Here is a 57,671-nt window from a genome sequence, read left to right on the forward strand (position 1 = left end):
AGTTTCCATTTATAAAAGACCGATAACATTCTCAGAACCACGATTAGCACAAATAGGACAGCTAAATGCCAAGCGCCTTGCGTCCATCCAAGTCCGACCAACGCGCCTGCCAGCATGCCCCAAACGGCATAAATTTCATCCTTGAGCACGAGCGGCTTGCGTCCTGCTAATACATCCCGAACCATCCCTCCGCCAATTCCTGTCAGAACTGCGGCAACAATAATGGCACTAAGCGGATGTCCCATATTCGTTGCATACAGCGCACCCTGGATGGAAAAAGCAGCCAAACCAATCGCATCAAAGAAAGCTTCCCAAGTTTTCCATAATCGGATATATCGAACTGGCATAAAAAACACAAGTGTCATTGCAAACAAAGCAATTTGAAAATATAGACCTTGCTCCCATAACAGGACGATCGGTTTACCGATCAGTAAGTTTCGTATGACTCCGCCGCCGAAAGCCGTAACAAGTCCGAGTACATAGACGCCTAATATATCATATTCTTCTTCCATCGCAACTATGGCACCACTCACCGCGAATGCTATCGTTCCAATGATACTAAATAACTCCCAATTCACTTCCTGCAGCCCCTGTCTACTCGATGTCCCAGTCCAATTTCACTTCATTACCCGTTTGCGACGAACGGTAGATCGCATCCAAGATCAAGTTATTCGTATACCCCGTCATGACGGATGTTAACGGCTGTAAGCCGCTCTCGATACACGACAAGAAATGTCTCGCCATACGGACACGAGGTCCTTCATCAAATTCAGGCACCGTAAGGTCAATATCAGCTTCGCGGTCGAACATTTCTGCGAACAGCTTCCCTTTCGTCCCACGAATCGAGGCCCCGCCTTCGCTTCCAAGCAGCTGAACATAAGGTTGGTTATCTGTTTCAATGAGAGCTGCCCAACTTACATCCAGAGATAAGGTAGCGCCATTGTCAAATTTAATCAGAGCCGTTGCCAAATCCTCCACATCATATTGACCATCCCAGTTGGGTGCCCCCCATGATCCAATCCCTTTTTTACGCGGACCGAATTCAGCATAGGTCGCTCCATAGACCGAGACAGGTTTCGGATTCCCCATCAAATATAAAGATAAATCCAACATATGCACACCAAGATCAATTAGTGGTCCTCCACCGGATTTCCCCATTTGTGTAAACCAAGTTCCCCAGCCTGGAATCCCTTTGCGTCTTAACCAGCCTGCTTTTGCATGATAAATGTGGCCAAGCGCACCTTTCTCGACCTGCTGTTTCACAGCTAGTGATAAGGCATCCCAACGTAGTTGGTGCGGAATCATCAGAACTTTACCCGCTTTGCGCTCCGCTTCAACAATTTGTTTTGCCGAAGCAAGATTTAATGCCATGGGTTTCTCGAGCATGACGTGCTTACCGGCCTCTAGCGCTTGTATCGCGATAGGCGCATGCCATTCATTAGACACAGCGATGATTACCGCATCTATAGATGGGTCCGAGAGCAGCTTGTCCGTACTTTCATAAACACGTTCAATGTTATGTTCTTTTGCTCTAGCTTCAGCAAGTGGCAAATATACATCTGTAACGGCGGTGATTTCGGCCTCCGGTACTTTTTTCAGCACTTCCATATGTACATTTCCGATATTTCCGGAACCTATTATACCTATACGAATTGGCTTTCCAGCTGTCATTTCTATATCCTCCAGAACGTGTTTAGATTTCAATCTTTCTTATTATAAATGTGGTTATCCTTCGCCGCAACAGCCAATCTCTTGTGCTCAAATTAATCTTTGAGGAACTGGCCCTCTAGAGCTATTCTTTACATATAATAAATTGCTAAAACTTTTTTAATAGTTTGACCCTAACATATCTAACATTTGAAATGTATCCTTAATGTGTAGACCAGATGTAATGAAAGCGTATGAAGTTAGTTTTCCCAAAGGAAGACTCGAAGGAGGGCTTAACATGCAAGCATTAACCATTAGATTCAAAAACAAATCCATCCCCGTGCTTAATTTCACACATAAACGATCACATATGGAACTGTTGTCCAGTAAACTTAAGGAACTTGAGCTGAATTTTGAATTTCGCAAAAAATTAAAAATGATCTCGATGATCGAGATCATTGGTGATGTCGCCATTTTCAAATATAACGACGGCACGAAATTGTATCTAGAAGTTTCTTAATCTTTCGTTGGAAAATATTCTTTCTGTAACTGATCAAGCTCCTGCAGAGAGCGCCCAGCCCACGCTTCCATGTCCGACAGCTTACTGATTTGCGTGAGTAGCGCTCTCTTCAGAGAATCTTGGTAATCCGGAATCTGACCTGCATAAGGACGTATGGTGGAAATAGGAATTAAGGCAATTTCTTGATAAGACAACGCTCGTCGTTGATGAAAAAAAGCTACACTTGGATCCATCGGGTTATGTAAATCCCCCTGTGTTGGGTGCTCTTTTACAGCCAGAATGCGGACTGCCGCTTTCATCGAACTGCTTACCTCTACAACCTCACCAAAATAAGCTCCTGTTTTATACTCAGCGGTTACGCGATCTCCTATTTGAAAATTACTCATTCGTCAACAACTCCATTCTTCTCAAATTCACATGCGGTTAAGTGGCAGCAGTTTAAGATACAGCTCATCCACCGATTGCATGCGGTATATAAATTCTTTCTCTTTTCCCTGTTCTATGATGACTATACATGGTACACTGCTAATTTGCCATTCGCGAGTAATTTGCGGAAGAAAGTTAATATTGCACTTTACAAGTGGTAAAGCAGGCATCATTGTCATAATGATGTCTAACATCCGCTCCGTCACTTTGCATGTACCGCAAAAAGGTGTATACAAAAAAACAGCGAACGAACCTTCCTGCGAACTGCTTATTCGCTCTAACAGTTCCTGCTCAGTTAATTCCTGCATACTAGCTCCCTCTTTCATCCAACCAAGCTAAACTATCTACAGCATACGCGATGAGATGAGGGAAATCATCAATCTGACTTTCATCTACTTTGCGTCCGAAGGATAATGTGATTTGATTATGATAAGAAATTGGATGTAGGCCATATTCATAGGAAAGTAGCTGAATGACTTGGGGACGCTGCTCCCAAATGGCACCTAATTGCTCTTCGATATAAGGGCACTCGATATCTGGGTCCTTAACTTTGGTGAATAGCTTAATGGTCAACGTACAGCCTGGCTTGGCTGTTGGATTTTCTAAAATTTCAGCTGCTAAATCACTCAAATGAACATGCAGATTAATTTCGGCTTTGCTTGGTTTATCGATCTTTCGGGCAAATTCAATCGCATAAGTGCGTGACATCGAGGATAGATCAACTTGATCCTGCCGCCGTGTGATGATTATTTTACCGTCCAAATCCAAGTCATAGACAGCTCCCTCAAGCACAACTTTAATATTGTCATAAATCGTTGGATCAAACATCCCCTACACCTTCTTTCATCTTTTCTTAGATTCGATTATACTAAAAGCATACCACGTAAAGAAGGTGTTCCTATGTCAGACAAGCCTGAAGATCAACTGGGCGAAGAACAAGGCCCAAAAAAAGTTAGTTTAGCTGACGCCATTAAGCAGAAACTAGCCCAGAAGAAAGCGGATCAAGCCGCTGCACGCGCAAACCCGAAACAAGCTGGAAACAATAATCAAAGCGGTAAAAGTCAAATGACTAAAAAAGTAAACAATCAACGCCGTCGTACTGGCGGCAGCTAAACGTCGCTTTGCGTAGGCAAAAGCGCCCTGAGAGTAATACGTCAGGGCGCTTTTCATTTATAATTACGCGTATTGCGCTTCGCGTTGTTTTTGAACATCTTCGCTTTCTAGGTATTCATCATAGGTGAACATTTTATCGATGAGTCCTTTAGGCGTGATTTCCATAATGCGTGTAGCAATCGTTTGGATGAACTGATGGTCATGGGAGACGAATAGAATCGTTCCGTCGAAGTCAACTAGACCATTGTTAAGTGCTGTAATGGACTCCAAATCCAAATGGTTCGTAGGCTCATCAAGAATGAGGACATTGGATCCGCTTAGCATCATTTTGGAGAACATGCAGCGTACTTTCTCTCCACCCGATAGCACGTTTGCTTTCTTCAGCGCTTCTTCGCCTGAGAATAGCATACGGCCTAGGAAGCCGCGCAAGAAGGATTCATCTTGGTCTTTGGAGTATTGACGAAGCCAGTCCACCAAAGTTAAATCAGAATTGAAATAGTCTTGGCTGTCTTTAGGGAAGTAAGCTTGGGAAGTTGTAATCCCCCATGTGTACGTACCCTCATCAGCTTCCATTTCACCCATTAAGATTTTGAATAGCGTCGTTTTGGCGATGCCATCCGGACCAACAAAGGCAACTTTATCCCCTTTATTGATAGTAAACGATATGTTGTCTAACACTTTAACACCATCAATCGTTTTGGACAATTTCTCAACAGCCAGCAGCTGCTTACCAGCTTCACGCTCACCTTTGAAGTGAATGAACGGATATTTACGGCTGGATGGTCTAATATCTTCAAGAGTAAGCTTCTCGAGTTGTTTTTTACGGGATGTAGCTTGTTTCGATTTGGAGGCATTCGCGCTAAAGCGTGCGATAAAGGCTTCCAACTCTTTACGTTTTTCTTCCGTTTTCTTGTTCGCGTCTCTCGTCAAACGAAGTGCCAGTTGGCTGGACTCATACCACCAGTCGTAGTTACCGACATACATTTGAATTTTACCAAAATCAATATCCGCAATATGCGTACATACTTGGTTCAGGAAGTGACGATCATGGGATACAACGATAACAGTGCCTTCAAAGCGGGAAAGGAAGTTCTCCAGCCAACGAATGGACTCTAAGTTCAAATGGTTGGTAGGCTCATCCAGTAGCAAAATATTCGGATTACCGAACAAGGCTTGCGCTAAGAGGACACGTACTTTTTCATTACCATCAAGGTCTTTCATTTTCGTGTCATGAATAGAAGTCGGGATACCGAGACCGATGAGAAGCTCAGCTGCATCCGATTCTGCCTGCCAGCCATCTAGATCCTGGAATTCACCTTCGAGTTCAGCTGCCTTCATGCCATCTTCTTCTGTAAAATCAGCTTTGGCATACAAAGCATCTTTCTCTTCCATAATTTTAAACAAGCGAGCATGACCCATCATGACGGTTTTCAACACTTCGATTTCGTCAAACTCGTAATGATTTTGTTTCAAAACAGCCATTCTTTCACCAGGTGTAATGCTGACTTCGCCTGTGTTAGGCTCAATCTCACCGGAAAGAATTTTCAGAAAAGTTGATTTACCGGCACCATTTGCTCCGATAAGTCCGTAGCAGTTACCCGGCGTAAATTTGATATTGGCGTCCTCGAATAGGGCTCTCTTGCCGTAACGAAGCGTCACGTTATTAACATTAATCATGTTTATTACATACCTGCCTTTATAGTAGTTTGTTCTATCATATCATATATAGGGATCTTTAATCGAAGATTAAAGTCTCTCCTTTTTGGGATCCCTAATCGAAGAGCGAAGTCTCTCCTACTTGTTTCGTTCTATTTCCTCTAGCAACTCGGATAAATAAGTCCATCTTTCCATCGCCGCTTCCAGATCCAAAGCTGTTTGCTGCTCTTGCTCATATAGATCGCGAACACGGTCAAAGTCGCTGCCAGCCTCTTCGATTTGCTTTTTCAAGCTTGCCGCTTTGTCTTCCAGAGAAGCTATAGTACCCTCAATTTCGTCCCATTCCTTCTGTTCTTTGAACGTTAGCTTCTTAGGACGGTTCGCATTCGATGTGCCTCCTGCTGCTGCAGGACTACTAATAACGGCTGCTGTAGTTGTGTTGGAACCACCATTAGACTTGGCAGAGCTTGCATTGCGTATCAACTCTTTCCGAGTCTGATCAGCCTCTGCCTGCTCCTGCTTCTCTTCCAAGTAATCGGAGTAGTTACCAATGTAAGGCTCGATCTGGCCTTTGCCATCAAAAGCAAATAGATGCGAAACCGTACGATCCAAAAAGTATCGATCATGGGAAACCGTTATAACGGCACCAGGAAATTGATCCAGATAATCTTCCAGTATGGTCAAAGTTTGGATATCCAAGTCGTTGGTCGGCTCATCCAGAAGCAGTACGTTGGGTTCTCCCATAAGTGTGCGGAGCAAATAAAGTCTGCGCCGTTCACCGCCGGAGAGCTTTCCGATTGGCGACCACTGAAGTGTTGGCGAGAAGAGGAAGCGTTCGAGCATTTGCGACGCCGAAATGGTCTCACCATCAGCTGTGCGGATCTGCTCCGCAGCCTCTTTGATGTACTCGATGACGCGCATCTTCTCATCCATCTCGACGTTCTCTTGCGTGTAGTAGGCAAGCTTCACGGTCGTGCCGGTCTCGATCGTCCCACTGTCGGGCTGAATACGCCCGGCGAGCATGTTCAGCAGCGTCGATTTGCCGCTGCCGTTCGGACCGATAATGCCGAGGCGATCCCTCGGCATCACGATATAGCTGAAGCCGCTCAGCAGCGGCTTCCCGCTCTCGAAAGCCTTGGTGACGTCTTCCAGCTCCATCACCTTCTTGCCAAGACGGCTGCCAGCCAGCGCCATGTCAAGCTTCTCCCCGGGACCATCCACCTTGCGGTCCCGCAGTTCCTCGGCGCGCCCAATACGCGCCTTCTGTTTGGTCGTGCGCGCCTTCGCGCCGCGACGAAGCCAAGCCAGCTCGCGGCGCAAAAGATTCTGCCGCTTATCTTCGCTGGATGCTTCAGACTCCATCCGCTCCGACTTCTTCTCGAGGAACCACTCGTAGTTCCCCTCGTAGCTGTAGATCTTCCCCCGGTCCAGCTCCAGAATGCGGGTGGTTACCCGCTCTAGGAAGTACCGGTCATGGGTAACGAGCAGCAAGGCTCCGCGCCATTTGCTGAGGAACTCCTCGAGCCATATGGCCGTCTCGTTATCAATATGGTTCGTCGGCTCATCGAGGATGAGCAGGTCGGCGGGCTGAATGAGAACGCGCGCCATGGCAACGCGTTTGCGCTGACCGCCGGACAGCTGGCCGACGGGCTTGTCGAACTCGCTGATGCCTAGCTTCATCAGCACGGTTTTGGCCAAGGTGCTGGCTTCCCAGGCACCTTGCTCATCCATGCGCGACTGGGCGCTGAACAGTCGCGTTTGTTTTTTCTCGTTGGAGGCGTCCAGCTCCAACTCAGCAAGTGCTAGCTCATAGTCGCGAAGCGTCTTCATGAGCGGCGTATCGCCGTGGAATACTTGCTCTAGAACCGTAGAGTTCGGATCGAACTCCGGGTTCTGCGGTAAGTATTCCACACGGAAATGGTTCGCGTGCACGAGCTTGCCGCGATCCGCTGTTTCCAGCCCCGCTAGCAGCTTCAGCAGCGTGGATTTGCCTGTTCCGTTCACGCCAATGAGACCGATGCGCTGCTTCTCGTTCACCGTGAACGAAATATCATCGAACAACACCTTGTCGCCAAATGTTTTGGTTATATTGACTGCACTAAGTATATTCATGCGTGGGCTGGCTCCATGATATAGGCCGCAAGAAGAGCTGCTGTATTCACTACAGCATCCATATGCGTTCTTTCCATGCTATGTGACGCATGAACACCTGGTCCCACCAATGCAGCACGAATATCGCGTCCACCTCTAAGTGCGGCAGATGCATCTGAACCGTAGCGTGGATAAATATCAACGGCATAGCCGATTTCCAGCTTCTCGGCCAGTTCAATCATTTTCGAAGTCATTTGATAATCATAAGGACCTGAGGAATCCTTCGCGCAAATCGATACATCACGCTCGCTTCCGCTCAAGTCATCACCAAGGGCACCCATATCTACAGCAATAAAATCTGTAATATCGTCAGGGATGAAGGAAGAACCATGACCAACCTCTTCATAATTGGAGAAGAACAGCTTGATCGTAAATTCAGGCTTCAAGCCCTCATCTTTGATCAGCTTTAAGAGCCCAAATAAGGAAGCAACACTCGCCTTATCATCCAAATGACGTGATTTCACGAAGCCATTTTCCTTCACTTGTACGCGCGGATCGAACGAAATATAATCTCCCACCCGAATGCCAAGATCTTGTACCTCTTTCTTGGACTTTACAAGCTCATCAATACGCACTTCCATGTTGGCTTCATCCCGTTTATACTCTCTGGCGTCTTCATACACATGCACTGATGGCCTCGAAGTTAGGATAGTTCCATCATAAACACGTTCATCGCGCGTATGAATTTGAACATATTCATTTTCAATAGCGCCCATCATAAAGCCGCCCAATGAAGTGATTTTCAAAGTGCCATTATCTTTGATCGAACGCACCATAGCGCCGAGTGTATCCACGTGCGCAGAAATGCCAATGACACGATTTTGGCTGGTACCTGGTATCGTCACAATACCGCAGCCCTTATTCGTATATGTAAGCTCGAATCCGAGCTTATTCACTTCTTGTTCAACTTTTTGCATAATGTGGTGCGTGTAACCTGTTGGGCTAGGAGTCCGCAGCAGGAGCTCTAAAATTTCTGTCATATAAGCTTTATTTAAGTTCGTTTTCACTCGGGATTCCTCCCTTTTCTATTTATTAGATTTCCTCTAAAGACATGAGAAAACCTCTACCCTCGGCCATTCAAAGATGAGCGACCGCGTTTAGAGGTAGGTTTTATCGCCAATAAGAAAGCGGTTTTCGTGATCCGAAAACTTATACTTTCTTATGTGGTAAAAAACAGTGCAGCCTAGAATTCATAAGCAAGCCCATGACATAAGTCACAAACAAGTCTCCTCTAGTGATACTACACTGTTCCCCTATGTTTTTCAAACTAGATTAGCTTACAAAATCAACACAAATGGACGTTCCATCAAGAACTGTCTTCATATGGGCCTTCACTTCTTCATGAATGGGATGCGTGTCATATACCTTGAGATCCTCTAAGGAATCGAATTTGGTAATCAAAGCAATATCATACGAACGTTCTAGATGCAAAATATCGGTTCCAACTTCGATATGCCGCAGGACCGGGATTTTACCTTCCATGTTCGTAAGTACAGCCTTGGTTACTTCAACCGCTTCCGGACTGCGATCTTTGAGCTTAAAAAACACAACGTGAGTTAACATGAATGAAATCCCCCTAATTGGTTACTTTTGCAGACCATTCTTCAACATCCCACACTCTTGTTACCCAACCTTCATAAAATTCAGGTTCGTGACAAACGAGCAGAACGGTACCTTTATATTCTTTCAAAGCCCTTTGAAGCTCTTCTTTGGCAACAACGTCCAAATGGTTCGTAGGCTCATCGAATAACAACCAGTTACTTTCTCTCATCAGCAGTTTACAAAGCCTAACTTTCGCTTGTTCACCACCGCTAAGCTTACCCATAGCACGTGTGATGTGCTCATTTTTGAGCCCGACTCGGGCAAGTGCTCCTCTGACTTCATTCTGAGTCATCGAAGAGAACTCGTTCCATACGTCGTCGATCGGTGTCATGCTCGGTGCTTTTACCTCTTGTTCAAAATAGGCAGGACTCAAGTAGTCCCCGCGGTATGTTTTGCCGTTGAAAGGCTCAAGCTTACCCAGAATCGTTTTGAGAAGTGTAGATTTCCCTACACCATTGCATCCGACAATAGCAATTTTCTCGCCGCGCTCAATCGTTACATTCATCTTCGGTAAAAGAGGGCGATCATAACCGATTTCCAAGTTTTCCGCCTCAAAAACAACTCTGCTGCTTGAACGTGATTCCTTGAACACAAAAGTCGGCTTCATAGCCGTCTCCGGACGTTCAATTCGATCAATCTTATCAAGTTGTTTTTCCCGGCTCTTGGCACGGGTTGAAGTTGACGCCCGCGCTTTATTTCGCGCGATGAAATCTTCTTGTTTTTTAATGTACTCCTGCTGCTTTTCATAAGCATCAATATGCTGAGTTTTGTTCATTTCAGCCATATCCAGGAATTTCTCATAATTTGCCGTATAACGTGTCAGCTTCGTGAATTCCAAGTGGTATACCACATTAACGACTTCATTCATAAATTCAGTGTCATGTGAAATCAACATAAAGGCAAACGGATAATCTTTAAGGTACATTTTCAACCATTCAATATGCTCAACATCCAAATAGTTGGTGGGCTCATCTAAGAGAAGAACAGTCGGTTTCTCCAAAAGCAGTTTAGCCAAAAGAACCTTGGTCCGTTGTCCACCGCTTAGGGAAGTAACATCACGGTCTAAACCAATGGCATTAAGTCCAAGACCGTTACCCATTTCTTCGATTTTCACATCCAGCATATAGAAACCGCCGATATCCAAACGCTCTTGAATTTCGCCCATTTGCTCCAGAAGAACCTCAAGCTCTTCCGGTGTGGCATCACCCATTTTCTCGGTAATCACCATCATCTCCTTCTCCGCTTCAAAGAGAGGAAGAAAAGCATCGCGCAGAATATCGCGAATGGTTTTGCCTGGTTCTAACACGGAATGCTGGTCCAAATATCCATAATGAACACGCGGCGTCCATTCAACCTTACCTGTATCTTTAAGAACTTTTCCGGTTAATATATTCATTAACGTGGATTTACCCACGCCATTTGCTCCAACAATACCGACACGCTCGCCAGCGAGCAGACGGAAGGATACATTTTTAAATAACGTACGATCTCCAAAGCTATGGCTTAAATCTTCAATTGTCAAAAGACTCATCTCGTAATTCCAAACTCCTGTCTATTTCGAAGATAATCGCACATACTCGCGACTTCTTATTATAACACTGCTTATGCAAGACAGGAATAGGTAAATTCATCTGGGAAGCGTATTCATTGGCTTTTATACAAAACTATGCAGAAAAACGTCCCCCTTGGGACGTCGCAGTTAATGCCAAATGATCGTGATATTGTTTTAATCTCACAATCGAAATTTAATCTCCTGCCGCACAATTCGTATCTCGTCTCCATCCTTCAACAGGTAGGACTGATAAGCAACTAATGGTTCGCCATTTAAATATGTCCCATTCGTTGATCCTGTATCTTTAATCACATAACCCTCTTCATTCTTAATTATTTCAGCATGTACTCTGGAAGCTCCCGCTTCTTCCAAAACATAATCGACCTTCAAACTAGCATCGCCTCTACCCATAGTAAAATGATCGTTATTGAGAGAAACGGATTTAGTAATGCCTTCAATTTGCCATTCTATCCTGGCTCCTAACGGTTGATTCATTAGCCGGCCAAGGAAAACCGTAGCGTTTGGCTTTTTGTGAGTGAGCAAGGTTGTATGCATATGTAAATTTTGATAATAATTTTGGATATTGGTCGATTCAGGTAATGGTGCTTCTAGCTTTAGATCCTGCTGCTTTTCTACAACCGGGAAGATGGGCAGGTTAACACCATTGCTTCCTTTTGTGTATCGTAGAAAGCGCGGTAATCCTAAAAATCGAATAACAAACCAAACAGTCATGAGTAGAATCGAGATTCCTGAGGTTATTTGCAAAGTATCTGTAGATGGGTATGTTAAATAATTCTGCCAAAGAAACGCGGTTAGTAGAATAACAACTGCAAGGACTATCGTTCGTGACCGACCCGATAAAGTGATAAAGGAAACCGGGCTTCCCAGTCCTTCATTCATTTTCGGAACACTATTGGGCTGCAGCAGCTCTTCAATTGATGTGTCTATCCGAACTTGCTGCTGTTCTTCATCCCTCTTCCAAAGTGGCTTAGGCAACCCATTTTCTTTTACAGGAGACATTTGCGTACTAGGACGAATTTCTGGAACTTGCTCGTTATCATGATTAGATGTCAGATCAGTTTCTAATACAAGTGGTTGTTCATCCATTAGAGCAAGCAGTTTCTCCTTGTACCCTTGTAGGCTATGTACCTGCGAGAATGACTCCATCCATGAAACTACCACGCTCCTCTCATTATCGTTCATTTTCTGTGAGAGTTGTTTCATCAGGTACTCAAGCGAATTGAAGACAGATTCTTCATCATTAATAGATTCAAGCGGCACATAAGTTAGATACACATCCGACCAATCACTGCCAATGAAGATGAAATTATCTTTCAAAACGTATCCTGATTCAAAAAGCATGTAATTTTTACTTTCTCCTAGTGCACAAACAATTGCATACATGAGCTTTGCAAAATGCTGTTTAGACAACCCCTCCACCTTTAAAACATGGGCCAGCATTCGTTTAGCCGACAAGTTATACAGTAAACTGATGCGGAAATCCACCTCTTGTATTTCTAGCGGTAGAAGGTTCGGTACATCGTTGGCTTCAAGCATCCTGACCTGCAAAGTCGAGAGATTCTTTGAATCCATTCCATCTTCCTTATACAACACCATGTAATGACCATGTCGATATACAAATTCATAACGAAGTCCAAATACTTCTTGCGTCATGGATTCACCTCTCTCATAAAAACGAATAATACCAAGTCAATGCAACGCCAGGTACAACTGCATACATAAACGGAAATTTCATGTTTTTTTGATGTTTCATACCTAACAGACTGTCCATATCTTGACATACAACAATTGAAACTATCCATGTGGCAAGTTTATGACCTGTTTTTATCATCTGTTTACGGATAAGAAGCAAAATAAGTCCGATTACACCTGCACATAAAATCGCGTAAAGCATCGATTGAAGGACGAATGTAAATCCCATCATTGCCCCAATTGCAGCAAAAAGCTTTACATCACCTGCTCCTAGAGCACCAAAAAAATAAAGCAAAAGCAGAGCCGTAAAACCAGTTATTGCACCAATCACAGCAAAAAACACACCACTCCAACCCTCCGTGCATGCGTGAAATATGAAGCCAATCATTGTTCCACAGAAAGTAACCTTGTTTGGGATCAGTGATTTACGTGCATCTATCACAAATGCAATGACTATAAGAATAAATAAGATCAAATGAATCAAAGGAAAAAGGTCCCTCCTAAAGTTTTCTTAACGTTATTAGGCGCCTACCCATGCCCGCTCAAAAGCCTTTTTCTTCAATATTATCGTGTGACTTATAAACGGCAGCGGAAGCTTGTAAGTCATTTGAGCTTCTATACCAAAAAAAGCATTGCCACCGCTTTCCATACTCGGGAGGGTCACAGAAATGACCTTAAATTTCTCTTTCTTCATGATTGATTGATTACAAAATGCATAAACAATCGGTGTGAAAGCAGCATGAATGCGCGGTTTAACTTGACTTTCGTAAAGCTCGTCCAGCTCTTCTTGAGCCTTCCCCTCTCCTAATTCACGCTTTTCTTTTTCCCATTTAACAAGTTCCAGGAGTGAATTCGGAATGAAAGCGGCATATTCATCGGCCAGATTCTCAGTGTTCTTCACTTGATCTCGAGCCGTTTGTACGCGATCTACAACTGAATTCATCATTTCAGCTGCTTGGCTTTGATCGAATTTCGATTTTGCTTCTTGGACTAGAAGCCTTACAGGGTATAATTGACCGGCAACCGACTTTGTTGCCTCCGTTACCCCTGCTTGCAGCTCCATTTCTAATACGGCAATCTGAATACATATGATCAGACCAATCACAAAAGCTAAAAAGAAAGGGAGCACCAAAGAAGCCTCAAGCACCATGCCGCCTTTTTGCTCTTGGTGAAACTTTCGAAGCATAAACAGTCCCCTTTTCGTCAATAAGCTACGGCTGAAGTACTGCTGAATCGGCATCGATTCCCTTGCACTTTACAACCTAGTAACCCAGTTCCATCTAGCAGCTTCATGATTTGAGGTATAAACCACAACCTCACTTCGCTTGATCCATTCCCCTGAATATACGTCGTTTCTTGAACCAAATCCTTACCTGTTTCCAGTTCGATAAGTGCCTGCATTCTAGCCATAAGTTTCGTATTATTACTGTGTAAAAGCAGAAAAATGCGTAAATAGTCTTTGTACGTCAAACTCAAAGCTGATGTAGTGATTTTCGCAGATAACTCAACAGCTTCACCTTTTGTTAGTTTATTCATGTCTTGAAAAGCTTCCAACGCGCCTTCCGCGGCAGCAGCCAAGAGCACAAGTAAGGGGGAGCCTATACCGAGCAGCTCTTTTTTCGGATCCAGGAGTGCCTCGACTGTGCGGATCGCCATCCGGAATGCAAACATTTCCGCATAGGCGGACGAAATATTAGCAACGCAGGAAGAAAATCCATATAACAGATACTCCACCTCTTGATTTGCCAACTTATGCTTTCCTGGATCCACCAGCTCATTGGATAATTTGGGCTGACCCGCAGGGTCTTTTTCCAATCCATATGTTCGGTAATTAAATTTCGTAAGGGCAAATTCATTCACATAAAGCTCATTTCTCATTGATTCCGCCGCGTTATTAAACGCCTCAAGCATCCCCATCGCTTTTAAGCTAACAGGTTCTGGTTTCTCTAAATCATAAGCAACCTCGTTTCCGATCATTGTATCTTGAACATTAGCTTCTCGATACTTTTGGTACAATCCTCTCTCACCCGCTGTCTGTCCGGCATCACCCTGAAGGCGGTTGTATAGATCAGTCTCTGTACTCTGAGTATTCGGCAAGCTGCAAGAACCGATTGATTGTTTCGCTTGATCCAAGATGGCTTGAATCTTGTTTTTTTGCTGACGCTTATTCGTTGCCGTTGCCTCATTTTTGTCCATTCTTGTTTTTTCCAAAACACTTTGCAGTTTATTGAATTCACTAGATTCAGAAAAATAAGCATTATTCGCTAGGTTTGCTCTGCTTGTATTATCAGATGTGTATAAATATACGGAATCAATAACTTCTTGGAACGAAGTAAATAACGCAGTTATGCTGGCTATGGCTGTCTGATATCTGTAGAAATAATCATCACCCATAACAGGAACATTTTGAAACACTTCATAGGCACCAGCGTTTCCACCTTGAGATCCACTTCCCGAACTTTGATTTATCCCATTTAATTTCGTACGTATCTCGTCATTTCGCTGCTTTGCTAATCGTAGAGCTGGTTCAATTGTTTGCTGTAATAGCTGGATTTCTCTCCCGTTAGCCGGAACTTCCAGCTTTGTAGCAGCTAGGAGAGCTGCGTACTTAATGATCAGTTGCAACAACGCTTCTAGCTCATTTAACTTCTGGGCGAAGACCTGTGCCTGAGACCCTAATACTTGTTTAGAAGCTGCGAGGGATTGTATGCTCGCCACTGCGCCAGGTCCAGCTTGGCTTAGCGCTGCTATTGACATATCCAGATCCCGTATGGAATCTTGAATGGATCTCAACTGATTTTTCACATCTACGATTTCGCTTCTCACTTCTTCTGCTGTATGAATTCCGATTTGGGCAGCTAATTCGTCTAATTCGGTGATGCGTTTTTGATAATAAGCATGATACTTCGCTATTTTTTCTATCAGCTCTTCGCTGCTCTGCCAAGCTTCATCAAGCGCGCTTTCTCTTTGATCAATGAGTTTTTCAAGCTCTGCCGCTTCATTCGAAAACTGAGACCCAAGGTGAAAAGGGGCTTTTGTCCCGCTTTTCCGAAACTTATCGGTAATTTCAAGTGTATACTCGATGGGAGCCTTGATCTTCATATCCTCCAGTACCTGCCGCTCAAAAATCGCATGACTGGCCAATGTGTACACTGGGGTAACACGCATGCCATTCTCTACGGGTCTTGTATCCACATAATGAAATGCTCCTGGAGACACTTCACCTGACAAATTGCTTGCAAATACCTTCCGGAATAACGCCTCCGTTTCTTCCTGCGAAATGCCAAGACCATAGAGTCCCATCGCTTGCAGATCTGTATCATAAGCTGACATAACCGATCGCGCCGCTGCTTTGACCGCTGATTCCGTTTCTTTTTCAGCTAGCTTAATTCTTGCGAAATCAATGAGTACAGCTTGAAATAAGAAAATGGGCACAATGATGAGAATCAGATAGACAGACACTGCGCCTCTCTCTGAACGAACGAATTTCCTCAAAAACTCCCCCCTTTCTAATTATGGATGACAACTACAATGCCTTTGCGCTCCAGCTCCTTGCGAAATGAATTAGATGGCATTCCTTTGCCGCTGGCATCTTTTTTGAAAAAGTGCCACACGATGCCCTTCACTTGTGTTCTTTGATCAAGGAGCTCTATATCCTTAGGCATTTGCTCAGTGCGAAGCTGAAATTCCGTCATATTGTAAAAAGCCTGATGACCAATACCTCGAGCATCCAGCGCATCTACCGTTCTGCTTTTTCCTGATGTTGTCGTCAAAATGACCTCTGTACCCCCAACCAGTGATTTCAAATATGCCGCGGCTTGACGCTCTGATTTGATCGACACACTAGGGCCAGACAAGTTATCCTGAATAGGTTCTACGAGTGCCTCTCTCGCCTTTTGAGGGGAAATTCGGCCTTTGATCGCTTTGAAATAAGTACGTGTAATATCCGTTAATCGGATAAGTTCAACAGACTCTACAACATGTGAAACGGCCCTGCCAGTTGTTTGCTCAGAATCCAACCATCTCTTTAGCTGCTTCGGCATAAGAAACGACTTTGTCAATTTCACCTCAACCTGATGGTCAAAAAGATAGTTAGCGTATTTTGCAGTTCCCGTCACTCCCTGAGGTAGTAATGCTGAGGATTTGGCAAGTTTGTTCTCCACGTGACCACTAGCACTGCCCGAGGGAATAATGACTTCTGTTGTGCCACTACCACTCAGCATTCCGAATAAATCTGTCACACTATCATGTGTAAGTCGCCAATATAGGCCATCTGTTTCACTGGGGTTATAGTTTCCAGTTACCAAATCTTTGTGGCTGTTATTCCAACTAAAGGCAAGACGCTCTGCCGCAGTCCTCGCAAGCTGCTGAACAAATACGTTCTGATACGCATACATACCCACAAAAAGAAGCGTAACCGTACAAAGTAGAATCAGCGGAAATACAAGAGAAGCTTCTAAAGTAAAGCTTCCTTCCTCATTAACTCGGAGACTCTGTAAACGCCTATGGCGCACAGCTAGTTGTTGGACTAGGCGCACAAGGAACAACCGCGCTGTTGTCTTTCAAATCAGAGTTGGCATCCCCAATTAACTTCTGAAACCACGAGACAATCCACTTTCTGAAAATGATAGCAATAGCTACAAGCACAGCAACGATCAATAAAATCTCCAAAGTACCTAATCCTTCTTCATCTTCCCAAAACTGTTTCAGCCAATCTAACGCTGTTTTCATCTCGACATACCTCCATTATTGTTTCATCATAAGTAAAGCTGGGGCCGCAACAATGACCATCACGACAACGAAAATGAGCACCATGGGAAATACAAGCTTAGATGATGCTTCTTCACCTAATGTTCGTGACACCGACTTCCTTCTTTGCCAAAGATCCAACGAAAGTGCGTGAAGCGCGACAACAAAATCGCTACCACCTCGCTTATAGTTCAGCAAAAGAGTAGAAGTAAACAAGGACACTTCATGAAGGGCACAGCGTTTGCTGAAATCCTCCATTACTTTTGCAAAAGATACATTCATCTCCAGCTCATGAACGGCTTGTGCCAGTTCTTTATAGAGTGGGGTTTGTGCTTTGTGCGGTCTGGCCTCTACACAGCGTATCCATGCCCGATTTACGGTCTCTCCTGCGTTTACGAGCAGCACTATTGTACTCAATATTTCAGGCAATTCAAGGATCATCAGCTGCTGCTTCTTGCGGATTTTCGCATCTAAATCACGTGCCATGATCAAGGGAATAATGGCAGTTGCTAGCAAACCAAACCCGAACAGAGAACTATCTCCTCCGGCCAGAATGGATAACAGAGTTAGGATTACTAAGCATAAGGTCGATGCTGAGATAAGCTCAGCGAGAAACCATTTGCTTCCATGTGCCGCGAAGCTTCTCCCATGCAGTGTGATTAATTTATGATGTACTTTTGCCGTAAAATCGGGTAATTTTTCCATTAAATTAAGCTTGTCTATGAGCAAGTAGCTGTAAGGCAACAGCAGCTTCATTTGGAACGGATAAGGGTGAGCTTTGATAAGCTCAGCATATTGCACTCGCCCCCATAGGAATAATAGGATACAAACGGCAATCTGAGTAATAAATACAATCGTGATCCACATGCTACACCTTGATATTCATGATTTTTTGAGTGAGTATATAGCAAGCACCAAGCAGCACCAAGCTCGCTGACATGATAAGTACACCGCTGCCTGTATAAAGTGGAACCATGTATTCCGGAGAAGAGAACGCTAGCACGGCAACAATGACGATCGGAGAAAAGAGCAGCACCCTCGATTCAAAACGTTTCTGTGCGATCATCACGGATATATCCTGTGAAATTTCAAGCTTTTCCCCAATCACCGTAGCAGTTCGTTTCATCACCTCCACCAGATTGCCCCCCGTCCGCTTGCAAGTTAAGAAAACGTCTGTGAAGCTTCTTATATCTTCTAAATGACTGCGATCCGCTAAATTTTTCAGAGCAGCTTCAATGGGCTCCCCATTCTCTACTTTTCGGCAGATAATACTAAATTCAACGACGATCAGGCAAGCGGGGTCTGGATACAGCATTTTCAGATCCTCTAATGCCTCCCTAAACGCTGTTTCAATCGACTTTCCAACCGTCATGGAAGAGGATAGGCAGCTTAGTGCTTGTTTAAACTGTACATACAGTTTGTTTTTACGTAATTGAATTAATTGCTGCTTACGTATACGGGGAAATGCGAAGCCTACCGCTGCCAATGCTGCAGCAAGAACAAAGCTTTTGTAGAAAATGTAACCGACAATGAACGCTGGTAAGGCAAGCATCAGGATAGCACTTACTTTTTCCTTGGAGGTTAGCTGATAGTGGTTATAGTCGATCAAATGGTTAATTGTAGGTGGTTGTAGGTTGGGCTGAGATTCAGTTCTCTTAGATGATCCTTTTCTTCGTTCCAAATACAATAGAAAAAACCAACTGAAAGCTCCACAAATGAGGAGAAGCAGCAAAACCTTCATCCTGCGTCACGCTCTTCCTGAACCTGTGTAAACCAATCCGGCAGCTTCTTGCCGGCCATTCGAATTTTGTGCATGTTGTGCAGCCTGTTTCCGGTATATGCGAGCTCACCAATAACCTTCCGATCCACCGTTTCCCCTTTTTCATTAAAAATGAATAGCGGGTGCAATTGGACCTCGCCATCCTTTACATCTAACACCTCATGAATTTCTGTCACTCTTCGAGTACGGTCACGAATTCTGCTTACATGGACCATAACATCCAACGCTGAGGCAATTTGCTTACGGATAACCTCTACAGGAAGTGGGGCTCCACTGAGCACCATCGTCTCAAGCCGGCTGAGCATGTCAACAGATGTGTTCGCATGCCCCGTGCTTAAACTTCCGTCATGCCCCGTATTCATCGCAGCTAGCATATCTAGTGCCTCCGCTCCACGAACCTCCCCAACAATAATCCGGTTCGGACGCATGCGCAGCGAAGAACGAATAAGCTCTCGAATCGTGATCTCTCCTTTCCCTTCGGTATTGGCATTTCTGGTTTCCATTCTCACCAAGTTAGGTACAGTTTGTATCTGAAGCTCAGCAGAATCTTCGATCGTAATAATGCGTTCGTGCGGGGGAATCCAAGCACTAAGTGCATTTAGAAATGTCGTCTTCCCTGATCCTGTACCCCCTCCAATAAACACATTAAAGCCTGATTCAACCATCACTTGTAGAACTTCTGCTGCCTCCACCGAAATACTTCCCATCCCAATCAGATCCGCCATTAGCAGTGGCTTTTCCGGGAACTTACGAATCGTCAAGGTCGGCCCACTCAGAGAAGCTGGCGGAAGTACAATGTTTACCCTCGACCCATCAGGAAGACGTGCATCGACGATTGGCGTTGCTTGATTCACAATCCGGTTCACTTTAGAAACAATCATCTGAATGAGATCCTCTAGCTTCTCTGCGCTTTCCAATGGATACGGATATCGCTCAACGGCGCCCTTCCTTTCGAAAAAGATGCACTCGTGCCCATTGACCATGATCTCTGTCACGGATGGATCATCGATCAGCGGTTGAAGGATATCCAAGCCCCGAAATGAATCAAAAATTCGCTTTACTAGAGCCTGCATCTCGCTCGAAGTCCAACCGTGCTCTCCTGCTGCGCTGAAAATGGACTGCTCGATAAGTTCAATTAATGTGACATCGCTGACCGTACTGGAAAGATCAATCCTCTCCTTAATCTGCTGTTTCAATGTGAGAAACAAATCATGATTCATGAAGCAGCAGCCCCCTCCCTATCCGAAGAAGAATATCCTTTTCCTATTTGTGTAGCCGTAAACATGTCATACGTCTGTTCTGAAAATAAGCCAGAGTGCCAGATCTGTTCAGGGGTGCTTAAAACTTTCCACTCGGGGATATACGGAAGCTTATACGCTATTTCCTTGCCCAAAACTGAGAAATCATTCGTTTGCTTGCCCGTATATTTATTGATTACGAAATGTAAATTCTGCATGGAACCCATTTGCTTCTGGAGTGCCTCTGTTTTATATAAATCATTCAAATCGTCCCGCACAATCCAGATGATATGATCACTGACATCCAAACTTTTTACAATTCTCGGATGCACTGTAGCTTCTAAATCAACAATGATAAAGTCATACACGTTCAACGAGATCAATGATTCAATAAGCAGACGAACATGCTCACCGCTCATTTCTTGCATCTCCCTGATTTGATCTTTGGGAGTCAGATAATCGATACGCAGCCTAGAATCGTGGGATTTGAGCAGCTGCAGTTTAGGTCCCAATAACTCAGGCGTGCTTTTCATGTAGTATAGAAGCTGTGAAAATCGTCCTAAATCCCCCTGAAGCCATTGAGAGGCTGAACTGACCAACTCCAGGCTGAGATAAAAAACCTGTTCCCCACGAAAAGACAACTGCTTCGCCAAATGGACGGAGGTCATTGTTTTCCCACAATTCCCGCTGCTGCTGTAAACAGATAGAACTCTAGTTCTTTTCGTACCAGGACCCGCATCAAATCTATGCTTTTCCGTATAAAAAGCCTGAAGGCGCGAAATTAATTGGTGCAGGGATTGAAAACGGTATAAGAACGGAATCTTCGTCTCCGCTTCTTTGGAATTTGCAATCGTTTCACTCAAAATCATTTTGCATAAGGATGTACTCCGATTCATCAACAGGGGATAGTACGCCTCGGATAGTAATAAAACACCTTCTAATTGCTGATTCCCAAGTAACTCAATGACCAATTCTATTTTCGAAAAAAGCCTCACTTGAATTCTCTCAATGAACTCAGAAGACCGTATGAAGGCAGCAAGTCTCTCTGCGTAAACGACGTCATCATCTAAAACATAAAGTTGAATTTTATTCATTCCTACCTCCCTTTCCTTATTTCATTCATGAAACATTGGCATACACGCCACTGGCGATTAAGACAAAGCTAATAACCGTAAGCACAATGGCAATGCGAATGGTCGTCTGAACCTTCATGCATCAGCCTCCTTCGCGATTCGGAGAAAACAAAAAAAGCACGCGCCGATTGAGGAGATAAGATCTCCACGATCAGCGGTGCTTCCGCTTGTCCGATTTAATTTATCCAAATTGTACCACATTTTAACAGAAAATCAATCCTTTTATTCCCAAGGGTATTTCATCGTGAAGAAACTAGCCAGCTTCTTACTTTCAACTCTTCGTAGACGTCTCATTTCTGCTCGGTGTGGCGCCGATTCATGCAGCTTCTTCTCTTCTTCCGTTTCTGGAACCACATCTGGAACTTCAACCGGAACTTTATTGTCATCGAGTGCTACGAATGTCAGGAAAGAGGTTGCGGCAATTTTTCTTGCCCCTGTTTTCAAATCTTCAGTTACGACTTTGACGAAAACTTCCATCGAGCTTTTGCCTGTCCATGTCACGAATGACTCCAAGCAAACCGAGTCTGACGTATGTATGGGTGACAAAAAGTCAACAGAATCTGTTGAGGCTGTCACAACAGACCTCCGGCAATGTTTATGTGCAGCAATCGATGCGATATCATCAATATAGGACATCAGCTTACCACCAAAGAGCGTGTTGTGATTATTTACATCGGTCGGAAAAATTCGTGACGTCTTGAAACATCTGGATTCTCTGGCAAATCGTTGTTCCATATGTATTGCCCCCTCTATCTACTTCTAAAAAATGAAATATGAATCATCATAACACAATTAAGGTCGTTTGGTTATAACTTGAGAAACGATTCACAAAATTATTAAAGGGGCTAACTATGCTTTTTGAATCGTGAGAATAATGATTTACTCCCCTTCAAACTGCTTTTTCTAATCGTATCTGCCGGCAGAATTTCTCTAAGTAAAGGGTTAAGTGAATCTTTCAACTTCTCCAAAACCTCAGTCTGATCTTGAATACATTCCCCTTTCCAAACAGCACGCATGACTTCAGTACGCGGAATTTCAGGTAGGGTGCATAACGGTTCTTCCGGAAGCGAATCTACCCACTCATTCCGGAAATGTCCAGGCATAGTGCCGTTCGCCACATAATGCACCTTTTTACCACGCTGCTGATACGTATCAAATCGATTGAAATGTACTCTTGAACTTGGGCGATTACACTTTCCTGGAGAGGCGTCTACAACTACAATGATCTCATCCGCACTATGACAAATTTCTTGAACGGAAGGATCTTCCCAATGCGTGGAGATGTCCCAAATGACGATCGGTTTTTTTATCGTATGTAGAAGTTTGAAGGAATCCGCAGGATGCCATGAGCTTTGAAACCCCTCTGGATGAAGGGGGACCCATGTTGTAAAACCGTTGGTCCATGATGAAATCGTTGCAGACGTTCGGCCACTAATTTGATTAGACGCGAATTGGTAATCCTTAGGAGCCTTGCTATCGCCGTAAAGGAGCATATACAAATCTGGTTCAATTGTTGGCTGCTCAACTAGCGCGTTTGGAATGTGCATGGAATGAAGAATTCTTGCCAGTGTAATCGCCATGAATGTCGCACCTACACCAGCAAATAAACCGCCAATAACAATTAATTTATCAGTTGTTGAAGTGGTATATGGTGTGTGCAGATTTAGAGCTTCTGGGGCTGCTGCAGATTCGGAATAGATGGAACGAAGTCTCATTTTTACTTCCATGGCAGATTGACAACGGTTTTGCGGGTGCTCTTGCAGGAGTAATCGTACGGTGGAGGTTAAGGCTTCTGGTAAATCTGGACGTATCTGTTCCAACGGTTTTTGGGTGATATACGCATACTGGCCGCCCGATAATAAGTAATACAGCATGGAGCCAAGTGTAAATAAATCAGTGCGTGCATCGGTTTGTAAGCCCAAGAACTGCTCGGGAGCTGCAAAGCCAATCGTACCCATTTGCATGGTGTCAGATTGTTTACCGTGTTTGAAGTGTCGGGCAACGCCAAAATCGATTAATCGAACTTGGTTCTGCTCATTCAACATCACATTGGAAGGCTTGAGATCGCGGTAAATAATCGGACGAGGTTGAAACGTGTGCAAATAGTGAAGTAAATCGCATAGCTGAAAGGCCATATGAACAATTTTCGCAACGGGAAGCTCGCGGCCCTTTTCTTCGAATAAATCTTGCAACGTTGGCCCTTGAATATAATCCATTACCAAGAAGCCTTTTCCATCCTCGGTTGTAAAATAATCAACTAACTGCGGCAGCTGTGGGTGCTGTAGCCTAGCGAGCATTTCCGCTTCTTCCAGGAAGAGAGTCATATCATCGGCTTCTAAAGGCAAACATTCTTTCACTGCCCATTTCTTCCCTTTCAGCTTCAAATCTTCTGCTAAATAAACATGACTCATTCCACCTTGACCGAGCAAATCTCCAATTCGATATCTTCCACCAATACATGTTCCAATCAAGCTTTGTTTACTCATCAATAAATAAATGACCCCCTTATCAGGTAAGATTTACCTTGATTATAAGAGGGCCTTCTTTAAAAATCTACATTTTTTTCCACATTCTACGTCTTTTGCAAATAAAGTGTCAATTCTTCCCGATTGTGAAACAATTGTTTGGCTTTAAGCAGAAATAGCGTCGGCTCCAAAATCTTCAAAATATCACGAACCGTTTGGAACGGTTTTTTGTGCATGAGTTTGACCGTAATGATTGCCGTTCCCCCACTTTGTAAGGAATAGAGCAAATCAGCGACTAAACGACCCATTTGACGTGGGTCCCAGCTCATATCACAGACGAGCAAATCAAACTCATTTTCCCGCAGCTTTACTTCGCCAGCATTTTTCTTAAGAATCGTGAGAAGACGGTTACCTTGAAGTCTGGGACTCATGGAAGCAGGGTCAATAGCCGTAACACGCAAGCCACGCTCCAAAAGTAACGATGTCCATCCACCAGGGGCCGCACCAATATCGAGTGCCGTACGAGCAACACTGAAATCAATACCGAATCGTTGTTCCGCTTCCAAAAGCTTGAATTTGGCACGCGAGATTTGATCCTCTTCCTTCATAAATCGGATCGCACCGCCTGACCAATCCGACAAATTGTCGGCAGGCTTGGATAGCCCCACGAATAGCTTCTTGGCGCTAACATACACGGAAATGATTTGATCCGCATACCGAACTACGGGTTCTGCCTGAATCTCTGAAACCAATATTTCATCTAAAGCAGCCTTGACGGTGAAAGGTGCATAAGGTACATCCGCCCGCTCTTCTTTGCGCACTTGGGTGGCTATTTTCTCGCCTGAGCTAATAAGCCCTGAAGTAATGGCTTCTCTTAGCCAAGCCTTGAGATGTTCGATATCCGCATCCGTTCGGCTCAAATCCCAATCTTGACTCACAGGCTGAACATGCCTAAGAAACATAGGCTCCTGCTCTTTAAGCGTTGTGATCGTATCATCTGTACCCTCAGGCACTTCGAATAAAAACACCTCTGTCGGCACCAACAAAGTAAACTTAGTTAATGGAAATAATTTACGAATTTCATCTTGTGCATATTGAGCGAACCCGTGATTTGAGGTACCAATATATGTCGTTAAATGTGTCATAGCCGCATCCTTTATGTAATCTTCTATCTTGATTCAATAACCTTAATCCATGGTCGTTCTTGGAACCATTCCAACGTGATTTCGATCCCAAAAGCTCGATGAATATGTTCCGGAGTCAGTACCTCTTCTTTGCGCCCTGCAGCAATGATTTCACCTTGTTCAATGATAGCAACATGTGTAAATAAAGGGATTATTTCTTCGATATGATGCGTCACATATACGACCGTAATGTTTTGCTTGCTGAGGTCGTTGATATCTGTAAGAAAACGTTCTCTCTCGTATAAATCTAGACCAGCCGCTGGTTCGTCCATAATGAGAATGGAAGGCTTCATCATGAGCGATCTGGCAAGCATGACTTTTTTACGTTCTCCTTGTGAAAGACTTCCTAAAGGCTGATGAGCCAAATGTGGAATGCGAACACGCTCCAACATGACTAGAGCACGATCTTTCACCTCTTGCGGTATTTCCTGATAAAACCGTAAATAGGCATATTCACCAGTAGCGACAACCTCGAGGACAGGGTCACTCAGGTTCAATTTTTCGAATAAAGACTGTGAAATATAGCCGATTTTTTTACGAACTTCCCTCACATCACATTGACCATATCGATTGCCCAGCACGTCTACCGTTCCCCGACTCGGGAACTCGTATCCATTCATCATTTCAAGCAATGTTGTCTTTCCTGAACCATTACGGCCTAACAATACCCAGTGTTCACCTGGCTGAATGTGTACATTCACATCCTGTAAAATATGACGTTCTTCTCTAATAAAATGAATACCGGATAAATGGATCATTTGCGGTCGATTCCTTTCTGACTACGGCTCACTCTTATAAGTCCCTTGTGCAATCTGCATGAGCAAATCGTCAGGAATTCGGTGAGGGTATAGACTCATCCCTTCGGGTTTGGCCGTGTAAAGCACTTGATACATAGCCGTACAGGCCGAGGGACTAGAAGTATGAATATAAATCGTTTTAGGAAATTTAAGCTGTTGAGTCAACCAAATGACGACGTCCATGCCGGTCTCCATCGTAGTCCAACCCAAATCATGATCTAACGATAAAATATCAACATCAAACTCCTGAAGCAGTAAAATGCATTCTTTAACATCTTTGGCTAAAGTAAATCCTTGGGGACAAGGGCGCAAGTCATCTAAGTATACATGAATCATGATCGGATTTCCTTTCCTGTTCATGATGGAATGAATCAAGTACTAGTAATTAAAGATTTCACCAGTGCAATTTCCTGAGCATGTGTACCGTCACTTCCTGAACCTGTTTCAAGAACGATTGGAATTTGCTTCAAAAAGGAAGAACTTAGCATCTGCTGTATATTCTCTCGGCCAATATAACCAGCCCCAATATTCGCATGGCGATCTCGGCGGGAACCATAAGGATGGACGGAGTCATTCAAATGAACAGCTTTCAGATGCGGGAAATAGTCAAGCTGTGTACCCTTGGTCTCAAGCTCTAACCAATTATGCCCCTGCCATAAACCACTTGCAAATGCATGACACGTATCCATGCAAAATCCAATCTTATCTGGAGTTTCACTAAGTTTGCGCACTTGAACCATTTCTTCCATGGTTAGCCCCAGCTGAGCACCTTCACCAGCTTGATTCTCAAGTAAAATCAAAGAAGAACCCTCATATCCCTGAGCAGCGCTATTCAAACATTGTATTATATTTTTATAGCCTTGTAACGGGTCTTTTCCAATATATTTTCCAAAGTGCACCACTAATCCTACCGAACCACAGGCATCCGTAATTTCCAAACCATTCCTCAAAAGCTTTATCATATGCTCGCGTTCAACCTCATCAGCCGCGGGATTCAGGGGGTAAGGAGCGTGTCCTATCGACAAGATGCCGTGTTCTTGGCAAAATTGCGCGCATGCGTTTGTATCCCTTTGATTAACTAATTTGGTAGAAAGACTGCGCGGGTTCATGGGAAAGTATTGAAATGCATTTGCCCCTATAGACAGAGCGGTTTTGGCCGCACCTAAATAACCGCCACGCGTACTAACATGAGCGCCAATAAACATTATGAATCAGCCCTTTCACGCTTGACAATTAGCACAGTAGAAGCATTTGCGACTCGAAACTTCTGTCTTTATTAGAGGATGTCCACAGCGCAAACAAGGCTCCCCTTCTCGATCATACACACGACACATAGCATCAAATTGCCCCGTCAAACGGTCCCCTACAAACAGAGGCTCGTCTATATATCCACCGAATTGAATAGCTTCGAGAAGAACCGAGCGCATGGCTTGAAATAAGCGATTTTGCTCTTCTTCAGTCAGTGAGGACAGTTTACGAATGGGAAGAATGCCCGCATAAAAGCAGATTTCATCCGAATAGCAGTTCCCGATCCCCGAAAGAAACGATTGGTCAACAAAGGATAATTTCAAGTTGCTTTTCTTACTTTTCAATACCTGCTGGAATTGTTTAAAAGTAAAACTGGAATCCAGTGGCTCAGGCCCAAGCTTGCCTAAAAGCAGATCAACCTCAGGCAGTGTGTGCATGTGCAAATATCCTAACCGCAATCCGATGAAATATAAGTGCTTCGTGCCAAAATGGATCACAACCTGCGTTGTCCGGTCCGGCTTCTCTTCCTCCGTGCCATAGAACATCCAACCACCAAGCATTAAGTGCAATAACAAAACTTCACCTGATTCCAAATGAAATAGCAAATGTTTAGCTCTGCGATCTATTCGTACAATACGGTTTCCGGTTAGCTTACGAATGAAACTATCTGGCTCCACATTTAATGATTTCGGACGCGTAACTTCCGCCCCTGTGATTGGCGCACCTTGGATCAATCGCGTCAACTGCTGACGATACGTTTCCATCTCTGGAAGTTCGGGCATGGCACACTCTCCTTGCCGTTTTCTTCCTTGTATATCCAAATGACTGGGAAAGTAAACGGAACTACCTTCAAAACATAGAAGGTCCTTCGTCTTGAGGATGCTATCAAAACTAGTGAAAATGCTTAAATTAGGAGCCTCTAGGAGCTTCTATTTCTAGGCTCATTGATGAAAAATGAAATTTAGCAGTCTCTAGAAGCTCTTATCTAACTACTCACAAGGATTCTAAGTATTGGCGTCCATCCCTTTAAATTAGGCCTTCACTAACGTAAATCGGCTTTACTTTGCGTGTTTTGGTTTTGGTTTTCGCTGTCGATGTGTTATTACTCTTCAAAGCAGGAGATGTCATCTCAAACGAATGAGTTTCCGTTTTCCTCAACTTACTTTTCAATCGGCGGATTCGTTTCTCCAGTGCTTCCTCGACCTCGTTTTGCCTTTTATCTCCACGATGAAGCGAACGGCGGCGCCAGAGCTTCGCCCAAGCTTCCTCAGCGTAAAATATCGCCTGAGCAAAGTTCTTCTCTCGATGCTCGTAATACATCGCTAGCTCCAAATAAGGCTCCAAATGAAGCGCAATGCTCGCGTTTTTGATAACGATCCAGCGGTTCCATAATTCAACTGCGCGAAGATATTCACCATTCTTCTTGTAAAAGGCAGCTAATAGAAGAATGGCTGATTCTTGATCAGCTGGATTAGATGATTCCAGATCATTCATTAACCTAGCAAACAATATATCGAAGTAATTCTCTGAAATTGCAGAACGGCCCATTTTGTCTAGCCATACACCTGTTCGGAACAGTTCTTCTAGTTCGAGTTCGGGATCAAGTTCAATTTCTCCACTCACTAATTTGCCGAAATGTATAGCAAGTGCAGCTAAAGTAACGATATCGTGCTCATTATGAACGAACACACCTTCAAGTACGGATGGATTTTTCTCCGCCAAATATTGAAAATATAAAGCGGGTGCCATGGACCCCGGCACATCATCTACTCGCTCAAAACCTAGTCTGCTCTCTTCAACTTTGCTCAAACGGCAAGATGGCAGCGTGTTTCGCCACAGGCTTCGCGAGGGGTAAAGGAGATCAAGCTGAAGCAGCTTCCCATCGTCCAATTGGAGTCGATTAAGAACATAGCGATTCTTTAGAATAGGCCAATCGAACGTTCGGCCATTGTAGGAAATGATATGCGTGAAGCGGTCGAGCAGTTCTTGCAAGTAAACAAGCATAGCATGCTCTTCCGCTGGGTTGCGAATCAAGAGCTGTTCTACCGTGAACAGCTCACCGGTATAAAAGCCGATGCCGACCATGAACGGCACGTTGCCTGCACCAACGCCGAGTCCGGTCGTTTCGGTGTCGAAGAAGAGCAGCTCTTCGAGCCGGACGACGGCGTCACGGTCGTGAAAGCAGGACAGCTGCTGCGCAACATCGGCCAGCTCCCGCAGCCGATACTTGCCGTGCACGCTGTCCGCGCCGTACACACGGCGCCGCATGACGAACGAGCCGGCTGGGCTCGTTTCTACATGGGCGCCGAGCTGCGCCCACTCGCCGTCTGCCACAGGCAGGGTCGGCGGTGCAACCTGAGCCGCCGAAGGTCCCCGCAGGCGGCCCAGCCTCTCACGGAGCCCGCTCATCGGGCACCGCCTTCGAGCTGCGGAACAACCCGAATGTCCATCGGATTGCACATCAAATACAGCGGAGCCAGATGCGACAACCGAATAGGACCGAAACCTATGTTCCAATTCTTTTTCAAACGGATTTTTATGTAGTAGGCTACAGAACCACGCATTTATAATCCCTCCATTAAAAGAAGGGATTTTTTCTTTGCGTCCATCCCTTCTATTTCAGTTCCAATACATGAAGGGCAGCCATCTTCACAGGGGCATTTTCGAATTAAGTTTCTGGCTGCTTCTTTTATTTCGTCGAATCGTTTATATACGTCTTCCGCTAATCCGATACCGCCGGGGTAATGGTCGTATATAAATATCGTAGGCAGCTGCGAATGTTCTGCCCTTATTTGTGAAACTACGTGAATGTCGCTACGGTCGCACATGACAAGAATGGGTACGATATGCCTTATTACATTGGATATTCCCATTAATAGCTGCTCTAGTGTTTTTGTTTCTAAAGCCGGGTCAACCTCATTTATTTCTACCCAGGTCGCGCTGGTATGGAGTTCTTCTTCCGGAAGCTTAATCGGGCCGTATCCAATATTTTCGAAACTGGTCAAACGGATTTTTTTAAACATGGTTGCCATAACATTAACTGCAGCGTCGCCGAAATGAATTGACGTTGTTCGCCTTTTTCCCGTTCGGTCTATAGATAAGACTTTTAGCTTTACTGCCAGGTTCGCGTCGGTGTAATACTCTACATCGACTTCCCGTACGTATGCCTTCTTATGTTCCCAGTCTAATTTTTCTACTTGAAACTGTACTCCCTCATGTAGATAGATAGCTTCGTCGTGCAAAAGGGTCATGGCGCTATATCTGTCCATCTCGCCGATAATTTTTACGTTCGCTACGTCGGACTGGTCGATAATAACTACATTTTCCTGCGCTGCGGACCGAAGACTTACTTCATGGGCAGGAAATGACTGACTGGCCCAGTAAAACGAATCCCCAGCATGTGTAAGTACCCTTTCTTCTACTAGGTATTCCAGTATGTCTGTTATCTCCAATGGACCGAATTCTTCCCCAATTTTCACAGGAAGTTCATACGCTGCACATCGTAAATGATCTACCAGGATTAATAAATTTTCCGGGTTAATTCTTGCCGATTCCGGGGAACGTTCGAAAAAGTATTCGGGATTTAAGACGAGATACTGGTCTATAGGGGTATTGCTGGCAACCATAACGACCAGGGCTTCCCCATGCCGTCTTCCAGCCCGGCCTGCTTGCTGCCATGTACTAGCGACGCTCCCTGGATACCCCGACATGATACAGACTTGCAGCTGCCCAATGTCTACCCCAAGTTCTAAAGCATTCGTACTTACTACGCCTAAAATTTCCCCGTTCCTTAATCCTCTTTCAATTTCCCGGCGTTGATTCGGTAAGTAGCCGCCCCGGTATCCCCTAATGGATTTAGCCCCTAGTTCATTTTTTACTAGTTGTTGTAGGTGACTTAGTATTAACTCAACTCTTACCCGACTGCGGGCAAAAACAATGGTCTGTACTTTATTTGATAAAAATTCTTTGGCTAACTGGTTTACTTCTACTGTTGCGCTTTTCCGAATGTTTAACGACTTATTTACAATTGGCGGGTTATAGAAAACAAAATGCTTCCTTCCCCTTGGTGCGCCGTTATCGTCAATTAGCCGCATAGGCTTTCCTGTAAGCTGTTCAGCTAGTTCCTTCGGATTTGCTATAGTTGCAGACGTGCAAATGAAAAGTGGATTGCTGCCGTAAAATTTGCAGATTCGTTGTAATCTACGTATAACATTTGCTACATGGCTGCCGAAAACGCCCCTGTACGTATGTAGTTCGTCAATGACAATGTATTTAAGATTACTAAATAAACTGACCCATTTCGTATGATGGGGAAGGATTGCGGAATGTAACATATCTGGGTTAGTAATTACAATATGCCCTACTGTTCTTACAAGCTGCCTAATTGCTGGGGCAGTATCGCCGTCATATGTAAAGCTTTTAATATCAATGCCCATTTCACTAATGATTTCGTTTAATTCGCTTTTTTGATCTTGCGCTAGGGCTTTCGTTGGGAATAGGTAAAGTGCACGGCTTCCGTCGTCTTCGGCTACTGCCTGTAATACGGGAAGGTTATAACAAAGTGTTTTACCTGAAGCAGTTGGAGTAACAGCAACGATATTTTCACCTTTACGTACAGTTTCATAAGCTGTGTGCTGGTGAGTGTATAACTGTTCTATTCCTCTTTGAGCTAATGCAGCCTTTATTCTTAGGTCTACGCTTTCAGGCATTGAACGGGTCTTTGCTTCTTGCGGTTCAACTTCATGCCAATTAACTATATTTTCATTACTTTTTAATCCTTGTATTAAATCCGATAGGGATTTTTTTCTTATCATATTTTCACCACTCCGCATAGAACGATTGTTCCCCTATTATAAACGTCTCACACAAAATAAAAAAGCCCCATTTATTTACTAGGGCCTCTTTAATACGTTCGTATGTCTACATAAGATCGGATGAATCATCATAATCATACCGAATTCCGTCATGATCGGCGCTGGCAAGCTGAGCATTCACACGAAGGGCTTGTTCCGCACTTTCTTGCATTTTGAGCAAAACTTCATGATAATCTCTTGAACGATGCTCTTCCCTATCATGTTTCATTGCTGTTCTTAGCGCTCTTTCAATGATAATTACATCATGACTAGTAAAATTCACGGTTACTCGCACCTCTTCTTGGTCCTTCATTTCATAACAACTAGTTTTGCCATATTCATGAATACCCATACAATTAAAGGGTAATTTCAGAAACTCGTAATCCACTTTGAAATCAGGTAATATTAGGAAGATTACAAAATAAGGAGGAATTCATAATGACAACTTCTTTACCTGCTGAAGTCGAATCCCATCGTCAACCTGACCACGAAATCAATCCCCAATTCCTAACACGGTGGTCGCCACGCTCCTTTACCGACCAAGAAGTGACAGAAGATGTTCTCCTTAGTCTTTTTGAAGCCGCTAGGTGGGCACCTTCCAGTAGCAACTTGCAGCCATGGCGCTTCATTATTGCCCGGACACCCGAGCAAAGAGCCAAATTCTACAACTTCATTATGCCCGGCAACCGAGAATGGTGCGAAAAAGCTCCCGTCCTCACCCTTGTCATTTCACATACCAAAACGCCAAAAGGCGGCGATAACCCAAGTCACGCGTTCGATGCTGGTACAGCTTGGGGCTACCTCGCCCTAGAAGCCAACAATCAAGGTCTAATCACTCACGCTATGGGCGGATTCGATCGAAATCAAGCCCGTGAAGCCCTTCAAATCCCTGAAGAGTACGATATTCATGCTGTTATCGCCATTGGTTACCGCGGCCCCGTCAGCGCTCTCGATGAGAAGTTCCAAGAACGCGAAATCCCATCAAGCAGACGAGAGTTAAGTGAACTTTTATTCGGTGGAGATTTTGGTCAGACCCTTTAAGTTTATGAAAAAAGAACACTTCATCACGAGTGAAATCGTGTCATGAGGTGTTCTTTCTTTTTATAAGAATATTCAACTTTGTCCATTCATTTTAAATCTATCAAACGTACGGCGGATCCCAAGCCTTCTTATCCCAACCGAGCGTGTCGCTGACCACATTCATATCCCGGTCCAGCAGCACATTAACGCCGAAAGGGAGCTTGCGTTTGTGCCAAAAGCGCACATCGCGCCACTGCACTTCATAGCCGTCGTTCTTCTCTTTCCAACACACGTGAATCCGTTGCGCGAAATGCAAGAAGGCGCGAACGCCATCCGTGGCCATGGTAGCCTGAACAATAGGATGAGAATCGTTCTGATTGTAATCCGCTTTGCTGTACTCCTCTTGAATCATTACGCGACCATGCCTAATCTCTCCTAGATAGAAGCATTTGTTACCCTCAAGAACAAACTGCCACCCAAACCAACTTAGGCTCGGAATGAGATGACAGATGCCATCTGCGAGGTTCAATTCTCTTTTTACGAGCTTAACGAATCGATTGCGCTGCGAGGATCTTATAGCAATATAGAGGAAGGTTGCCGCATACATCAAAGCGAACATTTCTCCGATATGACTGCCACCATTTCCATGCCAAATGAACAACCATAGCAGGACACCAACGCCATGAAGACCAAATAAGAATGGTTCATAGAGACAGAGGGTGTCAAGATGGAACCATTTCTGAGAAAATGGACGGAAGCACTGAACGCCATACACATTGAACAAATCCAGAAATACGTGGAACACGACAGCTGCAAAAGTCCATAGATATAAGCTAATCAGATGCTCCCACACACCAAACATGGCAGCAAGGGGCAGACTTAGAAGGATTGGCCAAATGAACAAAGCCGGCAACGAATGTGTGATTCCGCGATGTACACGAACGTAATTCGCATATCCTCTCAGACGTGCAAAGGTGTCAAAATCAGGGGCATGCGAACCAATGAGTGTTCCTGCAAGTATGGCATGAGCCAGCGCAGGTTCCTGCGCAACAGCCGGTTCCAAACAAGCCAATCCCGCTAACGTGACGCCGAACAATAAGTGGCTTCCTGTGTCCATGTGTCGATCACCAATCCTTTTGGTCGTTGTGTGAGTCATCCTGCTGCTTCCGCGGTCAAATCTATACTCCCGATCGCATCGTTACTTGTGTTATCGGCAGCTAATGATGGAGCCTTCTCCCATCGTTCATGAACATTAAACCAATAAAACCATGCCGAAGGCTGCTCACGGATAACACGCTCCATGAACGCATTCAATAGCAAATTAGCCTCTGCACGTTCTGAACGTCCTGAACGTCCTGAACGCTCAAATTGTTCGTGTAAACGCATTGGGAATCCAAAAACTAACCGATGTTTAAACCCTTGAACGCGATATCCGTAGAAAGGTACAACTGGCACACGATGCTCAAGCGCTATCATGGCTGCACCTTCAGGTGTACGAGTTAGTCGGCCAAATAGCCTGGATAAAGGAAATGTCGGTCTCCAGAAGTCACCAAGGATGAAAATAATCCCTCCGCTCTGCACATGCTTTTTCAATGTACGATATAGCTCCAATGGGGGGACACTATCGTAATCTAAGCCATTACAGCCCATAGCGGCGAACTTCATATACAGAGGTTTAAGTTCGGGACTTCCCGCTGAAGCCACCGTTAAGCAATCGAATTTCTTAGTCAAATACCAATAATAGTTGAAAAAATTGCCAACATGCGGTGCATAGACAATGAATCCCTTTCCCTTCGCTTGTCGCTGTGCATCCTCCAGATGTTCCTCACCTTGCACGTCAAAGTGATTAGCATGAAGCTTTTTCAACCGAGCAGAAAGGAAAAGAATTTCATAAAGCGTAAACACTACATTTTGAACATAATGCTTGGAGATAGCCTTTAATGAGCTCTTAGGCATTTCACCAAGTAAATCTATTAAATTGTGTTCCACTCGCTTTAGAAACCCTTTTCGGAATGCCCTATAAAGCACAACCGCTAACATAGAACAAGCAGCCGACATCATCCATATGGGAAAAACGCGAAGCACTCTCTCGATGCGAAGTAACCTACGTTCATTCAATGTCAGCTTGGAAATCCATTCATACAAGGTAAGTCCTCCTTTCCTACTTAAGTAGTCAGAAAGTGGCGTTTATATCGACGTGTAACGCGATCTTTTTGTAAAACAATAAAGAAATCTACGGTCTCAAACAGCTCATCATATGCCGGGTCTCCGCCAATCTCCGCTCCAAGCCATTGATAGCCTTTCATCAGAGGCGGCAGTTTACGGAACAGCTCTTTTTCATTGCCATCAATTTCCATTCGAGCAAGGCCTGGGATACGATGCGTGGCAAGCGGTTCAATACCGAATCGGTCTGTTATCACCTGCTTATGGCGCAGCATCGAGTAGATCAAATTGAGCTCCTCCAGATCACCCACATGCACACTCGCACAACCAATTAAATGTGTATAATTCCGCTCGCTAATATAACCAGCAATACCTTCCCAAAGGAGTTGAATTGCTTTTCCACCACGATATTCGGGAGCAATACAGCTCCGTCCAAGCTCCAGCGTTTGACTTTTCAAATCTGAATAGGCAGTAAGATCAAATTCAGTTTCGGAATAAAATCCAATCCCGCTCAAAGCTCGATCCCCAGGAAGCAACCGATAAGTACCGATCACTTGCTCGGTTTCGATATCTTTCACAATGAGATGATCACAGTAAGCATCGTAGACGTCTTGTTCAAGCCCCTGCTCATTCAGCATCCTCATGTTCTTCTCTTCCTCGACGAAAACTTGATACCTAAGTCGCATAGCCTGCTCAATCTCTTGTGCGCTGCTTGCAAGCCTTACCGACAGCTTGGCATGCTGGGGCGCCGTATTCAGAAGTGGTCCACTCATCTTCCTCACGCCTTTCAACTGGAGTCTTATAACTCAAGGTTAGCAGAGGATTATTAAGTGTTCGTTTTCGTGTTATTAAGAATTTGTAATATTTCGTGAATGACTCACTACTTTCCATATTTTTGGATGCAAAAAAGAACAGAGCTCTTATAACGAGCTCTGTTCCTCAACATGTACGGCACTATTTTAACCACATGTAAATGGGTATAAATAAAATCGAAGTCATAATCCCACAAATCCCCATGGATAATCCAGCAAATCCACCCTGCTGTTCAGAATCCTTGAATACTCTGGCTGTTCCAATGCCATGAGCCGCTGTCCCAATTGCAATGCCAATCGAGATATCATCTCTAATTCGAAACCAACGCAAGATCCGAGTACCAAACATACTGCCCAGCAGCCCAGTTAAAGTGGTTAATACCGCTGTTAATTCAGGAATCGCGCCTAACCGCGCGGCTATTTCAATAGAGATGGCTGAGCTTACCGATTTGGGAAGCATACTTAGGATAATGGACTGGCTTCCTCCCAATAACCCCACAATGACGGCACTTGCTGCAATGCCCGTAATAGAACCCGCTAGAACACTTATCAAGACACGCGCCAAATTTCTACGTATCAATTCTCTGTATTTGTAAAGAGGTACACCTAACGCAACTGTTGCAGGCCCTAATAAAAGCGTTAGCACGTCAGCCCCTCGTTTAAAGTCCTCATAAGGAATACGAAAACTTACAAGTACAATGATAATGAACCCCGTACAACTAAAAAGAGGATGCATAAACCGCCATCTTTGGTACAACAAATTGGCTAACGCATAGCTGATTACACTTAGAGAAAGACCAAACAATGGATGCTGCAGTATGCTATTCGCCATGTTTAGCACTCTCCTGTCCTATCTTTGACGATACCCAACCTGTTACTACAAGTACAGCCACCGTTGCTCCGACAGTCCCGCCGCAAATGGCAAGCCAATTAGCTCCAATGATCGGAATAAATGCTAGTACGCCAACCGTAAAAGGAATAAAAAAGAGCATCATATGCCTCGTTAACAGTGAAGCCGCTTCTTCCACCCAAGTTAGCTTGACGAGCTTAGTAAACAAAGCCGCGGTAAAAAGAATGAGCCCGATCACGTTGCCTGGTAGCGGCAGGTGCAGGCTCAACTGAATCACATAACCTAAGAAATTAAAGCCTAGTAATATAGCAAAGCCGAGCATAACAATTCTCCATTCCAGCTGCGAGCAGCACTATCCTGAGTCTCTGTAATAATTTCGTATTTCCCTAAACATAACAAAAAAAATCGAGGACATAAAAATAGAAAGCAGCACTTCGGCAAGTGTAATTTCCAAGTATGATCACCTCGGTTGACATGGGATTTTGTTTATTGTATGAGGGAAATCAGGGAAATTGACTTCTTAAAAAGTGAATAATCTGATTGACCTTGTGGAATCGTATAACAGGATGTCAATCTATCGCCTCAAGGGAGGGAAGAAATACTATGGCAAAGCCAGACAATCGCGAAGATAATCCAGCCCGTTTGCAGAACGCTATCGATCATACGATAGCCAATCTGCACGAAGCTGAGGACTACTTGGACGAACATGCTGATGAAATAACTGCCGAGGAAAAACAAAGCATCGAATCCAAGAATGAACGCCGCAAAGAAAGCATCAGCGGTTTCATCGAGGAGAAAAAAGACGAAACGAACAGATAAGAAAAGTGAGAAGCCCCTTCCATAATTGGATGAGGCTTTTCTTTTTTACCCTTTGCGCGGTACTTCAAAGCTCCAGAAATCTTTAGCTATATAGCTATTGCTGTGAATCTTCTGAGCCTCTAACAAAAGCTCCATTACGGCATCCCCCTGGTATCGCGAGCTTATATGCGTCATGATCAGCGCATTCGCTCCCGCTTCCTGAGCAGTTCTTGCCGCGTCAATTGAAGTGGCATGATCAAACGAATACGCAAGCTCCTGCTTATCCATGGCGAATGTAGCCTCGTGCACAAGTACATCAGCGCCTCGTGCCAAGTGCTGAGCTCCGCTGCAGTAGCGCGTGTCCCCAAGAATTACGACGATGCGTCCAGGTATCGGCGCTCCTAGAAAATCAATCCCATGAAGCGTACGACCATCCTCCAACTGGACGGATTGGCCTTGCTTCAATTTACCATACAGCGGACCTGCTGGTATGCCGAGTTCCGTTAGTTTTTCCTGCATAAGCTTGCCTGGTTGATCCTTCTCTACGATCCTGAAACCGAAGCATTCGATACGATGCTCTAGTCGTGCCGTCTCGACTTGGAAGCTTTCATCTTCGAAAATCAGTCCTTCTTCCTCGATTTCCACGATCTGCAGCGTATACGTTAAATGAGCCCCGCTTACGGAGAGCGCCGTCTCAACAAAGCTCTTGAGACCCCGGGGTCCATACAGCATAAGAGGTGTATCCCCTCCTAAATAGGAACGACTCGTCAACAAACCAGGTAGACCATACAAATGATCCCCATGCAGATGCGTGATGAAAAGCATCTCCGTTCGTCCCAATTTCACTGGAGAGTTCAGAATCTGCTGCTGCGTCCCTTCTCCACAGTCGAACAGCCAGTAGGTTCCACGTTCATCCAACAGGTTTAAAGCGATTGAGGTGACATTTCGTTGTTTGGAAGGCATTCCCGCCCCCGTACCCAAAAAATACAAGTCCACGATCTAAACTCCATTCTATCTAAAATCACGATGCCAAAATGTAAAGCGAGGACGCCGACGAACCAATGTAGTTCGCACAAGCTGCCTCGCTTTATACATAAACTTTCTATCCTACGTTGAAGTAACGAGCTTCCTTATGAGCAAATACGATCGCTGAAACCGATGCTTCCGGCTCCATCATGAACGACTCCGTTAGCTCTACGCCAATATCCTCTGGCTTCAGCAGGTTGAACAATTTCGCTTGATCCTCGAGATTCGGACATGCCGGGTAACCGAAGGAGAACCGTTGTCCGACATATTTGGCCCCAAATCTCTCCTGCATTGTCATATCTACACGATCGGCTATCCCCCATACATCTCGCATGATGTGATGAATCCGCTCGGCAAATCCTTCAGCCATTTCCAGTGCCGTGGCTTGAAGGGCATGGGATTTCAAATAATCCCCTTTATCCCGCCATTCTTTAGCCAATTCATTAATATCATGCCCTGCCGTAACAAGTAAGAAACCAACGTAATCCATTTGCCCGCTTTCTACTGACTTCAGGTAGTCGGATAAGCAAAGATAAGGTTCTTTATCCTGACGCGGGAAAGTGAAGGTTTCAAGCACTTTACTTTGATCCTGCGGGTCATACACGATGACATCGTTACCGCTGGATTGTGCTGGGAAGAAACGGTACATCCCGTGGGCTTTGATAATCCCATCATGCTGTGCTGCATATAGAATTGAATCCACGGTATCCTTCAGCTGAAGGGCTTTCGTATCTTTATCGCTAAGCAGTTGCTCTACTTTACCTTTCAAACCAAGATGATGTCCAAGCAGCATCTGCATGTTGACATAAGGCATTAGATGACTAATCGGGTAATCCCTCATGATATGGCGCTCTGTATCCTGCGGCACTTGCACAGGAAGATCCTTGGATACAGCAGACGAACTCACACGTGTGAGCTGCGGCAGTTTTTCTTCCTTCTTACCGGTATCCATCACGTCGGACTCCAAGCTCTCTCTCAGCTCTTGAATGAGACGTTGGCGTTGTTCAGGGTCACTCAGTCGGTTAGCAATATCCAGCCCATCCATCGCGTCCTTTGCATAAAGAACAACACCTTCATATTCAGGCTGAATACGCGTTTTGGTAAATTTACGTGTTAGAGCAGCACCGCCAACCAGAATCGGTACATCAACACCTGCCGTACGTAAATCTTGGGCTGTGATAACCATTTGTTGAGCCGATTTCACAAGCAATCCAGATAAACCAATCGCGTCCGGCAGCTCTCTTCGATAGGCTTCAATGATTTGCTCCGGCGGTACTTTAATCCCAAGATTAATGATCTTATAACCATTGTTCGAAAGGATAATTTCGACCAGATTTTTACCGATATCGTGTACATCACCTTTAACGGTTGCTAGAATAATTTTCCCCTTAACCGCTGTTTCGGATTTCTCCATGAATGGTTCCAAGTAATTAACTGAAGCCTTCATGACTTCCGCACTTTGTAAAACCTCAGCCACAATCAGTTCATTCCCATTAAAGAGGCGTCCAACTTCCTCCATCCCCTTCATGAGCGGCCCGTTGATGACTTCAAGCGGCGAATAAGTCTGTAAAGCAATTTCCAAATCAGGGATCAACCCTTCTTTAGTCCCTTCCACGACATAAGAGCCAAGTCTTTCTTCCAGAGTCAGATTCGAAATCTTCTCTTTCTTCTCCACTTTTTTCTCACGGAAATGGGCAACGAATTGCGCCAGAGTCTCATCATTCGTATTATAAATAAGTTCTTCAGCTAATTGACGTTCGGTATCCGGGATAGAAGCATAACGCTCCAGTTTTTCTGTATTTACAATGGCATAATCTAGGCCTGCCTTCGTACAATGGTACAGATAGACGGAATTCAGCACTTCACGCCCAGCATCCGGTAAACCGAAAGAGATATTACTTAAGCCAAGAATCGTCTTAGCAGCAGGATATTTAGCTTTAATCAGCTTGATACCCTCAATCGTCTCTACGGCGGAACCGATATACTGCGGATCTCCAGAGCCAACTGGGAACATATTAGGATCAAAAATAATATCCTCAGGATTCATGCCATACTTCTGTGTCAAAAGCTCGTAAGACCGCGTCGCGACTTCGATCTTCGCTTCACGCGAAACCGCTTGGCCTCGTTCATCAATGAGAATACAAACAACGGCAGCCCCGTAACGTTTGATTAACGGTAAAATCCCTTCGAACTTCGTTTCACCATCCTCCAAGTTAATGGAGTTGATGATCGCCTTTCCCTGGGAGTACTTAAGTCCAAGCTCAATGATGTGATCATATGTCGAGTCAATCATTAACGGAACTTTGACTTTCTTCACAACCTGCTGCATGAACTCTTCAACGGCATAAGCCTCATCAATGTCTGTATCCTGCAGGTTAATATCAATAACGTGAGCGCCGTTCTTAACTTGATTACGTGCAATCTCAGAGCCCTCTTCAAACTTCCCTTCTTTAATCAGGCGTTTGAATTTTCGTGAACCTGAAATATTGGTCCGTTCGCCAACCATGATAGGACGATTTTCAGGCTCAATAAATAACGTTTCAATTCCTGAGACAGCAGGTAAATGCGTACCATATTGCGTTCTTGGCTTATACTGAGAAAGTGTCTCCGCCATTGCACGAATGTGATCCGGCGTTGTCCCACAGCACCCACCAGCAATATTGAGCCAGCCTTGCTCAGCAAATCCAGCCATCTTTTTAGCCAAAGATTCAGGAGACTCGTGGTAATGTCCATTCTCATCCGGCAAACCGGCATTCGGATAACAACTAATTGCTGTTCCAGCAATATCAGACAATGTTCGGATATGATCCCTCATAAATTCAGGACCTGTAGCACAGTTCAACCCCATCGAAATAGGCTTCAAATGTTCCAAAGAGATATAGAAGGATTCAATATTTTGCCCGGCTAATGTTGTACCCATCGGTTCAATCGTTCCCGAGATCATAATCGGAAGTTCAACACCCAATGTTTCATATGCTCTGCGAATCCCGATACTACCAGCTTTTACGTTCAGAGTGTCTTGGGAAGTTTCCAAAAGGAGTGCATCCACGCCCGCTTCAACAAGAGCTAACGCTTGCTCATAATAGCTCTCCTCGAGCCCAGCGAATGTTACTCCACCAGTTACCGACAATGTCTTGGTCGTAGGACCCATGGCTCCGATAACATAACGAGGCCACTCCGGTGTCGAATATTTATTCGCCGCTTCGATTGCCAGTTTGGCTGCCGCAAGATTTAATTCGCGATGACGGTCTTGCAAATCATACTCCGCTAGTACCACGCTCGTGGTCCCGAATGTATTTGTTTCTATCATATCAGCGCCCGCGGCGAAGTAAGCTTCATGAATTTTGCGAATAACATCCGGTCGTGTAACACAAAGAATTTCATTACATCCGTCCAAATCATCGCTCCCGAAATCTTCAGCTGTTAAGTTCTCTTGCTGAATCATTGTACCCATGGCACCATCTAGGATCATGATCTTCTTTTTAAGCTGCTCTTGTATCGGTGTTTTGATCATTGCATGACTCCCTTTCAACTTATCCTAAAGCTATAGATAATAAAAAAAACGACAAATTATGTTATGCTTTAGTGTAACAGAATCCGGCTTCTATGAAAAGAATTTGAATTATCATTATTACCTATAGGTTTTATCGGAAATTCTTATGTTCAACCATCGACAGCTAACTGTATTTCCACTATAATTCAAAGGAGAGACTTTGATCGTAAGTCAAAGATCCCAATATTATATTTACTTAGAAAGAGGGATGCACCGTGGCACAAATTAGAATTCGCAATACGAATGAACGTATTGAAGGCGAAGCGCAGGTCAAAGCCTTCTTGGATAGTCAAAATGTTGTTTATGAACACTGGGATGCTAGCAAGCTTCCGGAAACACTGCGTGAGAAATTCATTCTAAGTGATGAAGAGAAAGCTGCAATTATTAGTACTTATGAAGAAGAAATTCGTGATTTGGCTGCTAGACGCGGTTATGAAATTTGGGATGTTATCGCGCTTTCCGATTCAACGCCTAACATCGAAGAGCTCCTGAAGAAATTCGAACAAGTACACACACATACGGAAGATGAAATTCGTGCGATCGTTTCTGGACGAGGAATTTTCATTATCAAATCCGAAAGCGAAGTTGGCTATTTTGACGTTGAACTTGAACCAGGCGATGTGATCTCAGTTCCTGAGAACACGAACCATTTCTTCACACTTATGGATAATCGTGAAATCGTAGCAGTTCGTCTCTTCATCGAAAAAGACGGCTGGGTTGCTTATAACATTGATGATCCCGAATTTACTAAAGCCTAATTTTTTATTATGCGAACAAAAACCCAACAGTGCTGGACTTAACGTCCTAAGCAGCCGTTGGGTTTTTGTTTCTTTCATATTATCCGTTCGCAATAATCGGTAAAACATCTTGAAGACGGGAAACCTCATACACAGGAACGATCTCATCTCCACCTTGAAGCCCATGATGATTAATCCAAATATTGCGCATACCTACACTGCCAGAACCAAGGATATCGGTTGTCAATTTATCTCCGATCATGATTCCTTCCTCAGCTTCTATCCCAAGTAGTCCCAGAGCATGGTTGAAAATGGATGCCGCTGGCTTACCTACACCAAATTCACCGGAGATCACAATATGATCAAAGTAGTGTGCGATATTTGGGACACCTGCTAATTTTTCCTTTTGCAAATCGGGTGAACCATTCGTTAACAACAACAATTGATAGCTGCCTTTCAAAGCGTCCAACACTCGGAACGTTTCCTCATATACGTAAGGACGGCGTCGGCGTTCTGCTGGAAATAGTTCTCCAAGCTTATACCCGAGCTCACGATCCTCGATCCCCAACGCCGCAAGTCCTCTTGTCCAAGACTCCGTACGATATCCTGGCGCTAGTTTCTCAAGCTTACGAAAGTTCTCATTCTCACCTTGTGTGAAATTTGCCCATAAGCCTTCGAAGGGATTAATACCAATCATTTTCGTAAATGCAAAAGTTTCAAAAGATTCATATAAAGAACGTGCTTCTTTACGAACAGAAGCTTCCAATTCTTCAGGATTCACGGTTGCGTGCTTTGCAGCTTCAGCACATGTCGCTTCGAAAGCTTCCTGCACGCTGCGATCATCCCACAGAAGCGTATCATCTAAATCAAAAAGTACGGCTTTCAACGTCATCATTCATTTCCCCTTTTGAATGTTGTATCTATATGAGCAGCGATTACTCTTCGTCCGTAAACTTGATGGAATCAAGTTGAACTTTAAGATTGCCACGGAATGCTTCTATATACTTCTTTCTGAGTTCATTGCGTTCATCGATTTCCGCATCAGTTAAGCCAACTGTTTTCGCTTTACGAGCAAGCTCGTTAATACGTTCGATATTCTGTTCCATGTTGTCACTCATAATGATCCTCCCAGTCAAAAATTCAATATGAGTACTACTTTGCCATCCCTATTAAGGAATGTCAAGAGACAACAAAAAGAGGCATAGGAACATGTCCAAGCCTCATCATATTTAGAGTCTATTAAAAATAGCATAGTGAAATTATGGAAGCAATAAAACCTGTCCTTCTTTCAGGGAGCTGGTGGTTAAATGATTGATTGTCTTTAATTTATACATGTACGAACGAACGTTCTCACCACTTTTTTTATGAGTGGAAGCAATATCCCAGAGTGTGTCTCCTCGTTGAATAACGACTTGATCTTGTACGACAGCTTTCGGAGTAATGTTAATAGGTTTCACGGAAACTGGAGTTGTTGCGTTTGCAGCCCCATCCCCTGCATAGGCTTGAACCATAGCACCAAATGAAAACACAGTACCAAGAATAACTGCTAATAGAATGAAGCGAACAATCGCTTTAGTGTAACTAGAATTAAATGTCATCCCTTTGGATGTGCTAGCAGATCTATGAGGTGCGTGTGTTGTGTTAGTGTTTGAATAAGCCATATACATGAGTAATCATCTCCCAAACATTTGTTCTGGTATTAGAATAACACGAACACATGTTTGAGTCAACCATTTTCTCGAACTTATGTTTGTACGAACTCGGGTTCTATGTTATACTTTGGGTAATGATTCCCAGTATTGGAGTGATAACTATTGAGTAAGATTTCGCAGCGTCAACAAGCTATATTGGAATTCATTAAGAATGAAGTGAAAGATAAGGGGTACCCGCCTTCCGTTAGAGAAATCGGCGAGGCTGTTGGACTAGCTTCTAGTTCTACTGTACACGGTCATTTGGAGCGTCTTGAGAAGAAAGGTATGATTCGTCGAGATCCTACAAAACCTCGTGCTATTGAAATTCTAGGCCTTGACGGTGCTGAAACGCATTTCGCGGTTTCAGTAGCTCGCGTACCTCTCGTTGGTAAAGTAACTGCAGGTGTTCCTATTACAGCAACAGAGAACATCGAAGACTACTTCCCTCTTCCTGTCAGCATGGTAGGAGATAATAATGTGTTCATGCTTAGCGTCATGGGTGACAGTATGATCGAAGCTGGTATTCATAATGGCGATTATGTCATCGTAAAGCAGCAGCAAACCGCTAATAACGGAGACATTGTTGTTGCAATGACGGAAGATGATGAAGCAACGGTGAAACGCTTTTACAAGGAAAAAGATCATATTCGTCTTCAACCGGAGAACTCTGCATTGCAGCCTATCCTCTTGAAACATGTTACGATACTAGGCCGTGTCATTGGTTTGTTCCGGGATATGTAACAGCCCTACAGCCCTTATTCTACTACAATACCAATGAGAAAGAACCGAGAGGACAATAGTCCCCTCGGTTCTTTTCGATGTAAACAGTTTTTAAATTACATGGAGCGATGGAGCAAATTGAGAAACTTAAAAGATAGTGGGGCAACCGATCCAAATATAGATATTCAAAGTTAATGAAATGGGCTTTAATTCTGTCATAGCCAAAAAGGTTGTACTGTGGATTCAGATAAGAGTCTCTAGAGACTGCTATTACGTGATAAAGTTTGCATTTTGCGGAAATAGAAGCTTCTAGAGACTTCTATTCGGTAATATTTGGCCTTATTTGATTCCACTTTAAGGAATAGGAGTCATTAAAGACTTCTATTCTTAATATTTCCACACTTTTGGACAAATTAGCGGTCTCTAGGGACTTCTATTTTCTATTTTCTATTTTCTATCTTCTTTCCTCTAGCTTCTATCCTCTATCTTCCATTTTCCTTCTGCCATCTTCATCTGCTATCTTCACTTTATCCACTGATAAACCCAGAAGTACTTCTATTCTTGAAATTAAGCTAAATTCCCCCTAATTTATCAACTAAAATGCAATCGCCCAATTTCCACGACGGAAAATAGGTTCAATGGTGCCATCACCAAGGACACCATCGATCTCAAGATCAGCCGTCCCGATCATGAAATCCACATGAATCAAACTGGCGTTCCCACCTCGAGCTTTCAGCTCTTCACTTGAAAAAGATACGCCATCCTGCAAATTGATCGGGTAGCAGCTGCCTAAGGCCAGATGGCAGGATGCATTTTCATCGATGCCCGTATTGTAGAAAATGCGGTCAAGATTAGAGATCGGCGAGTCAAAAGGTACAAGAGCAACTTCTCCCAAATACCGTGCACCCTCATCCATATCTAGCAACCTAGCTAGATGCTCATAGCCGACTTCCGCCTGATAATCCACAACTTTCCCGTCCTCGAACTTGAACGAAAACCGATCCACGAGCGCACCATTCACATTTAATGGCTTGGTGCTCGACACAGTCCCATTAACACCTGTTCGCTTAGGCATCGTGAAAACTTCCTCGGTCGGCATATTCGCTACGAATCGTATTCCACTTGCGTTCTCCGTATCTCCGCCAAGCCAAATGTGGCCCTCCGGCAGTTCAACTCGCAAATCTGTTCCTGCCGCTCGATATTGAAGCGCTTCATATTGCTTCCCATTCAAAACGCTGCGAACGCGCTTCAATTGATCCATATGAACTCGCCAAGCCGCTACCGGATCATCTTCATAAACACGATTTATCCGGAAAATTGCTTCCCACATCGCATCGATCCGCTGTTCTTCAGGCAAATCTGCATACACTTTGGATGCCCACGCCACCGTAGGCGCTTTGATTAAGCACCAACTGAACTTGCTTGTTCTCACATATTGCTGATACTTTGCTCTAGCTTTAGCCATAGCTTTGGATGCCCTAGAAATCATGCTCGCATCAATACCCGCGTACAAATCAGGATCCGGGACTTTGATATTCAGTAAAGCTCCACCGTTTTCTACAAAGCGTTCTAACATATTCGTATACCACTCTGGGTAATAATCTAGAGCTTCATCATGGGCATGTTCGAATCTACTGCGAGTAATCACATCATCCTGCCAATGCACTTGGACAAAATTCGCCCCTGCCTCATAGGCTTTCTTTACAATAAGTCTAGTCAATTCTAGGGATTCTATCGGCGACTCTATCATCAGATCCTGACCTTTGTGGAGGTTAACCCCTACTTTGATTACAAGTTCAGCATACTTTTCCAAATTCATTTGAAAGTTGTCCATCATTCTCATGTTCTCCTTCGCGTGAAAAAGCCCATCAGTTCAGAAACATTCCTGAAGGCTGACGGGCTTTTCGTATCTAATTGTTGCATCAAAATCAAATTCAACTTGCTAAGTGATTAATAAAGGGATAGATATTGATCTCTTTCCCATTGGTGAACTTGTGTTCTATACATATCCCACTCGATTTCTTTAAGTTCATAGAAATGAGCCAAAGCATGTTCGCCAAGTGTATCGCAAATCACATCATTGCGAAGCAGCTCGTCCAACGCTTGTTTCAAGTTCAATGGCAAAGTAGGAATGCCATCGCTCTCTCTTTCCTCTTCAGTCATCACATAGATGTTACGATCAGTAGGAGGAGGAAGCTGCATTTTGTTCTTAATGCCATCCAGTCCGGCAGCAAGCATAACAGCAAGAGCCAAGTAAGGATTAGCAGCCGGATCCGGGTTACGAACTTCAACGCGAGTGCTTAAACCGCGGGATGCTGGAATACGGATCATTGGACTACGGTTACTTGCCGACCAAGCTACATATACAGGCGCTTCATAACCAGGCACAAGGCGTTTGTAAGAGTTAACAGTAGGGTTCGTAATCGCAGCAAAAGAACGTGCATGACGAAGTACACCCGCCATATAATGTCTAGCCACATTACTTAAACCTAATTTATCGTTCTCTTCATAAAAAGCATTTACATCACCTTTGAATAACGATTGGTGACAGTGCATACCAGAACCGTTCATACCGAACAAAGGTTTAGGCATAAAGGTCGCATGCAGACCATGCTGTCTAGCAACGGTTTTGACAACGAGCTTGAAGGTTTGAATTTGGTCAGCCGCTTTAATCGCATCTGCGTATTTAAAGTCGATTTCATGTTGACCTGGCGCTACTTCGTGGTGGGATGCTTCAATTTCGAAGCCCATCTCTTCAAGCGTCAACACGATATCGCGGCGACAGTTTTCGCCCAAATCCATCGGAGCCAAATCGAAATAACCACCTTGGTCATTCAGTTCCGTTGTTGGATTGCCTTTTTCATCCGTTTTGAACAAGAAAAATTCTGGTTCCGGACCTACGTTCATAGCCGTAAAGCCCATCTCTTCGGCTTGTTTCAACGCATTTTTCAAGATAGCACGCGGATCTCCTGCGAATGGTTTGCCATCTGGCATATAAATATCGCAGATTAAACGTGCTACTTTGCTTTCGGTTACCCAAGGGAAAATAACCCATGTATCCAAATCAGGATACAGATACATATCAGACTCTTCAATACGTACATAACCCTCAATGGAAGAACCATCGAACATCATCTTATTGTCGAGAGCTTTTTCTAGTTGGCTATAAGGAATTTCTACGTTCTTGATGCTTCCCATCAAGTCCGTAAATTGCAAACGAATGAACCGAACATTTTCTTCTTTGGCAATGCGTATGATATCTTCTTTGGAATAGTTGTTATTGTAGCTCACGTGTGCATTCTCCTCTCAATTTACAAGCGATTAAGAAATGCTATTTATAAAATCTGGAAAGCTGACCTTGAATCAGAGAAACCTGATCAGGGCGTTTACCTCCGCCAATCAACTGCTGCTTAAGCATTTTGTGCAGTTGGGAATCGGTTAATTCTTTACGCTTAACTTCTGTGTGTTCGTTCAAAATCGTTGCATCTTCTGAATCTTTATCGACAGGGATAAGTACCTGCTTGATCCCAGCGATGTTCACACCTTTTTCAATTAAATCTTTAATTTCAAGAAGTCGTTCTACATCATTAAACGAATACAGACGTTGATTACCAGCCGTTCTAGCTGGAATAATAAGTTCATGCTGCTCATAATAACGAATTTGTCTTGCGGTTAAATCGGTCAGCTTCATGACGATCCCGATCGGGAATAACGCCATATTTCTACGTATCTCATCACTCATGCTAATCACTCCTGGTCAGTAAATACCTCAGTCTTATTGTACCTTTGTAACAAGAATGTGTCAAGGAGTGTCAGGTTTGTTCACAGTCTTAATTTTTCACAACAATCCCTTGTCTTCCATATGTTGGATTGCTGTTAGTACCCCTAACTTACAGTGTGAGTAGGTGAGACCGCCCTGTAAATACGCGATGTAAGGCTCACGAATCGGCGCATCTGCGGACAGCTCCAGACTGCCGCCTTGGATGAATGTCCCGGCCGCCATAATGACGGGATGCTCATAGCCGGGCATATCCCACGGCTCCGGCACAACGTGCGAATCCACGGCAGCCGCCTTCTGGATGCCCTGCACGAACGTGATCAAGTGATCCGCCGACGTGAAGCGGATCGCTTGGATCAGATCCGTGCGCGGCGTTTGCCATCGCGGATGGCTCTCGAAGCCCAGCTCTTCGAACACCGCGGCGGCGAAGACCGAGCCCTTGACAGCTTGCCCCACCAAGTGAGGGGCAAGGAAAAGCCCTTGAAACATCGCTCGTGTGGCGCCGAGCATGGCACCAACTTCGCCCCCAATACCGGGGGCGGTCAGTCTGTAAGCGGCGAGCTCCACAAGGTCGCGCCGGCCGGCAATGTAGCCTCCGGATGGGGCGATACCGCCGCCGGGGTTCTTGATGAGTGAGCCGGCCATGAGATCGACGCCAACCTGCGTCGGCTCCTGCAGCTCGGTGAACTCGCCGTAGCAATTATCGACGAAGACGATCAGGTCCGGGTTCACTTCTTTGACAAATCGGACCATTTCTCCGATTTGCTCCACCGTGAACGAAGGCCGCCAAGAGTAGCCGCGCGAACGCTGTATGCCGATCACCTTCGTGTTCGGCTGAATGGCAGCCGCGATGGCCGACCAGTCCGGCGCTCCATCCTCCGTCAGCGCAACCTCGTTGTACGCGATACCAAAGTCCTGCAGCGATCCCATACCATCGCCAGGCTTACCAATGACCTTATGCAACGTATCATAAGGCTTACCCGTTATGTAAAGTAGATGTTCGCCTGGTCGCAGAACACCGAACAAAGCTGTGCCTATCGTGTGCGTACCTGAGACAAAGTGCGGGCGTACAAGTGCTGCTTCGGCTCCCATCGCATCCGCATAGACAAGATCGAGCACCTCTCTGCCACGATCATTGTAGCCATAGCCTGTCGAAGAAGCAAAGTGATAATCGCTTACCTTATGTTTTTGGAAAGCGCTAATCACTTTCCATTGATTAAGATCAATCGTTTTCTCAATCTGGCGAAAAGCGCTCTCTATTTGGCGTTCAGCGCTCTCCATTAATGCCATAACTTTATCCCCGAATTGCATAATTAGTAAATCTCTCCCTCACTATCTTGAGCCTCTTGCTGAGCATGTTGATCATATGCCACCAATTGATAGGCCAATTTGACGTAATCATCCTTGTTCACACGGACCTTGAACAGCATATCTTCTCCGTCCACATCCGTCTCTAGGACATCGCCAATTCGGTACATAAGGGAAATGATGTCTCCCTTGTCAGCTGGAATACGAAACTCTTTGCTCTCACCCATCAGCTTCTCTTGAATGGCAATTCGCAGTCGTTCCAGATCATCAGGGTTGTACGCACTGATTTTCAGAAACTCACCTTCAGTCGAAAGCATTTCCATATCATCTTGCGAGCAAAGATCTATTTTATTGAAAACGGTCAGCTGTTCTTTTTGATGCGCGCCTAGCTCTTCTAAAACCTCAGCGACAACGCGCATTTGCTCATTTCTCATATCTGTTGAACTATCTACGACATGAAGGATCAAATCGGCCTCATTGGCCTCTTCCAGCGTAGCACGGAACGATGCAACAAGATCATGAGGCAGATTCTGAATGAAGCCAACTGTATCTGTTAGAACGATCTCTTTGCCGCTTGGCAATTCCATCGTCCGCGATGTTGGATCCAGCGTTGCAAACAACTGATTCTCAATATAGACGTCCGCTTGTGTCAATTGTTTCAATAATGTTGATTTCCCTGCATTCGTGTAACCAACAAGGGCAACTTGAAACACACCGGTCTTCTTACGGCGTTCACGATGCAAAGTCCGATGACGAACAACCTCTTCTAACTGCGCCTTCAGCTCGTCAATACGGCCGCGAATGTGCCGGCGATCGGTCTCCAGCTTCGATTCCCCGGGGCCTCTCGTCCCGATACCGCCGCCAAGACGCGACAAATTCTTACCTTGTCCCGATAGCCTTGGTAGCAGGTAGCTAAGCTGCGCCAGCTCAACCTGAATAATCCCTTCACGTGTTTTGGCACGCTGAGCAAAAATATCCAGAATCAACTGGGTGCGGTCAATAATTTTTACATCTAAGGCAGCTTCCAGATTACGGACTTGAGCACCCGATAGCTCTTGATCGAAAATAGCCGTATTCCCGCCAAGTTCCTCTAAACGAATTTTTAGCTCTTCAACTTTCCCTTTACCAATAAACCATTTGGAATCCTTTGTTTCTTTGTTCTGTGTCATCGTCTCCAAAACAAGTACACCTGCTGTCTCCGCTAACTTGACCAACTCTTGCAGCGAGTATTCCGCTAATAATTCATTTTTCTTCTGCTTCTGAGTGACTAGACTAACAAGCACCGCGCGGTCATCGATTTCTTTCTCAACCATATGTGAAGTTGTTTTCATAAGTTTGTCTCCTTTACGCTGCATTCAAACGAGCGAAATAGCCCCCATGTGGGCGTATTCCTTCATCATTGTGTAGGAAATGCTTGGGAAAGTCAATTTGCAGGTGCGGAAAATTCGATTATAACGGTGTTCACATCTGAAGACACAAAAATACCGAAAGACCATAGGCCTCTCGGTAGCTTTCCACCTATTTTAAGTAAATAAACTTTGCCCTAAATATGAACCCTTAGATGGAACACCCGGCAGCACAGCGAAATAGCCTCCACCCGTTGTGTCCGTATAGGAAAGCATTTTGTCAGGTAATTTCGGATTCGTCAATCTTTTCTGGATGGATTCAAACTGCGTTTGGATATTCCGATTGAAACAAACGAATAACAGACCAGCATTGATTCGGCCAACGTTATCGAGGTTATCCATGAAATTATACCCGCGGCGCAAAATGCGTTCACGCTCTGAATTCTCTCCCGTACGCGGATTTGAAAGGCGGATATGAGAATCGAGTGCTGTAACCTCCCCTTTGCTATCGTCAGCGAAATTAGGCTTGTCGAATTCTCCATGTCCATCCATCGGTGCTCCGGATACCTTCTGACGTCCAATAATCTCTTCTTGGTCCGAAAAAGGTTGTTGATCCCATGTTTCAATTCGCATATGAATACGGCGAACAACCATGTAAGTGCCTCCAGCAAACCAAGATGCACCGTCTCCCGCTTCGACCCAAACATTATTCTTCATAAATTGTTCATCTTGCAAGTCTGGATTAGCCGTACCATCCTTGAAGCCGAACAAGTTCCGCTTCGTCCCTTGGGACTTCACGCCCAACTGTCCGGTCTGCTGCCAGCGCAAATGAGCGACACCACGAGCAGCTTTGGAAAAGTTACGAATCGCATGGAAACAAACGATCGGGTCATCTGCACATGCCTGAATGACAATATCTCCATGTGTTAATTGATCCTGCAGCGAATCTTTATGGAAGATTGGCATTTCCGTGAGACCAGCAGGTTTACGAGAACGAAGGCCGAATCGATCAACACCATCTTTTTCGAACAAAGACGCACCAACAGCGAAGGTAATCGTTAATTTACCCGTATCGAGGCCCATTTGCTCCCCTGTATCCAACGGTGGGAATTTACCCTCCTGAGGCTCAGCCGCAAGAGGCTTGCCTTCCATGAGAGACGCTGCCATCTCGGTCCATAGCTGCAAAAGCTCCTTTAGCTCCTTCACATCCTGCGTGGTCACATCAAATGCAGCCACATTCGCAAAGTTCTGGGCCGGAGTCACAACACCGGTTTGATGAGCACCATAAAATGAGATGGTCTCATTCGCTGCGCTTGCGGTTGCAGTACCTAGTTGTTTGTTCGAAGCGGTAGGTATCACTTTCTGTGCCTTCCCAAGCAGATCCCCGATGACAACGCCTGCCGCACCTGCCGCAGTCATTCCTAAGAAAGCACGGCGATTCATTTTATCCCCCATACCGTTGTTCTCCTTTCCATTCCCTTATTTACTTAACGTTCCTGGCATTTTCACTAACGGCTCAGCGAATGCCTCCAGTTTATTTTTCAAATCGATTTGTTTGGCTTGTTCTATTTTGCTGAAATCATTCCAAGCAGCACCAACTGGTGAAAGTGTATTCATAGTTTCGATAACCGTAGCTAAGCTTTTGCTTATTTTCTCATCTAGCGCCGCGTCTTTCTTCTTCAGCTCACCTTTAACGAGATCATAGATAGCTTGCGCGCCTTCAACGTTAGCACGAATAACAGGTATAGTGGCGCCACTCCAGCGCTCTTCTTCACCAGTGATTTTCTTGGATTGCGCTTCTTCCATCAATTCCCCAACACCAGCGATAAAATCAGAAGGCTCAATGGTAGTGGATGCAATTGCTTGCTGCATTTTCTTGCCGTCTTCTAGTAAACGTGAAGAAAATGCTTCAGCTTCCTTCACATTCTTTTTAACAAACAACAAATACTCTATACGATGATATCCCGTGAACTCAGGATCCTTTTCATTCTTAAAATCATCCACACGAGCATCCATGACACCATCCAGCTCGCTAAAAGCCTCAATAATAGGCTCAATTCTCTCATAAGGCATCCGTGATTGTCCATAGGATTCTTGTGCCTTTTTCAGATCACCGCTCTTTACAGCAGCATCCAGCTGTTCGAGTCCAGCGACTAATTGTTTCCCTTGTTCTTGAACATATTTATTATAAGCTATAGCAGCCTCTTTCAGCTCTTTGGATGCCGTGATGACATCTTTATTAACTGCACCTTTATTATCAGCGAGGGAGGTGCTGAGCTCCGTAATTGCTGCTTTCAAATTATTATTGAGTGCAGTTAATGTCGCATAATCCAGCTTGTCTTGTTTCAATCCTGCTTCTAATGGAGTCAGAAATTTCTCTACTTTAAAATACAGTTCTGGAAATTTCGGTTTTACTTCATCTTCGAAGCTAGCCCACTGATTCTCAAGTAGGGTGGATTGCTTCTGCGGATCTTTAACCTTATTTGTGTCCAGTTGACCCTTCAACTGATCAAGACTTGTAAGAAGCGCTGCTGAGCCTTCTTTGACGGGTACTTTGGTTACTTCCGTTGTTTCTGTTTTACCGCAGCCTGCGAGTACAAGTGTTGTTGCAGCTGCTAAAATGAGTAGTTGTTGACGTTTGTTCATGGGATAGTTCCTCCACTTTTCTCTAGTTTATGATTTAGATAATGCCATATTTCTCATTTGAATCGTTTTACGACGGTCCCAGATGACTGCGAACAACGCGGATATCAGGAGAATAAATTGCGGTATAGCACTCTCTAACGTTGGATACAGTGCGATAAAGTCCCAGCTTGGCAGCCAAGAAGCTGTCGTTGCTGGCAAATAACCTGCCAATTGAAGCCCGTGCACACCCATACCCGCAAATTTAAAGCAAAGATAAAATACGAAAAAGCTTGAAACTAGAAAGAATGGACGCATTGGAATGCGCAAGCCAATTTTTAAAATTAAGAAGGCTACAATAAGCAGGATGACAACACCAATCCCAATGCCTCCAACAAGAGAGCTTAAGGAAATCGAAGACGCCATACCGATCATGAAAAGGACCGTTTCTGTGCCTTCACGGAAAACAGCAAGAAAAGCAAGCAAACTAAGAGAAACTAGGCTTCCGGTAGCCAAAGCTTTTACACTCTGATCCCGTATGTACTTCTGCCAATTAGAGACACTTGACTTGCTGTGCAGCCAGTAGCTCATATATAGCAGCATGACAGCGGCAAAAATCCCTGTACATCCAGCAATTAAGAAGTTGTTGTTCCCGAATGCACTTGTGGAAAACAACTGTTGAACGACAATACCAAGCGCCATACTAACGACCAAGCCTCCGAGTACGCCATACCAAATCCATTGTTTCTTATCACCATGTCCTGATTTATTCAGGAAACCTAGTAAGGCAATGACGACTAACAAAGCTTCCAGACCTTCGCGGAGCAAAATAGTCGTCGCATCCAGCATGGTGTAGCTTGTTTTGGCCGCTAACGGCTGCAAATCAGTGTGCATTCGCGCAATTGTTGCGGAAGCCTCACTAGCTTGAACAGGAACAGCAGACAGCTGTGCGTAAGCAGTAACCATGTCTCTTTCCATCGAAGTGTAGACAGTTGAGGATTGTGTAAGCACAATACCTTCGATTTGCAACCAGGAATTTCTAAGCTTTTGGATACTTGCGGAAGCACCTTCGATATCATTCTGCTTCATTTGATCCGCCGCTTTGTCCAGCAACTCAACCAATGAACTCACAGTAATATCCCCACTACCCTGAACCACTTTACCGAAAGCATCCAGGTTGCCATCTATAAAACTTTTGTTCAAATTGTGAAGACTATTCAATCCCGCAACCAATTTCTGCGAATCAATTGGCTGCTTGAGCGTTTGGAAGGAGACTTCACCCATCGCTTGCTCAATCTTCTGGTAAGCTGCCAATGAGCGCTCTTTAATGCCACTTTCATAGGACAACCAATTTATTTGAAACGTTTCGAATAATTGGGAGGCATCCTCCAACTTTCCGCTTTCTGCAGCTTGAATAGCGCGAACGATACCTTCATCAGCCTTGGCCAGATCATCCTCCGCCTTAGCACCTACTGTTAAAGGAACAGATAGCAGCATTAGCAGTGCTATCCAACTCACTAAAATGAATTTACGCATGAATCACGACTCCCTATAGAAAAATAAAACCCAAATTCAACCAAGTTAATATTGATAATCATTATCAGTTAATTTATTACTCTGTCTATTTTACTCGGTTCAAGCAATCTGTCAATTGTTTTATTCAAGAAAAAAAAGCCATTTAACTTAAATAAGTTAAATAGCTTTATAAATTTCATTTAAATTTCATATCTTCTGGTCTTATTGACATCAATTCTAATTTGGAAGGTGCGTTTACATATTGACTGAGCAGCCTCACCGCTTGATGCCGCATCGCTTTCTCCAGAATGTTACGAACATACCTCGCATTACTAAATGCACGCCATGTGGCGGCTTTCTCATCCGTTAAATGCTGCTTTAGCTTCACGATTGTTTGAGGAAGAAGAACATACTCTCTGTCCTTAGCCATGAGCTCAGTAATCTGAATCAATTGTTCAATCGGATAGTCCTCGAAATCAATTTGAATGGGAAATCTTGAAGGAAGTCCCGGATTCGTAGCCAGAAATTGCTCCATTTCGTCGCTATACCCTGCTAAAATAAGGATGAACTCATTCTTCTTATCCTCCATACCTTTGACCAGCGCATCAATGGATTCTTTGCCGAAATCCTTATCTCCTCCACGTGCCAGACTATAAGCTTCATCAATAAAAAGGATGCCGCCCATCGCCTTTTTCATCAACTCACGAGTCTTAAGAGCAGTATGTCCAATGTATTCTCCTACCAAATCTGCACGTTCAACCTCAATAAAATGACCCTTACTCAGAACACCCATGGCATGAAACATACGGCCCATCAGTCTAGCCACTGTCGTTTTACCAGTTCCGGGACTTCCTTTGAAAATCATATGGTACACGTGCGCATTGCTGAGCAGGCCGGCTTCTGCGCGAAATTGCGAAATTTGTAAGAGCGCATAGATTTCATGCACCAGCTCTTTGACATTATCAAGGCCGATCAGTTGATTAAGCTCTTTGAAAACATCCGAAAGCGGACCCTCGAGAGGCGTCTTCTTTCCTGTGAGCTGCGGCTCGGCATCGGCTAGCGGCGAAGCGTGAGTCTGGCTGCCTACTCCATCAACGGCTCGCCTATGCATGCCAGGCTCTGGCTGCCGTAAGACGATGTTGATCTGTCTGGATGGCAAGCTTCGACCACTCATGAGGATCACCTCGTTTACAGGATGGTTTGATGGTTCGTATCAATCCATCCTACGCTCGTTTGATGCATTTTAGACCGCGACAGCCGTTAATGATACTTTTGTGACAGCGTATAATGCTCGACCACTGGAAATGGGTCATAGAAATGATGCAGCAGCTTTCGCCATTCTTGATACTCTTTTGAGCCACGGAAGCCAACGGTGTGATCCTCCAGTGTTTCCCAGTGAACGAGCAGCAAATACTTGTTGCTATCCTCGATACACGTTTGCAACTCATGTGAAATGTAACCTTTCATCGATGAAATAATGGATGATGCTTGGCGAAACGCCGCTTCGAACTCCGCTTTTTTTCCTGCAATTACAGGAAGTATGGCTACTTCTAGAATCATGGATAATTCCTCCAATTGATATCGTATTTTAGAAACCGAATGCTTCCTCTTGAAAATGGGACGTATCTCCGTGAAGTCGGATATGTGGTTCGTTATCAATCATTTCGACAAGACTTAAGCATGTAGGGTGAAAATACGGCGGGTTCCACAAGTCTGCTAAAGCTCTTCGCTCGAAGAAAGCCATGATGATTTTCAATGTGACTGTGTGTGAAATCAAGCCAATTGTTTTTCCTGCATGTTCCTCTAACAGCTTCACAATTGCAGGTATGACGCGGGCCTGTAAATCAGCATAGGACTCACTTTTCGTTGGTCTATATAGATCAGGTGCATTCCAAAATGCATGGA

The 57,671-nt window shown here is 44.4% G+C and carries 58 protein-coding genes (2 of these 58 running past the window's edge); 6 read left to right on the plus strand and 52 right to left on the minus strand.

Translation table 11 applies throughout. From position 1 onward, the window contains the following. A protein-coding gene (locus GC102_RS09145) for a trimeric intracellular cation channel family protein (RefSeq protein WP_171689224.1) crosses the window boundary here: on the minus strand, nucleotides 1-578 show its 5' portion. 58 nt of this gene lie to the left of the window's left edge; the window shows 578 of its 636 coding nt (coding positions 1-578); the start codon lies at nucleotides 576-578; its stop codon lies beyond the left edge, outside the window. Between the two features lie 16 nt (nucleotides 579-594). Continuing rightward, nucleotides 595-1,671, minus strand: a complete 1,077-nt coding sequence (locus tag GC102_RS09150) for a Gfo/Idh/MocA family protein (RefSeq protein ID WP_171689225.1) — start codon at nucleotides 1,669-1,671, stop codon at nucleotides 595-597. Nucleotides 1,672-1,945: 274 nt separating this feature from the next. Here GC102_RS09150 and GC102_RS09155 point away from each other — a divergent pair, with 274 nt between their 5' ends. Continuing rightward, the gene (locus GC102_RS09155) at nucleotides 1,946-2,167 is read left to right on the plus strand and encodes a hypothetical protein (RefSeq protein ID WP_171647013.1); all 222 of its coding nucleotides are present in this window, start codon (nucleotides 1,946-1,948) and stop codon (nucleotides 2,165-2,167) included. Here the strand turns inward: GC102_RS09155 and kapB are convergent. The 3 genes from kapB to GC102_RS09170 are packed head-to-tail and all read right to left on the minus strand — an operon-like array spanning nucleotide 2,164 to nucleotide 3,421. Further along, a complete protein-coding gene (gene kapB / locus GC102_RS09160; RefSeq protein ID WP_171689226.1) occupies nucleotides 2,164-2,553 on the minus strand; it encodes a kinase-associated lipoprotein KapB in 390 nt (129 codons plus the stop codon). The genes GC102_RS09155 and kapB overlap by 4 nt on opposite strands. A gap of 27 nt (nucleotides 2,554-2,580) precedes the next feature. Next, nucleotides 2,581-2,901 (minus strand): thioredoxin family protein, encoded by a 321-nt coding sequence (locus GC102_RS09165; RefSeq protein ID WP_171689227.1) that lies wholly within the window; start codon nucleotides 2,899-2,901, stop codon nucleotides 2,581-2,583. A gap of 1 nt (nucleotide 2,902) precedes the next feature. Continuing rightward, nucleotides 2,903-3,421 (minus strand): hypothetical protein, encoded by a 519-nt coding sequence (locus GC102_RS09170; RefSeq protein ID WP_171689228.1) that lies wholly within the window; start codon nucleotides 3,419-3,421, stop codon nucleotides 2,903-2,905. A gap of 72 nt (nucleotides 3,422-3,493) precedes the next feature. Here GC102_RS09170 and GC102_RS09175 point away from each other — a divergent pair, with 72 nt between their 5' ends. Beyond that, nucleotides 3,494-3,706 carry a hypothetical protein gene (locus GC102_RS09175; RefSeq protein ID WP_047677062.1) on the plus strand — a complete coding sequence of 71 codons (213 nt, stop codon included), beginning with the start codon at nucleotides 3,494-3,496 and terminating at the stop codon, nucleotides 3,704-3,706. 63 nt (nucleotides 3,707-3,769) lie between these two features. On the opposite strand, the gene GC102_RS09180 is transcribed toward GC102_RS09175, so the two are convergent. The 26 genes from GC102_RS09180 to GC102_RS09305 all read right to left on the minus strand — a co-directional run bounded on the left by GC102_RS09180 (nucleotide 3,770) and on the right by GC102_RS09305 (nucleotide 32,110). Next, nucleotides 3,770-5,383, minus strand: a complete 1,614-nt coding sequence (locus GC102_RS09180; RefSeq protein ID WP_171647021.1) for an ABC-F family ATP-binding cassette domain-containing protein — start codon at nucleotides 5,381-5,383, stop codon at nucleotides 3,770-3,772. A 117-nt stretch (nucleotides 5,384-5,500) separates the two neighbouring features. Then, nucleotides 5,501-7,474, minus strand: coding sequence for an ABC-F family ATP-binding cassette domain-containing protein (locus GC102_RS09185; RefSeq protein ID WP_171689229.1), 1,974 nt, complete (start codon nucleotides 7,472-7,474; stop codon nucleotides 5,501-5,503). Beyond that, complete coding sequence (locus GC102_RS09190; RefSeq protein WP_312883208.1) at nucleotides 7,471-8,520, minus strand: M42 family metallopeptidase; 1,050 nt, start codon at nucleotides 8,518-8,520, stop codon at nucleotides 7,471-7,473. The genes GC102_RS09185 and GC102_RS09190 overlap by 4 nt, the downstream gene beginning before the upstream one ends. Nucleotides 8,521-8,785: 265 nt before the next feature. Continuing rightward, complete coding sequence (locus GC102_RS09195; protein WP_167054146.1) at nucleotides 8,786-9,076, minus strand: Dabb family protein; 291 nt, start codon at nucleotides 9,074-9,076, stop codon at nucleotides 8,786-8,788. A 13-nt stretch (nucleotides 9,077-9,089) separates the two neighbouring features. After that, nucleotides 9,090-10,646 carry an ABC-F family ATP-binding cassette domain-containing protein gene (locus GC102_RS09200; RefSeq protein ID WP_171689230.1) on the minus strand — a complete coding sequence of 519 codons (1,557 nt, stop codon included), beginning with the start codon at nucleotides 10,644-10,646 and terminating at the stop codon, nucleotides 9,090-9,092. 201 nt (nucleotides 10,647-10,847) lie between these two features. After that, complete coding sequence (locus GC102_RS09205) at nucleotides 10,848-12,341, minus strand: DUF6382 domain-containing protein (RefSeq protein ID WP_171689231.1); 1,494 nt, start codon at nucleotides 12,339-12,341, stop codon at nucleotides 10,848-10,850. Between the two features lie 13 nt (nucleotides 12,342-12,354). After that, a complete protein-coding gene (locus tag GC102_RS09210; protein ID WP_171689232.1) occupies nucleotides 12,355-12,864 on the minus strand; it encodes an A24 family peptidase in 510 nt (169 codons plus the stop codon). Nucleotides 12,865-12,900: 36 nt separating this feature from the next. Further along, entirely contained in the window at nucleotides 12,901-13,566 is a 666-nt protein-coding gene (locus GC102_RS09215) for a TadE/TadG family type IV pilus assembly protein (RefSeq protein WP_171689233.1), read from the minus strand. A gap of 17 nt (nucleotides 13,567-13,583) precedes the next feature. Beyond that, nucleotides 13,584-15,875 (minus strand): hypothetical protein, encoded by a 2,292-nt coding sequence (locus GC102_RS09220; protein ID WP_171689234.1) that lies wholly within the window; start codon nucleotides 15,873-15,875, stop codon nucleotides 13,584-13,586. Nucleotides 15,876-15,889: 14 nt separating this feature from the next. Next, on the minus strand, nucleotides 15,890-16,918 hold the full coding sequence (locus tag GC102_RS09225) for a TadE family protein (RefSeq protein WP_171689235.1): 1,029 nt from the start codon (nucleotides 16,916-16,918) through the stop codon (nucleotides 15,890-15,892). Then, nucleotides 16,884-17,111 (minus strand): Flp1 family type IVb pilin, encoded by a 228-nt coding sequence (locus tag GC102_RS09230; RefSeq protein ID WP_171647036.1) that lies wholly within the window; start codon nucleotides 17,109-17,111, stop codon nucleotides 16,884-16,886. The genes GC102_RS09225 and GC102_RS09230 overlap by 35 nt, the downstream gene beginning before the upstream one ends. A 15-nt stretch (nucleotides 17,112-17,126) precedes the next feature. Then, nucleotides 17,127-17,996, minus strand: coding sequence for a type II secretion system F family protein (locus GC102_RS09235; RefSeq protein ID WP_171689236.1), 870 nt, complete (start codon nucleotides 17,994-17,996; stop codon nucleotides 17,127-17,129). A 1-nt stretch (nucleotide 17,997) separates the two neighbouring features. Then, nucleotides 17,998-18,870: a type II secretion system F family protein gene (locus tag GC102_RS09240; RefSeq protein WP_171689237.1), complete on the minus strand. Its 873-nt coding sequence runs from the start codon at nucleotides 18,868-18,870 to the stop codon at nucleotides 17,998-18,000. Beyond that, nucleotides 18,867-20,129, minus strand: a complete 1,263-nt coding sequence (locus GC102_RS09245) for a TadA family conjugal transfer-associated ATPase (RefSeq protein WP_171689238.1) — start codon at nucleotides 20,127-20,129, stop codon at nucleotides 18,867-18,869. Before GC102_RS09245 ends, GC102_RS09240 begins: the two co-directional genes overlap by 4 nt. Continuing rightward, nucleotides 20,126-21,241, minus strand: a complete 1,116-nt coding sequence (locus GC102_RS09250) for a nucleotide-binding protein (protein ID WP_171689239.1) — start codon at nucleotides 21,239-21,241, stop codon at nucleotides 20,126-20,128. Before GC102_RS09250 ends, GC102_RS09245 begins: the two co-directional genes overlap by 4 nt. 261 nt (nucleotides 21,242-21,502) lie before the next feature. After that, complete coding sequence (locus tag GC102_RS09255; protein ID WP_057302375.1) at nucleotides 21,503-22,015, minus strand: acyl-CoA thioesterase; 513 nt, start codon at nucleotides 22,013-22,015, stop codon at nucleotides 21,503-21,505. A gap of 110 nt (nucleotides 22,016-22,125) precedes the next feature. Beyond that, complete coding sequence (locus GC102_RS09260) at nucleotides 22,126-23,766, minus strand: serine/threonine protein kinase (RefSeq protein WP_171689240.1); 1,641 nt, start codon at nucleotides 23,764-23,766, stop codon at nucleotides 22,126-22,128. A gap of 86 nt (nucleotides 23,767-23,852) precedes the next feature. Further along, a complete protein-coding gene (locus tag GC102_RS09265; RefSeq protein ID WP_171689241.1) occupies nucleotides 23,853-24,890 on the minus strand; it encodes an SAM-dependent methyltransferase in 1,038 nt (345 codons plus the stop codon). 23 nt (nucleotides 24,891-24,913) lie between these two features. After that, nucleotides 24,914-25,687 carry an ABC transporter ATP-binding protein gene (locus GC102_RS09270; protein ID WP_171689242.1) on the minus strand — a complete coding sequence of 258 codons (774 nt, stop codon included), beginning with the start codon at nucleotides 25,685-25,687 and terminating at the stop codon, nucleotides 24,914-24,916. Nucleotides 25,688-25,708: 21 nt separating this feature from the next. Continuing rightward, on the minus strand, nucleotides 25,709-26,062 hold the full coding sequence (locus tag GC102_RS09275; protein WP_171689243.1) for a cyclic-phosphate processing receiver domain-containing protein: 354 nt from the start codon (nucleotides 26,060-26,062) through the stop codon (nucleotides 25,709-25,711). Nucleotides 26,063-26,097: 35 nt separating this feature from the next. Beyond that, nucleotides 26,098-26,931 carry a deoxyribonuclease IV gene (locus tag GC102_RS09280; RefSeq protein WP_171689244.1) on the minus strand — a complete coding sequence of 278 codons (834 nt, stop codon included), beginning with the start codon at nucleotides 26,929-26,931 and terminating at the stop codon, nucleotides 26,098-26,100. Nucleotides 26,932-26,946: 15 nt separating this feature from the next. After that, nucleotides 26,947-27,756: an Fpg/Nei family DNA glycosylase gene (locus GC102_RS09285; RefSeq protein ID WP_171689245.1), complete on the minus strand. Its 810-nt coding sequence runs from the start codon at nucleotides 27,754-27,756 to the stop codon at nucleotides 26,947-26,949. A 244-nt stretch (nucleotides 27,757-28,000) separates the two neighbouring features. Further along, entirely contained in the window at nucleotides 28,001-29,383 is a 1,383-nt protein-coding gene (locus GC102_RS09290) for a ribonuclease H-like domain-containing protein (protein ID WP_171689246.1), read from the minus strand. Continuing rightward, nucleotides 29,380-29,538 carry a hypothetical protein gene (locus GC102_RS09295; protein ID WP_171689247.1) on the minus strand — a complete coding sequence of 53 codons (159 nt, stop codon included), beginning with the start codon at nucleotides 29,536-29,538 and terminating at the stop codon, nucleotides 29,380-29,382. The genes GC102_RS09290 and GC102_RS09295 overlap by 4 nt, the downstream gene beginning before the upstream one ends. Continuing rightward, a complete protein-coding gene (locus GC102_RS09300; protein WP_171689280.1) occupies nucleotides 29,539-31,785 on the minus strand; it encodes a DEAD/DEAH box helicase in 2,247 nt (748 codons plus the stop codon). A 109-nt stretch (nucleotides 31,786-31,894) separates the two neighbouring features. Next, entirely contained in the window at nucleotides 31,895-32,110 is a 216-nt protein-coding gene (locus tag GC102_RS09305; protein ID WP_063892015.1) for a hypothetical protein, read from the minus strand. Between the two features lie 155 nt (nucleotides 32,111-32,265). Here GC102_RS09305 and GC102_RS09310 point away from each other — a divergent pair, with 155 nt between their 5' ends. After that, entirely contained in the window at nucleotides 32,266-32,868 is a 603-nt protein-coding gene (locus tag GC102_RS09310) for a nitroreductase family protein (RefSeq protein WP_171689249.1), read from the plus strand. Nucleotides 32,869-32,968: 100 nt separating this feature from the next. Here the strand turns inward: GC102_RS09310 and GC102_RS09315 are convergent, their stop codons facing one another. From GC102_RS09315 to GC102_RS09335, 5 genes are all read right to left on the minus strand, one after another. Further along, nucleotides 32,969-33,964 (minus strand): metal-dependent hydrolase, encoded by a 996-nt coding sequence (locus tag GC102_RS09315; protein ID WP_171689250.1) that lies wholly within the window; start codon nucleotides 33,962-33,964, stop codon nucleotides 32,969-32,971. A 35-nt stretch (nucleotides 33,965-33,999) separates the two neighbouring features. Beyond that, nucleotides 34,000-34,992 (minus strand): lysophospholipid acyltransferase family protein, encoded by a 993-nt coding sequence (locus GC102_RS09320; protein ID WP_171689251.1) that lies wholly within the window; start codon nucleotides 34,990-34,992, stop codon nucleotides 34,000-34,002. A 20-nt stretch (nucleotides 34,993-35,012) separates the two neighbouring features. Continuing rightward, nucleotides 35,013-35,783, minus strand: a complete 771-nt coding sequence (locus GC102_RS09325) for a GNAT family N-acetyltransferase (RefSeq protein WP_171689252.1) — start codon at nucleotides 35,781-35,783, stop codon at nucleotides 35,013-35,015. Between the two features lie 181 nt (nucleotides 35,784-35,964). Then, nucleotides 35,965-36,654, minus strand: coding sequence for an LrgB family protein (locus GC102_RS09330; protein ID WP_171689253.1), 690 nt, complete (start codon nucleotides 36,652-36,654; stop codon nucleotides 35,965-35,967). Next, on the minus strand, nucleotides 36,644-36,994 hold the full coding sequence (locus tag GC102_RS09335; protein ID WP_171689254.1) for a CidA/LrgA family protein: 351 nt from the start codon (nucleotides 36,992-36,994) through the stop codon (nucleotides 36,644-36,646). The genes GC102_RS09330 and GC102_RS09335 overlap by 11 nt, the downstream gene beginning before the upstream one ends. Before the next feature lie 281 nt (nucleotides 36,995-37,275). Between GC102_RS09335 and tlp the strand changes: the two genes are divergently transcribed. Then, nucleotides 37,276-37,491, plus strand: coding sequence for a small acid-soluble spore protein Tlp (gene tlp / locus GC102_RS09340; protein ID WP_047677018.1), 216 nt, complete (start codon nucleotides 37,276-37,278; stop codon nucleotides 37,489-37,491). Between the two features lie 45 nt (nucleotides 37,492-37,536). Here tlp and rnz read toward each other — a convergent pair whose 3' ends face one another. Next, nucleotides 37,537-38,466 (minus strand): ribonuclease Z, encoded by a 930-nt coding sequence (gene rnz, locus GC102_RS09345; RefSeq protein WP_171689255.1) that lies wholly within the window; start codon nucleotides 38,464-38,466, stop codon nucleotides 37,537-37,539. 106 nt (nucleotides 38,467-38,572) lie between these two features. Continuing rightward, nucleotides 38,573-42,010 carry a methionine synthase gene (gene metH, locus GC102_RS09350; RefSeq protein ID WP_171689256.1) on the minus strand — a complete coding sequence of 1,146 codons (3,438 nt, stop codon included), beginning with the start codon at nucleotides 42,008-42,010 and terminating at the stop codon, nucleotides 38,573-38,575. A 254-nt stretch (nucleotides 42,011-42,264) separates the two neighbouring features. On the opposite strand from metH, the gene mtnD reads away from it, so the two are divergent. After that, entirely contained in the window at nucleotides 42,265-42,807 is a 543-nt protein-coding gene (mtnD, locus tag GC102_RS09355; RefSeq protein WP_171689257.1) for an acireductone dioxygenase, read from the plus strand. A 79-nt stretch (nucleotides 42,808-42,886) separates the two neighbouring features. Here mtnD and GC102_RS09360 read toward each other — a convergent pair whose 3' ends face one another. The 3 genes from GC102_RS09360 to GC102_RS09370 form a co-directional block, all read right to left on the minus strand. Further along, a complete protein-coding gene (locus GC102_RS09360; protein WP_171689281.1) occupies nucleotides 42,887-43,678 on the minus strand; it encodes an HAD family hydrolase in 792 nt (263 codons plus the stop codon). Between the two features lie 43 nt (nucleotides 43,679-43,721). After that, nucleotides 43,722-43,904, minus strand: a complete 183-nt coding sequence (locus GC102_RS09365) for a DUF896 domain-containing protein (RefSeq protein ID WP_047677001.1) — start codon at nucleotides 43,902-43,904, stop codon at nucleotides 43,722-43,724. 141 nt (nucleotides 43,905-44,045) lie between these two features. Beyond that, nucleotides 44,046-44,453 (minus strand): LysM peptidoglycan-binding domain-containing protein, encoded by a 408-nt coding sequence (locus GC102_RS09370; RefSeq protein ID WP_171689258.1) that lies wholly within the window; start codon nucleotides 44,451-44,453, stop codon nucleotides 44,046-44,048. A 147-nt stretch (nucleotides 44,454-44,600) separates the two neighbouring features. Between GC102_RS09370 and lexA the strand changes: the two genes are divergently transcribed. After that, entirely contained in the window at nucleotides 44,601-45,218 is a 618-nt protein-coding gene (lexA, locus tag GC102_RS09375; RefSeq protein ID WP_047676998.1) for a transcriptional repressor LexA, read from the plus strand. Between the two features lie 574 nt (nucleotides 45,219-45,792). Here lexA and GC102_RS09380 read toward each other — a convergent pair. The 11 genes from GC102_RS09380 to GC102_RS09430 form a co-directional block, all read right to left on the minus strand. Further along, nucleotides 45,793-47,031, minus strand: coding sequence for an aminopeptidase (locus GC102_RS09380; RefSeq protein WP_171689282.1), 1,239 nt, complete (start codon nucleotides 47,029-47,031; stop codon nucleotides 45,793-45,795). A 116-nt stretch (nucleotides 47,032-47,147) separates the two neighbouring features. Further along, entirely contained in the window at nucleotides 47,148-48,488 is a 1,341-nt protein-coding gene (gene glnA, locus GC102_RS09385) for a type I glutamate--ammonia ligase (protein ID WP_171689259.1), read from the minus strand. 40 nt (nucleotides 48,489-48,528) lie between these two features. Then, nucleotides 48,529-48,939, minus strand: coding sequence for a MerR family transcriptional regulator (locus GC102_RS09390; RefSeq protein ID WP_047676992.1), 411 nt, complete (start codon nucleotides 48,937-48,939; stop codon nucleotides 48,529-48,531). A gap of 96 nt (nucleotides 48,940-49,035) precedes the next feature. Further along, nucleotides 49,036-50,256, minus strand: a complete 1,221-nt coding sequence (locus tag GC102_RS09395) for a methionine gamma-lyase family protein (RefSeq protein ID WP_376769356.1) — start codon at nucleotides 50,254-50,256, stop codon at nucleotides 49,036-49,038. Between the two features lie 32 nt (nucleotides 50,257-50,288). Beyond that, on the minus strand, nucleotides 50,289-51,614 hold the full coding sequence (gene hflX / locus GC102_RS09400) for a GTPase HflX (RefSeq protein WP_171689261.1): 1,326 nt from the start codon (nucleotides 51,612-51,614) through the stop codon (nucleotides 50,289-50,291). A 192-nt stretch (nucleotides 51,615-51,806) separates the two neighbouring features. Further along, nucleotides 51,807-53,084, minus strand: a complete 1,278-nt coding sequence (efeB, locus tag GC102_RS09405) for an iron uptake transporter deferrochelatase/peroxidase subunit (RefSeq protein WP_171689262.1) — start codon at nucleotides 53,082-53,084, stop codon at nucleotides 51,807-51,809. A 24-nt stretch (nucleotides 53,085-53,108) separates the two neighbouring features. After that, complete coding sequence (locus GC102_RS09410; protein ID WP_171689263.1) at nucleotides 53,109-54,275, minus strand: EfeM/EfeO family lipoprotein; 1,167 nt, start codon at nucleotides 54,273-54,275, stop codon at nucleotides 53,109-53,111. Between the two features lie 27 nt (nucleotides 54,276-54,302). After that, nucleotides 54,303-55,787: an FTR1 family iron permease gene (locus GC102_RS09415; protein ID WP_171689264.1), complete on the minus strand. Its 1,485-nt coding sequence runs from the start codon at nucleotides 55,785-55,787 to the stop codon at nucleotides 54,303-54,305. Between the two features lie 175 nt (nucleotides 55,788-55,962). Then, nucleotides 55,963-56,940 (minus strand): AAA family ATPase, encoded by a 978-nt coding sequence (locus GC102_RS09420; protein WP_171649282.1) that lies wholly within the window; start codon nucleotides 56,938-56,940, stop codon nucleotides 55,963-55,965. Between the two features lie 86 nt (nucleotides 56,941-57,026). After that, nucleotides 57,027-57,326, minus strand: a complete 300-nt coding sequence (locus GC102_RS09425; protein ID WP_171689265.1) for an antibiotic biosynthesis monooxygenase family protein — start codon at nucleotides 57,324-57,326, stop codon at nucleotides 57,027-57,029. 28 nt (nucleotides 57,327-57,354) lie between these two features. Continuing rightward, a protein-coding gene (locus GC102_RS09430) for a histidine phosphatase family protein (protein WP_171689266.1) crosses the window boundary here: on the minus strand, nucleotides 57,355-57,671 show its 3' portion. The gene runs 310 nt beyond the window's last position; 317 of the gene's 627 nt are visible here — the last part of the coding sequence; its start codon lies beyond the right edge, outside the window; its stop codon occupies nucleotides 57,355-57,357.

It is taken from the genome of Paenibacillus germinis, assembly GCF_013141785.1.
GTDB lineage: Bacteria > Bacillota > Bacilli > Paenibacillales > NBRC-103111 > Paenibacillus_E > Paenibacillus_E phytorum.

Bases quoted from the DNA above. Each gene is read 5' to 3' on its own strand.
- GC102_RS09150 (WP_171689225.1), bottom strand. From the start codon at position 1,671: ATGACAGCTGGAAAGCCAATTCGTATAGGTATAATAGGTTCCGGAAAT.
- GC102_RS09155 (WP_171647013.1), top strand. From the start codon at position 1,946: ATGCAAGCATTAACCATTAGATTCAAAAACAAATCCATCCCCGTGCTT.
- kapB (WP_171689226.1), bottom strand. From the start codon at position 2,553: ATGAGTAATTTTCAAATAGGAGATCGCGTAACCGCTGAGTATAAAACA.
- GC102_RS09165 (WP_171689227.1), bottom strand. From the start codon at position 2,901: ATGCAGGAATTAACTGAGCAGGAACTGTTAGAGCGAATAAGCAGTTCG.
- GC102_RS09170 (WP_171689228.1), bottom strand. From the start codon at position 3,421: ATGTTTGATCCAACGATTTATGACAATATTAAAGTTGTGCTTGAGGGA.
- GC102_RS09175 (WP_047677062.1), top strand. From the start codon at position 3,494: ATGTCAGACAAGCCTGAAGATCAACTGGGCGAAGAACAAGGCCCAAAA.
- GC102_RS09180 (WP_171647021.1), bottom strand. From the start codon at position 5,383: ATGATTAATGTTAATAACGTGACGCTTCGTTACGGCAAGAGAGCCCTA.
- GC102_RS09185 (WP_171689229.1), bottom strand. From the start codon at position 7,474: ATGAATATACTTAGTGCAGTCAATATAACCAAAACATTTGGCGACAAG.
- GC102_RS09195 (WP_167054146.1), bottom strand. From the start codon at position 9,076: ATGTTAACTCACGTTGTGTTTTTTAAGCTCAAAGATCGCAGTCCGGAA.
- GC102_RS09200 (WP_171689230.1), bottom strand. From the start codon at position 10,646: ATGAGTCTTTTGACAATTGAAGATTTAAGCCATAGCTTTGGAGATCGT.
- GC102_RS09205 (WP_171689231.1), bottom strand. From the start codon at position 12,341: ATGACGCAAGAAGTATTTGGACTTCGTTATGAATTTGTATATCGACAT.
- GC102_RS09215 (WP_171689233.1), bottom strand. From the start codon at position 13,566: ATGCTTCGAAAGTTTCACCAAGAGCAAAAAGGCGGCATGGTGCTTGAG.
- GC102_RS09230 (WP_171647036.1), bottom strand. From the start codon at position 17,111: ATGAAAACAGCGTTAGATTGGCTGAAACAGTTTTGGGAAGATGAAGAA.
- GC102_RS09235 (WP_171689236.1), bottom strand. From the start codon at position 17,996: ATGTGGATCACGATTGTATTTATTACTCAGATTGCCGTTTGTATCCTA.
- GC102_RS09240 (WP_171689237.1), bottom strand. From the start codon at position 18,870: ATGAAGGTTTTGCTGCTTCTCCTCATTTGTGGAGCTTTCAGTTGGTTT.
- GC102_RS09245 (WP_171689238.1), bottom strand. From the start codon at position 20,129: ATGAATCATGATTTGTTTCTCACATTGAAACAGCAGATTAAGGAGAGG.
- GC102_RS09250 (WP_171689239.1), bottom strand. From the start codon at position 21,241: ATGAATAAAATTCAACTTTATGTTTTAGATGATGACGTCGTTTACGCA.
- GC102_RS09255 (WP_057302375.1), bottom strand. From the start codon at position 22,015: ATGGAACAACGATTTGCCAGAGAATCCAGATGTTTCAAGACGTCACGA.
- GC102_RS09260 (WP_171689240.1), bottom strand. From the start codon at position 23,766: ATGAGTAAACAAAGCTTGATTGGAACATGTATTGGTGGAAGATATCGA.
- GC102_RS09265 (WP_171689241.1), bottom strand. From the start codon at position 24,890: ATGACACATTTAACGACATATATTGGTACCTCAAATCACGGGTTCGCT.
- GC102_RS09270 (WP_171689242.1), bottom strand. From the start codon at position 25,687: ATGATCCATTTATCCGGTATTCATTTTATTAGAGAAGAACGTCATATT.
- GC102_RS09275 (WP_171689243.1), bottom strand. From the start codon at position 26,062: ATGATTCATGTATACTTAGATGACTTGCGCCCTTGTCCCCAAGGATTT.
- GC102_RS09280 (WP_171689244.1), bottom strand. From the start codon at position 26,931: ATGTTTATTGGCGCTCATGTTAGTACGCGTGGCGGTTATTTAGGTGCG.
- GC102_RS09285 (WP_171689245.1), bottom strand. From the start codon at position 27,756: ATGCCCGAACTTCCAGAGATGGAAACGTATCGTCAGCAGTTGACGCGA.
- GC102_RS09290 (WP_171689246.1), bottom strand. From the start codon at position 29,383: ATGAGCGGGCTCCGTGAGAGGCTGGGCCGCCTGCGGGGACCTTCGGCG.
- GC102_RS09295 (WP_171689247.1), bottom strand. From the start codon at position 29,538: ATGCGTGGTTCTGTAGCCTACTACATAAAAATCCGTTTGAAAAAGAAT.
- GC102_RS09310 (WP_171689249.1), top strand. From the start codon at position 32,266: ATGACAACTTCTTTACCTGCTGAAGTCGAATCCCATCGTCAACCTGAC.
- GC102_RS09315 (WP_171689250.1), bottom strand. From the start codon at position 33,964: ATGGACACAGGAAGCCACTTATTGTTCGGCGTCACGTTAGCGGGATTG.
- GC102_RS09325 (WP_171689252.1), bottom strand. From the start codon at position 35,783: ATGAGTGGACCACTTCTGAATACGGCGCCCCAGCATGCCAAGCTGTCG.
- GC102_RS09330 (WP_171689253.1), bottom strand. From the start codon at position 36,654: ATGGCGAATAGCATACTGCAGCATCCATTGTTTGGTCTTTCTCTAAGT.
- GC102_RS09335 (WP_171689254.1), bottom strand. From the start codon at position 36,994: ATGCTCGGCTTTGCTATATTACTAGGCTTTAATTTCTTAGGTTATGTG.
- tlp (WP_047677018.1), top strand. From the start codon at position 37,276: ATGGCAAAGCCAGACAATCGCGAAGATAATCCAGCCCGTTTGCAGAAC.
- metH (WP_171689256.1), bottom strand. From the start codon at position 42,010: ATGATCAAAACACCGATACAAGAGCAGCTTAAAAAGAAGATCATGATC.
- GC102_RS09360 (WP_171689281.1), bottom strand. From the start codon at position 43,678: ATGACGTTGAAAGCCGTACTTTTTGATTTAGATGATACGCTTCTGTGG.
- GC102_RS09365 (WP_047677001.1), bottom strand. From the start codon at position 43,904: ATGAGTGACAACATGGAACAGAATATCGAACGTATTAACGAGCTTGCT.
- GC102_RS09370 (WP_171689258.1), bottom strand. From the start codon at position 44,453: ATGTATATGGCTTATTCAAACACTAACACAACACACGCACCTCATAGA.
- GC102_RS09380 (WP_171689282.1), bottom strand. From the start codon at position 47,031: ATGGACAACTTTCAAATGAATTTGGAAAAGTATGCTGAACTTGTAATC.
- GC102_RS09390 (WP_047676992.1), bottom strand. From the start codon at position 48,939: ATGAGTGATGAGATACGTAGAAATATGGCGTTATTCCCGATCGGGATC.
- GC102_RS09395 (WP_376769356.1), bottom strand. From the start codon at position 50,256: ATGGAGAGCGCTGAACGCCAAATAGAGAGCGCTTTTCGCCAGATTGAG.
- hflX (WP_171689261.1), bottom strand. From the start codon at position 51,614: ATGAAAACAACTTCACATATGGTTGAGAAAGAAATCGATGACCGCGCG.
- efeB (WP_171689262.1), bottom strand. From the start codon at position 53,084: ATGGGGGATAAAATGAATCGCCGTGCTTTCTTAGGAATGACTGCGGCA.
- GC102_RS09410 (WP_171689263.1), bottom strand. From the start codon at position 54,275: ATGAACAAACGTCAACAACTACTCATTTTAGCAGCTGCAACAACACTT.
- GC102_RS09415 (WP_171689264.1), bottom strand. From the start codon at position 55,787: ATGCGTAAATTCATTTTAGTGAGTTGGATAGCACTGCTAATGCTGCTA.
- GC102_RS09420 (WP_171649282.1), bottom strand. From the start codon at position 56,940: ATGAGTGGTCGAAGCTTGCCATCCAGACAGATCAACATCGTCTTACGG.
- GC102_RS09425 (WP_171689265.1), bottom strand. From the start codon at position 57,326: ATGATTCTAGAAGTAGCCATACTTCCTGTAATTGCAGGAAAAAAAGCG.